This window comes from Burkholderia sp. Bp9140 (assembly GCF_003853425.1).
GTDB lineage: Bacteria > Pseudomonadota > Gammaproteobacteria > Burkholderiales > Burkholderiaceae > Burkholderia.
On sequence record NZ_QTPQ01000043.1, the window covers coordinates 1 to 57,162 of the forward strand.

Annotated in this window: 49 protein-coding genes (1 of these 49 only partly in view); 20 read left to right on the forward strand and 29 right to left on the reverse strand. The window is 68.4% G+C overall.

Features of this window, described 5'->3' with window-relative positions; all coding sequences use genetic code 11:
* On the forward strand, positions 1-77 hold a 77-nt coding region (locus DIE21_RS38330; protein ID WP_133168007.1), incomplete at its 5' end, for a 4Fe-4S dicluster domain-containing protein.
* A 115-nt stretch (positions 78-192) separates the two neighbouring features.
* Here the strand turns inward: DIE21_RS38330 and DIE21_RS29665 are convergent.
* The 3 genes from DIE21_RS29665 to rbsK form a co-directional block, all read right to left on the reverse strand.
* Positions 193-1,140 carry a dihydrodipicolinate synthase family protein gene (locus tag DIE21_RS29665; RefSeq protein ID WP_124501013.1) on the reverse strand — a complete coding sequence of 316 codons (948 nt, stop codon included), beginning with the start codon at positions 1,138-1,140 and terminating at the stop codon, positions 193-195.
* Positions 1,141-1,185: 45 nt separating this feature from the next.
* Positions 1,186-2,505 (reverse strand): MFS transporter, encoded by a 1,320-nt coding sequence (locus tag DIE21_RS29670; RefSeq protein ID WP_124501014.1) that lies wholly within the window; start codon positions 2,503-2,505, stop codon positions 1,186-1,188.
* Between the two features lie 62 nt (positions 2,506-2,567).
* Positions 2,568-3,497 carry a ribokinase gene (gene rbsK, locus DIE21_RS29675; protein WP_124501015.1) on the reverse strand — a complete coding sequence of 310 codons (930 nt, stop codon included), beginning with the start codon at positions 3,495-3,497 and terminating at the stop codon, positions 2,568-2,570.
* Positions 3,498-3,735: 238 nt separating this feature from the next.
* On the opposite strand from rbsK, the gene DIE21_RS29680 reads away from it, so the two are divergent.
* The gene (locus DIE21_RS29680) at positions 3,736-4,806 is read left to right on the forward strand and encodes a LacI family DNA-binding transcriptional regulator (protein WP_124501016.1); all 1,071 of its coding nucleotides are present in this window, start codon (positions 3,736-3,738) and stop codon (positions 4,804-4,806) included.
* Between the two features lie 69 nt (positions 4,807-4,875).
* On the opposite strand, the gene aroC is transcribed toward DIE21_RS29680, so the two are convergent.
* The 3 genes from aroC to DIE21_RS29695 form a co-directional block, all read right to left on the reverse strand.
* Positions 4,876-5,976 carry a chorismate synthase gene (aroC, locus tag DIE21_RS29685; RefSeq protein ID WP_124501017.1) on the reverse strand — a complete coding sequence of 367 codons (1,101 nt, stop codon included), beginning with the start codon at positions 5,974-5,976 and terminating at the stop codon, positions 4,876-4,878.
* A gap of 262 nt (positions 5,977-6,238) precedes the next feature.
* Complete coding sequence (locus tag DIE21_RS29690; protein WP_124501018.1) at positions 6,239-8,173, reverse strand: MFS transporter; 1,935 nt, start codon at positions 8,171-8,173, stop codon at positions 6,239-6,241.
* Positions 8,174-8,312: 139 nt separating this feature from the next.
* Positions 8,313-8,774 carry a CBS domain-containing protein gene (locus DIE21_RS29695; RefSeq protein WP_057924282.1) on the reverse strand — a complete coding sequence of 154 codons (462 nt, stop codon included), beginning with the start codon at positions 8,772-8,774 and terminating at the stop codon, positions 8,313-8,315.
* Positions 8,775-8,933: 159 nt separating this feature from the next.
* Between DIE21_RS29695 and DIE21_RS29700 the strand changes: the two genes are divergently transcribed.
* Positions 8,934-9,251 (forward strand): Mpo1-like protein, encoded by a 318-nt coding sequence (locus tag DIE21_RS29700; protein WP_124501019.1) that lies wholly within the window; start codon positions 8,934-8,936, stop codon positions 9,249-9,251.
* Between the two features lie 18 nt (positions 9,252-9,269).
* Here the strand turns inward: DIE21_RS29700 and DIE21_RS29705 are convergent, their stop codons facing one another.
* Positions 9,270-10,601 (reverse strand): YihY family inner membrane protein, encoded by a 1,332-nt coding sequence (locus DIE21_RS29705; RefSeq protein ID WP_124501020.1) that lies wholly within the window; start codon positions 10,599-10,601, stop codon positions 9,270-9,272.
* Positions 10,602-10,745: 144 nt separating this feature from the next.
* On the opposite strand from DIE21_RS29705, the gene wrbA reads away from it, so the two are divergent.
* The 4 genes from wrbA to DIE21_RS29725 are packed head-to-tail and all read left to right on the forward strand — an operon-like array spanning position 10,746 to position 14,041.
* On the forward strand, positions 10,746-11,357 hold the full coding sequence (wrbA, locus tag DIE21_RS29710; protein ID WP_124501021.1) for an NAD(P)H:quinone oxidoreductase: 612 nt from the start codon (positions 10,746-10,748) through the stop codon (positions 11,355-11,357).
* Positions 11,354-11,746 (forward strand): DUF2069 domain-containing protein, encoded by a 393-nt coding sequence (locus tag DIE21_RS29715; protein WP_124501022.1) that lies wholly within the window; start codon positions 11,354-11,356, stop codon positions 11,744-11,746. The genes wrbA and DIE21_RS29715 overlap by 4 nt, the downstream gene beginning before the upstream one ends.
* 20 nt (positions 11,747-11,766) lie before the next feature.
* On the forward strand, positions 11,767-13,188 hold the full coding sequence (locus DIE21_RS29720; RefSeq protein ID WP_124501073.1) for an FAD-binding oxidoreductase: 1,422 nt from the start codon (positions 11,767-11,769) through the stop codon (positions 13,186-13,188).
* A 25-nt stretch (positions 13,189-13,213) separates the two neighbouring features.
* Positions 13,214-14,041, forward strand: a complete 828-nt coding sequence (locus DIE21_RS29725; RefSeq protein WP_124501023.1) for a metallophosphoesterase — start codon at positions 13,214-13,216, stop codon at positions 14,039-14,041.
* A gap of 64 nt (positions 14,042-14,105) precedes the next feature.
* Here DIE21_RS29725 and DIE21_RS37395 read toward each other — a convergent pair whose 3' ends face one another.
* The gene (locus DIE21_RS37395) at positions 14,106-14,264 is read right to left on the reverse strand and encodes a hypothetical protein (RefSeq protein WP_185642868.1); all 159 of its coding nucleotides are present in this window, start codon (positions 14,262-14,264) and stop codon (positions 14,106-14,108) included.
* Positions 14,265-14,389: 125 nt separating this feature from the next.
* Positions 14,390-15,331 (reverse strand): LysR family transcriptional regulator, encoded by a 942-nt coding sequence (locus DIE21_RS29730; RefSeq protein WP_124501024.1) that lies wholly within the window; start codon positions 15,329-15,331, stop codon positions 14,390-14,392.
* Between the two features lie 157 nt (positions 15,332-15,488).
* Here DIE21_RS29730 and DIE21_RS29740 point away from each other — a divergent pair, with 157 nt between their 5' ends.
* From DIE21_RS29740 to DIE21_RS29755, 4 genes are read left to right on the forward strand one after another with little or no spacing between them, the layout of a single operon-like run.
* Entirely contained in the window at positions 15,489-17,063 is a 1,575-nt protein-coding gene (locus DIE21_RS29740) for an efflux transporter outer membrane subunit (RefSeq protein ID WP_124501025.1), read from the forward strand.
* A gap of 15 nt (positions 17,064-17,078) precedes the next feature.
* A complete protein-coding gene (locus DIE21_RS29745) occupies positions 17,079-19,280 on the forward strand; it encodes an FUSC family protein (RefSeq protein ID WP_124501026.1) in 2,202 nt (733 codons plus the stop codon).
* Complete coding sequence (locus tag DIE21_RS29750; protein WP_124501027.1) at positions 19,277-19,480, forward strand: DUF1656 domain-containing protein; 204 nt, start codon at positions 19,277-19,279, stop codon at positions 19,478-19,480. Before DIE21_RS29745 ends, DIE21_RS29750 begins: the two co-directional genes overlap by 4 nt.
* Before the next feature lie 12 nt (positions 19,481-19,492).
* A complete protein-coding gene (locus DIE21_RS29755) occupies positions 19,493-20,368 on the forward strand; it encodes an HlyD family secretion protein (RefSeq protein WP_124501028.1) in 876 nt (291 codons plus the stop codon).
* 19 nt (positions 20,369-20,387) lie between these two features.
* Here DIE21_RS29755 and DIE21_RS29760 read toward each other — a convergent pair whose 3' ends face one another.
* Entirely contained in the window at positions 20,388-22,061 is a 1,674-nt protein-coding gene (locus DIE21_RS29760) for a methyl-accepting chemotaxis protein (protein ID WP_124501029.1), read from the reverse strand.
* 410 nt (positions 22,062-22,471) lie between these two features.
* On the opposite strand from DIE21_RS29760, the gene DIE21_RS29765 reads away from it, so the two are divergent.
* A complete protein-coding gene (locus DIE21_RS29765; protein ID WP_124501030.1) occupies positions 22,472-23,710 on the forward strand; it encodes an MFS transporter in 1,239 nt (412 codons plus the stop codon).
* 66 nt (positions 23,711-23,776) lie between these two features.
* On the opposite strand, the gene DIE21_RS29770 is transcribed toward DIE21_RS29765, so the two are convergent.
* Both DIE21_RS29770 and DIE21_RS29775 read right to left on the reverse strand, forming a co-directional pair.
* Complete coding sequence (locus DIE21_RS29770) at positions 23,777-24,574, reverse strand: 5'-methylthioadenosine/adenosylhomocysteine nucleosidase (RefSeq protein ID WP_124501031.1); 798 nt, start codon at positions 24,572-24,574, stop codon at positions 23,777-23,779.
* Positions 24,571-26,934 (reverse strand): UvrD-helicase domain-containing protein, encoded by a 2,364-nt coding sequence (locus DIE21_RS29775; protein WP_124501032.1) that lies wholly within the window; start codon positions 26,932-26,934, stop codon positions 24,571-24,573. The genes DIE21_RS29770 and DIE21_RS29775 overlap by 4 nt, the downstream gene beginning before the upstream one ends.
* 247 nt (positions 26,935-27,181) lie before the next feature.
* On the opposite strand from DIE21_RS29775, the gene DIE21_RS29785 reads away from it, so the two are divergent.
* Entirely contained in the window at positions 27,182-30,049 is a 2,868-nt protein-coding gene (locus DIE21_RS29785; RefSeq protein WP_124501074.1) for a valine--tRNA ligase, read from the forward strand.
* Between the two features lie 87 nt (positions 30,050-30,136).
* The gene (gene galU, locus DIE21_RS29790) at positions 30,137-31,009 is read left to right on the forward strand and encodes a UTP--glucose-1-phosphate uridylyltransferase GalU (protein ID WP_124501033.1); all 873 of its coding nucleotides are present in this window, start codon (positions 30,137-30,139) and stop codon (positions 31,007-31,009) included.
* A 74-nt stretch (positions 31,010-31,083) separates the two neighbouring features.
* On the opposite strand, the gene DIE21_RS29795 is transcribed toward galU, so the two are convergent.
* The 7 genes from DIE21_RS29795 to DIE21_RS29825 all read right to left on the reverse strand — a co-directional run bounded on the left by DIE21_RS29795 (position 31,084) and on the right by DIE21_RS29825 (position 38,434).
* Positions 31,084-31,698, reverse strand: a complete 615-nt coding sequence (locus DIE21_RS29795; protein WP_124501034.1) for a DUF4136 domain-containing protein — start codon at positions 31,696-31,698, stop codon at positions 31,084-31,086.
* Positions 31,699-31,735: 37 nt separating this feature from the next.
* Positions 31,736-34,123, reverse strand: a complete 2,388-nt coding sequence (locus DIE21_RS29800; RefSeq protein ID WP_124501035.1) for a CHASE2 domain-containing protein — start codon at positions 34,121-34,123, stop codon at positions 31,736-31,738.
* 10 nt (positions 34,124-34,133) lie between these two features.
* Positions 34,134-35,495: a FecR domain-containing protein gene (locus DIE21_RS29805; protein WP_124501036.1), complete on the reverse strand. Its 1,362-nt coding sequence runs from the start codon at positions 35,493-35,495 to the stop codon at positions 34,134-34,136.
* The gene (locus DIE21_RS29810; protein WP_006402120.1) at positions 35,492-36,196 is read right to left on the reverse strand and encodes a response regulator transcription factor; all 705 of its coding nucleotides are present in this window, start codon (positions 36,194-36,196) and stop codon (positions 35,492-35,494) included. The genes DIE21_RS29805 and DIE21_RS29810 overlap by 4 nt, the downstream gene beginning before the upstream one ends.
* A 268-nt stretch (positions 36,197-36,464) precedes the next feature.
* A complete protein-coding gene (locus DIE21_RS29815; protein ID WP_124501037.1) occupies positions 36,465-36,893 on the reverse strand; it encodes a peptidase in 429 nt (142 codons plus the stop codon).
* Positions 36,894-37,142: 249 nt separating this feature from the next.
* Complete coding sequence (locus DIE21_RS29820; RefSeq protein WP_006753156.1) at positions 37,143-37,370, reverse strand: sulfurtransferase TusA family protein; 228 nt, start codon at positions 37,368-37,370, stop codon at positions 37,143-37,145.
* 128 nt (positions 37,371-37,498) lie between these two features.
* Entirely contained in the window at positions 37,499-38,434 is a 936-nt protein-coding gene (locus tag DIE21_RS29825) for a LysR family transcriptional regulator (protein ID WP_124501038.1), read from the reverse strand.
* Between the two features lie 109 nt (positions 38,435-38,543).
* Here DIE21_RS29825 and DIE21_RS29830 point away from each other — a divergent pair, with 109 nt between their 5' ends.
* On the forward strand, positions 38,544-40,064 hold the full coding sequence (locus DIE21_RS29830; RefSeq protein ID WP_124501039.1) for a CoA-acylating methylmalonate-semialdehyde dehydrogenase: 1,521 nt from the start codon (positions 38,544-38,546) through the stop codon (positions 40,062-40,064).
* A 62-nt stretch (positions 40,065-40,126) separates the two neighbouring features.
* Here DIE21_RS29830 and DIE21_RS29835 read toward each other — a convergent pair whose 3' ends face one another.
* From DIE21_RS29835 to DIE21_RS29870, 8 genes are all read right to left on the reverse strand, one after another.
* Positions 40,127-41,011 (reverse strand): MurR/RpiR family transcriptional regulator, encoded by an 885-nt coding sequence (locus tag DIE21_RS29835; protein WP_124501040.1) that lies wholly within the window; start codon positions 41,009-41,011, stop codon positions 40,127-40,129.
* Positions 41,012-41,281: 270 nt separating this feature from the next.
* Positions 41,282-42,454, reverse strand: coding sequence for a Gfo/Idh/MocA family protein (locus DIE21_RS29840; protein WP_124501041.1), 1,173 nt, complete (start codon positions 42,452-42,454; stop codon positions 41,282-41,284).
* 55 nt (positions 42,455-42,509) lie between these two features.
* Positions 42,510-43,436, reverse strand: a complete 927-nt coding sequence (locus tag DIE21_RS29845; RefSeq protein ID WP_124501042.1) for a TIM barrel protein — start codon at positions 43,434-43,436, stop codon at positions 42,510-42,512.
* A gap of 59 nt (positions 43,437-43,495) precedes the next feature.
* Positions 43,496-44,509 carry a Gfo/Idh/MocA family protein gene (locus DIE21_RS29850; protein ID WP_124501043.1) on the reverse strand — a complete coding sequence of 338 codons (1,014 nt, stop codon included), beginning with the start codon at positions 44,507-44,509 and terminating at the stop codon, positions 43,496-43,498.
* A 59-nt stretch (positions 44,510-44,568) separates the two neighbouring features.
* Complete coding sequence (locus DIE21_RS29855) at positions 44,569-45,480, reverse strand: sugar phosphate isomerase/epimerase family protein (RefSeq protein WP_124501044.1); 912 nt, start codon at positions 45,478-45,480, stop codon at positions 44,569-44,571.
* 37 nt (positions 45,481-45,517) lie between these two features.
* Positions 45,518-46,543, reverse strand: a complete 1,026-nt coding sequence (locus tag DIE21_RS29860; protein WP_124501075.1) for an ABC transporter permease — start codon at positions 46,541-46,543, stop codon at positions 45,518-45,520.
* 27 nt (positions 46,544-46,570) lie between these two features.
* The gene (locus tag DIE21_RS29865; protein WP_124501045.1) at positions 46,571-48,145 is read right to left on the reverse strand and encodes a sugar ABC transporter ATP-binding protein; all 1,575 of its coding nucleotides are present in this window, start codon (positions 48,143-48,145) and stop codon (positions 46,571-46,573) included.
* A gap of 68 nt (positions 48,146-48,213) precedes the next feature.
* Positions 48,214-49,140 carry a sugar ABC transporter substrate-binding protein gene (locus DIE21_RS29870; RefSeq protein ID WP_124501046.1) on the reverse strand — a complete coding sequence of 309 codons (927 nt, stop codon included), beginning with the start codon at positions 49,138-49,140 and terminating at the stop codon, positions 48,214-48,216.
* 306 nt (positions 49,141-49,446) lie between these two features.
* Here DIE21_RS29870 and iolC point away from each other — a divergent pair, with 306 nt between their 5' ends.
* From iolC to DIE21_RS29895, 5 genes are all read left to right on the forward strand, one after another.
* The gene (gene iolC, locus DIE21_RS29875) at positions 49,447-51,405 is read left to right on the forward strand and encodes a bifunctional 5-dehydro-2-deoxygluconokinase/5-dehydro-2-deoxyphosphogluconate aldolase (RefSeq protein ID WP_124501047.1); all 1,959 of its coding nucleotides are present in this window, start codon (positions 49,447-49,449) and stop codon (positions 51,403-51,405) included.
* 46 nt (positions 51,406-51,451) lie between these two features.
* Complete coding sequence (gene iolD, locus DIE21_RS29880) at positions 51,452-53,335, forward strand: 3D-(3,5/4)-trihydroxycyclohexane-1,2-dione acylhydrolase (decyclizing) (RefSeq protein ID WP_124501048.1); 1,884 nt, start codon at positions 51,452-51,454, stop codon at positions 53,333-53,335.
* Between the two features lie 55 nt (positions 53,336-53,390).
* The gene (gene iolE / locus DIE21_RS29885) at positions 53,391-54,320 is read left to right on the forward strand and encodes a myo-inosose-2 dehydratase (RefSeq protein WP_124501049.1); all 930 of its coding nucleotides are present in this window, start codon (positions 53,391-53,393) and stop codon (positions 54,318-54,320) included.
* A gap of 43 nt (positions 54,321-54,363) precedes the next feature.
* On the forward strand, positions 54,364-55,182 hold the full coding sequence (iolB, locus tag DIE21_RS29890; protein WP_124501050.1) for a 5-deoxy-glucuronate isomerase: 819 nt from the start codon (positions 54,364-54,366) through the stop codon (positions 55,180-55,182).
* Positions 55,183-55,268: 86 nt separating this feature from the next.
* Positions 55,269-55,763, forward strand: a complete 495-nt coding sequence (locus DIE21_RS29895; protein ID WP_124501051.1) for a heme-degrading domain-containing protein — start codon at positions 55,269-55,271, stop codon at positions 55,761-55,763.
* Positions 55,764-55,785: 22 nt separating this feature from the next.
* On the opposite strand, the gene DIE21_RS29900 is transcribed toward DIE21_RS29895, so the two are convergent.
* Both DIE21_RS29900 and DIE21_RS29905 read right to left on the reverse strand, forming a co-directional pair.
* The gene (locus tag DIE21_RS29900; protein WP_124501052.1) at positions 55,786-56,532 is read right to left on the reverse strand and encodes a glucose 1-dehydrogenase; all 747 of its coding nucleotides are present in this window, start codon (positions 56,530-56,532) and stop codon (positions 55,786-55,788) included.
* Positions 56,533-56,694: 162 nt separating this feature from the next.
* A protein-coding gene (locus tag DIE21_RS29905) for an ABC transporter ATP-binding protein (RefSeq protein WP_124501053.1) crosses the window boundary here: on the reverse strand, positions 56,695-57,162 show its 3' portion. 237 nt of this gene lie beyond the right edge of the window; the window shows 468 of its 705 coding nt (coding positions 238-705); the start codon falls outside the window, past its right edge; it ends in the stop codon at positions 56,695-56,697.

A 57,162-nucleotide genomic window follows, 5' to 3' on the forward strand; every position in this document is an offset into this window, starting at 1 on the left:
ACATCAAGGACCCGACGCAGAACATCGTGTGGGTCACGCCGGAAGGCGGCGGCGGGCCGAATTACCCGAACATGTAACCTGCCGGAAAACGCCGCTTCGCGCGGCGTTTTTTTTTCGTCCGTTCGGCATTCGACGCCGCCCTGCCCTCTGAAGTGCGCGCGATTCATGCATCGCGCGCCGCACTGCCACGCGCTAGCGCGCCGCGATCCGCCGGCGGAAGTGCTCGGTACCGGAAACGATCTTGTCGAGCACGGCGTCGAGCGCCCAGAACCGCTCGCGCACGTCGTAGTCGATCGCGCGGCAACGAATCGACGCGAACGTGCCGATCCGCTGGTGATAGATCTTCGCAAGCGCCGGGTAGCCCAGTGCTTCCGACACCGCCGAAACCACCAGGAACGTCGACAACTCGTCGGCGAGCGCCGGATCCGAGTCGCCCCGCGTGCGCAACCATCGATACAGATCCGGATGAAAGTTGGTGAACACGCCGTTGAAACCGGCGGAGCCCGCCTTCATCGCATCCCACGCGATCGCGGCGTTCGCATTCAGGATCTTCAACGGCGATCCAGCAGCGAGCGCAACGCGCCGCTTCACCGTCTCCAGGTCGCAACTCACGTCCTTGAGCATCACGAAGCGGCCGGTGTCGATGCACGCGCGCAGTTCATCATCGGACAGCAATCGGCGGTAAGGCGCCGGGCATTCGTACAAGCCGAGCGGCACATCCGACGGCAGTCGCGCGAGCAGCTTGTGAAGATGGTCGAGAAACGCGGCGCTGCCCTTGCGCTGCGGGTCGAGCCGGTTGGTCACGAGCACGACGCCCTGCGCCCCCGATTCCGCCGCCGCGCGCAGCTCGGCGACTTGCGCATCGAGATCTTCGCTGATGTGCCCGGACGCGACGACGGGCACGCGCCCGGCCACCCGCTCGATCACGAAACGCGCGAGTTCCGAACGTTCGGCAAGGCTCAGGAACTGCATCTCGCTCGATTGCGCGACCGCGAACAGCGCATCCGAGCCGTGCGCCAGATACCATTCGATGAGTCGCTCGAGGCCCGCGTAGTCGATCGCGCCGGCGTCGTCGAACGGCGTCAGCATCACCGGTACGATCCCCTCGATGGTCGCGGTCGACTGCTGGTGGTGTTGCATCTGTTTTCTCCTTCCTTCAGTAAATGCGCGATATAGCCGCGGTGCTCAGGCCGGCAGCGCGCCGGGCGCGGCACTCGAGGCCTGCTCGGGAATCGGTTTGCGCACCAGCAGCAGGTAAGCCATCGCGCCGGCGAATGCGATTGCCGCCGCCGTCAGCAGCGCCGGCACGAACGACCACTTCTGCGCGATGACACCCGTCAGGATCGGCGCGAGCGCCCCGCCGATGAAACCGCCGAAATTCTGGATCGCGCCGAGCGATGCGATGCGGCTCGGCGGCGCGGCCGCCGTCGCGAGCGCCCACGAACACGCCGATGCCGCATTGGCGAGAAAGATCACGACCGAAATGCACGCAAGGGCGACCGTGTTGCTCTGCACGAGCGCGGCCGGAATCGTGAACGCGACCATCCCGAGCATCGCGACGACCACCGCGTTGCGTCGACTCACGACTGGCGAGCGGCTGCGGCGCGTGACCAGATCCGACAGCCAGCCGGCGACCAGCGAGCCGACGAACCCGCACAGAAACGGCACCGACGCGGCAAACCCGGTGCGAATGAGGCTCATGTGACGCTCCATCGTCAGGTACCCCGGCAGCCAGGTCAGGTAGACCCAGTTCAGATACACGGAACCGAAGAATCCGATCAGCATGCCCCAGGTCGTGCCGTGCGAGAACAGGCTGCGCCAGTCGGCGAAGGTCAGTTTCGGCGCTGCGACGGCCGTCTGCGCATCGGCATCGAGATACGTGCGTTCCGCCGCGGTCAATTGCGCACGCGCCGGATCGCGGTACAGGGCAAACCAGATGACGGCGACGACGAGGCCGAGCGCCCCCGTCGCGACGAACGCCCAGCGCCAGTTGAACGACGCGACGAGCACCGACAGCAGCAACGGCGCGAGTGCGGTGCCGAGCGGCGATGCCGCGTTGAAGATTCCGGTCGGCGTACCGCGTGCACGCAGCGGAAACCAGTTGCTCACCACCCGCGCCGCCGACGGGAACTGCGGCGCCTCGCCGATGCCGAGCACGATACGCGCGACGATGAACCAGCCGAAGGTGGCGACGATGCCGCCCGCCGCCTGCGCGAGCGACCAGACGATCAACCCGACGCCGAGCAACCGGCGCGGTCCGATCCGATCGACGAGTCCGCCGACCGGGAACTGGCACAGCGCGTAGCTCCACGAAAATGCCGACAGCAGCAAGCCCATCTCGGAGAGCGACAGACCGAGATCGTTCCGGATGGCCGAACTCGCGACAGCCAGCGTGCCGCGGTCGAGATAGTTGACGATCCCGCTCACCATCAGCAGCGCGAGCGCGATACGTTGTCCGCGCCGGATGCGTGGCGGCGCAGTCGGAACAGCATGATTCTCGTTCATTGCGTTTGTCTCCATTGTCCTGAATGGTTGCCGGGCTCCGGCCCTTTCCGTCGTCGCGGAATCTATACGGCCGCACGCTCCACTTCGTCGCGTGTCGGAATCGAGGTCTGTGCGCCGTAGCGCGTCACGCTGATCGCGGCGGCACGCTGGCCGAACGCAATGGCATCGTCCATCGACGCCCCGCTCGCCCGGGCCGCCGCGAACCCGCCGACGAAGGTGTCGCCGGCCGCCGTCGTATCGACGGCGACCACCGCCATTGCCCGATGGCGGCCGTGTCCTGCGCTCCCGCGCCAGCACACGCCGCGCGCGCCGAGCGTGACCAGCACGTTGCCGACGCCCTTCGCGCACAGCGCATCGGCGGCGCGTACCGCCGATGCGTCGTCGCCGACCGCGATGCCGGTCAGCGACTCCGCTTCCGTTTCATTGACGACGAGGTAGTCGATCCGGGCCAGCAATGCGTCGAACAGCGGCCGGGCAGGCGCCGGATTGAGCAGCACGGGCGTCCGATGTGCGATGGCAGTGCCGATGGCGCGCGCAACGGTCTCGATCGGCACTTCGAGCTGGCATACCATCAGCGCCGCGCCGGCGATCACGTCGCGCGACGCGTCGATCAATGCGGCATCGAGGCATGCGTTCGCACCGGGCACGACGACGATGCTGTTCGCCCCGTGTGCGTCGACCGTGATCGTGGCGACGCCGGTTGCCTCGCCGTCGATCCGGTGCAGGTGTGTCACGTCGATGCGCTCCGCCGCAAGCGCGTCGTGCACGCGTGCCCCGAACGCGTCGTTGCCGACGCAGCCGATCATCGCGACCCACGCACCGAGGCGCGCGGCGGCCACCGCCTGGTTCGCCCCCTTGCCGCCGTGGACGGTCTGGAACGAGGTGCCGAGCAGTGTTTCGCCCGGTACGGGCAGACGCGGCGCGCGCACGACGAGATCGACGTTGACGCTGCCGACGACAGCGATTCGGGGTGGCTTTGCGTGATTCATCATCGAATGTAACCGCTTACATTTGCGGCGAACAAAATGGCCGGAAAGGCCGACGTCGACAAAAACTTCGCAATGCAGCTGGTACCTGTGTCTGACATAATACGGATTGGCATCAAGATAGCGCTTACATTCTCACAGGCGAGACCGGGAATGCAAGCGAGACCACGATGAATCGAGGGTAAACGATGGCGTTTTTGAGAACGTGCGCAGTCTGCGCGATGGTCGCGGCCGGGGACAACCGATGAGCACGCCTCCATCCAGCGGCGGCGCGGCGCGCGCACGCCGCGGCAGCGGCCGGTCGGTGCTCGGCGATGTCGCGAAACTGGCCGGCGTGTCGACCGCGACCGTTTCGCGCGTCTACAACGATCCCGGCAAGGTATCGGCGGACGTACAGCAGCGCGTGCGCGACGCCGCACGCGCGCTGAACTGGATTCCGAACGCCGCCGGCCGTGCGCTCGCATCCACGCGCACCCACATCACGGGCGCGATCATCCCGACGCTGGACGACCAGGTGTTCGCGTCGCAGGTGGCGGGGATGCAGGCGGTCATGGCCGAACACGGGATCACCCTCTTTCTGGGCTGCTCGAATTACGACCCGGCGCAAGCGCTGGCGCAGGTGCGCGCGATGCTGTCGCGCGGCGTGGAAGCCGTGTCGCTGGTCGGTGAAGCGTATCCGCCGGAAGTATTCGAACTGCTCGACCAGCATCGCGTGCCGTATGTCGTGACCTACGCGTATCGCGACGGCAGCCCGCACTGCTGCATCGGCTTCGACAACCGCGCGGCATTCGCACGGCTCACCACGCACCTGCTCGACCTCGGTCATCGCGATTTCGCGATCATCATGCAGCCTTCGGCGGACAACGACCGCGTGCAGGCCCGCCTGCGCGGCATTCACGACACGCTTGCCGCGCGCGGGCTCGCGGTTCGCCCGGTGCACCAGCACGAGGGGGCGGCCACGATCGCGTTCGGGCGGGCGAGCCTGCGCGCGATTGCCGACAGTGGCGCGACGCGCCCGACGGCCGTGATTTGCGGCAACGACGCTCTCGCGCTCGGCGCGCTGCTCGAGGCGCAGGCCCTGGGCATCGAGGTGCCGTCGCAACTGTCGATCACCGGATTCGACGACGTCGCGCTGGCTCGCGAAATCCGGCCGTCACTGACGACGATGTGGGTCGACACCGCCGCGATCGGGCGCAAAGCCGCCCACGCGTTGCTCGACGCGCTCGCGAACGGCGAGGCCGGCCCCGGTTGCGCCGTGCTGCCCGAGCTGCGGGTGCGTGAATCGGCCGCGCCGCCCCAGCCTCCAGCCCAATGAATACGGGGCGCCCCAGGCGCCCCGATGTGCATCGTGCCGGTCGAGCCGGCGGGTGCCGGCCCGGTCATGTCAGGTCGCGCTGCCCGCGATCTTCGGCGTCGGCGTCTCGACGTCGCCGCACTGCGCACGATGGCGCAGCGCATGATCGATCAGCACCAGCGCGAGCATCGACTCGGCGATCGGCGTCGCGCGAATGCCGACGCACGGATCGTGGCGGCCGAAGGTCTCGACCGTCGCCTCTTCGCCGGCCTTCGTGATCGAACGGCGCGGCGTGCGGATGCTCGACGTCGGCTTGATCGCGATCGACACGGTGATGTCCTGCCCGGTCGAAATCCCGCCGAGCACGCCGCCCGCATGGTTGCCGACGAAGCCGGCCGGCGTCAGTTCGTCGCCGTGCACCGAGCCGCGCTGCGCGACGCTGTCGAAGCCCGCGCCGATCTCGACACCCTTCACCGCGTTGATGCTCATCATCGCCTTCGCGATGTCCGCGTCGAGACGGTCGAATACCGGCTCGCCCCAGCCGACCGGCACGCCCGATGCGACGACGTCGATGCGCGCGCCGATCGAGTCGCCGTCCTTGCGCAGCGCGTCCATGTAGGCTTCCAGCTCCGGCACGATCGCCGCGTTCGGCGAAAAGAACGGGTTCTCGCGCACATGCGACCAGTCGACGAACGGCACGTCGATTTCGCCGAGGCCGCTCATGTAGCCGCGCACCTCGACGCCGAAACGCTCGCGCAACCACTTCTTCGCGACCGCGCCCGCACCGACGATCGGCGCGGTCAGGCGCGCGGACGAACGGCCGCCGCCGCGGTAGTCGCGGATGCCGTACTTCTGCCAGTAGGTGTAGTCGGCATGGCCGGGACGGAACGTCTCGACGATGTTGCCGTAGTCCTTGCTGCGCTGGTCGGTGTTGCGGATCAGCAGCGCGATCGGCGTGCCGGTCGTCACGCCTTCGAACACGCCGGACAGGATCTCGACCTCGTCGGCCTCCTGGCGCTGCGTCACGTGTCGCGACGTGCCGGGCTTGCGGCGATCGAGCTCGACCTGGATGTCGGCTTCGGTCAGCCCCATTCCCGGCGGGCAGCCGTCGATCACGCAGCCGATCGCGGGACCGTGCGATTCGCCGAAGGTCGTGACAGTGAAAAGCGTGCCGAGGGTATTGCCGGACATGATGGAACCGCCCAAAGAGAAATGGGCAAACCGATGCGCTGCCGGGGCCGCAGGCAGGCCGATCGTTTGCCGGTCGAGAAAAAGGGGTAAACCGCTATTATGCCAGCCGCCCGGCGCCCGCGGGCCGGGTGAACCGTTCAGACCACACGGGCCGGCCATCAATACGGCCCGGCGTGGTGGTCGAGCCCGCGCCGTTCCGGCCGAACGGGCCGCTTCGCGGCGGCCATCGAGGCCCGGCACGACGCCGCCGGGCCCGCCCCGCTTACTTGCGCGCGCCGCGCAGTTCGGTCACCGCGGCCTGCAGCGCCTCGGGCGTCGCGACCGATGCCGGAATCGGCTCGCCGACCGCGAGCGTCAGCCGGCTCATCACGCCGCGCTTGATGGGCCGCGGCATCCGCGCATCGGCATGACGGGAGAAATAGCTGCCCCACAGCCCGCGCAGCGCCATCGGAATCACGGGCGCCGGCGTGCGGCTCAGGATCTCGGTGATGCCGTGGTGGAACGTGTTGATGTCGCCCGTCTTGGTCAGTTTGCCTTCGGGGAAAATGCACACGAGCTCGCCGTCCTTCAGCGCGGCCTCGCACGCGTCGTACGCCCGCGCGAGCATGCCGGGATCCTCGTGGCGCGGCGCGATCGGGATCGCCTTCGCATGCCGGAACACCCAGCTCGCCAAGCGCGTCCTGAAGATCCGGTGATCCATCACGAACCGGATCGGCCGCGGGCTCGCGGCAGCCAGCACGAGCGCATCGACGTAGCTCACGTGGTTGCACACGAGCACGGCCGCGCCCTCTTCCGGGATCCGCTCCGCATGCACGAGGCGAATCCGGTAGAACGTGTGCACGAGCACCCACGCGACGAAGCGCAGCAGGAACTCGGGGACGAGCAGGTAGATGTACGTCGCGACGACGACGTTCAGCAGCGCGGTGACGAGGAACAGGCCCGGGATGTCGACGCCGGCCTTGGTCAGCCCCATCGCCATCAGCGCCGACAGGATCATGAACAGCGCGTTCAGGATGTTGTTCGCGGCGATGATCCGCGCACGGTGGGTCGGCGCGCTGCGGCTCTGGATCAGCGCATACAGCGGCACGCTGTAGAACCCGCCGAACATCGCGAGCAGGAACAGGTCGGCCAGGATGCGCCAGTGGCGCGCGCCGGCCAGGAATTCCCCGACCGACAGCAGATGGCCGGGCGACGGCAGCGAGCGGCTCGCGAAATACAGCTCGATCGCGAACACGCTGATGCCGATCGAGCCGAGCGGCACGAGGCCGATCTCGACGCGCCGCTGTGACAGCCGCTCGCACAGCAGCGAGCCGAGGCCGATCCCGACCGAGAACGTCGCGAGCAGGACCGTGACGACGTCGGGGCTCGCGGACAGCACGTCCTTCGCGAAATTGAAGAACGACGTGAGGAACGTCGCGCCGACGAACCACAGCCACGAGATGCCGAGCAGGCTCAGGAACACGGTGCGGTTCTGCCGCGCGAGCCCGAGGTTGCGCCACGTCTCGCTGACCGGGTTCCAGTTGATCACGAGATCGGGCTGCGGCGCCGGCGTCGGCGGCACGCGCTGCGCGACGAGCCGCCCCGCGAGCGCGATGACGACGACGCTGACGGCGAGCACGCGCTCGCCGCTGCCTTCGATGCCCGCGGCCGCGCCGCCGATGATCGTGCCGATCAGGATCGCGATGAACGTGCCCATCTCGACGAGGCCGTTGCCGCCGACCAGCTCATGGTCGCCGAGATGCTGCGGCAGGTACGAATACTTGACGGGGCCGAACAGCGTCGAGTGCATCCCCATCATGAACGTGCACAGATACAGCAGCGTCGCGCTGTGCATGACGAAACCGGCCGCGCCGACCAGCATCAGCACGATCTCGAAGGTCTTCACGAAGCGCGTGAGCGTCGCCTTGTCGTATTTGTCGGCGATCTGGCCGGAAGTGGCCGAGAACAGCACGAACGGCAAGATGAAGATCGCGGAAATCAGGAACGCGGCCGTCTTTGCGTCGACACCGGAGAAACGCGCGGTGTGATAGGTGACGAGCGACGTGAACCCGATCTTGAACACGTTGTCGTTCAACGCACCCAGGAACTGGGTCGTGAAGAACGGTGCGAAACGACGCTGGCGCAACAGGTCGAACTGCGACGCGTGAGCGCGTCGTTCGCCGCGCGACGCGGAAGAGACTTGCGAGTGATCGCTCATGCGGAATACGCGCGCATCGTCTGGGCGAAGCTGCGCGGGCCTTGTATCGTTGTTGAAAAAACGGCGGCGCAGGCTGAACCTGCGCCGCCGTGCGCCGACTGGCAGCGCCCGCGCGTCATGGCACCGGGCGCGACGCGTTTCACGACTTGTGCGCTTCGGCTTCCGATTCCGATTCCGGCCAGTCGCGGATGTACGCCTTCAGCATCCGGTTCTCGAAGCTCTGCGCCTCGACGACCGTCTTCGCGACGTCGTAGAACGAGATGACGCCCATCAGCACCTTCTTGTCGAGCACCGGCATGTAGCGCGCATGGCGTTCGAGCATCATCCGGCGCACTTCGTTGACGTCGGTTTCCGGCGTGCACGTGAGCGGCTCGTCCATCACCTTGCGCACCTGCACGTCGCCGATCGCGCCGCCGTTCACATGCAGGCGCAGGATGATCTCGCGGAACGTCAGCATCCCGACGAGATCGCCGTACTCCATCACGACGAGCGAACCGATATCGTGTTCGGCCATCGTATCGACCGCTTCGCGCAGCGGCTTATCGGGCGTCACCGTAAACAGCGTGTTGCCCTTCACTTTCAGAATATCGCTGACGCGCATCGTAGTCCCCTCATGCTTGAATGCAAATCCTCTTTCGATCCTATCGGAAAGCCTGTCAAAAGGAAAGCACGGGCCCGCGCGGCGCGGCACCCCCCCGCTTGCGGACGCGGGCCGCCCGCCGCACAATGACCGCATGGACGGCGGCCCGAGGAGACGGCCATGGCACATACGCATACGGAGCAATTCGCCAGCTTCGCTGATTTCTACCCGTACTACCTGAATGAACACCAGAACCTGACGTCGCGGCGGCTGCATTTCATCGGCTCGCTCGGCGTGATCGGCTGCGTCGCGATGGCGATCGCGACGGGCGACTGGCCGTGGCTGCCTGCGGCGGTCGTGTGCGGCTACGGATTTGCCTGGGTCGGACACTTCTTCTTCGAGAAGAACCGCCCGGCCACGTTCCGGCACCCGATCTACAGCCTGATGGGCGACTGGGTCATGTTCAAGGACATCTGCACCGGCAAGATTCCGCTGTAACGGCCGCCGGGCAGCGCGTCACGCCGTTTTCGGCGGCCGCGCGTGCGGGTCGGGCGCCCCGCCCGGCACCGGCCCGGGCACGGTCGCCGCCGGCTGCGCGCCCGCGAGCCGGTGCGCGGCGATCAGCGACGCGAGCGACACGTCGAAGCGGTCGTTCGACAGCACCTCGAGCAGTGCCGTGCCGTCGACGTGGCTGCGGCGCCGCTGCAGCTGGTAGGTCAGTTCCGTGCGGTCGATCACCAGCACGTCGAACAGCTGCGCGAGCGTCAGTTGCTCCGGGTTGGCCAGCAGGATGTAGCGCGGCGGCGGCTCGCCGTTGTCCAGCCGCGCGATCCATTCCCGCTCCTCCATCGTCTGCAGCAGCCGCTGCGCGGTTTCCATGTCGCAGCGCAACATGGCCGCGAGCCGCATCGCGGTATAGCCCGGCTTGCCGACCGCGCGCGCCTCGGCCAGCCGCGCGAGCAGTTCGAGCGCGTCGAGCAGGTCGCTGCCCGGATAGTGGATGCGATGGAACTGGCCGACGCGGATCGCCGGCAACGCGGACGCCACCATCGCGCCGAGCAGCGCGATGAACCAGCTCAGGTACACCCACAGCAGGAACACCGGCAGCGCCGCGAACGCGCCGTATACAGCCGTATAGGTCGGAATGCGCCGCACGTAGTAGCCGAAGCCGCGCTTCGCGAGCTCGAACGCGATGGCCGCGAACAGCCCGCCGATCACCGCGTCGCGCCACGCGACCGTGCAGTTCGGCAGGTACACGTACAGCAGCGTGAACGCGAGCACGGTCAGCGGCAGCGACACGAGCGCGAGCAGCCACTCGACGATCGACGTCGACGGCGCGGCGCCGGTGAACGCCAGCGACTGCGTAAACAGGTACGACGAGATCGACAGGCTCACGCCGAACAGCAGCGGGCCGAGCGTGATCAGCGCCCAGTACGCCAGCACGCGTTGCGCGAACGGCCGCGGCTTGCGCACCCGCCAGATCAGGTTGAACGCGGATTCGATCGTCATCATCGTCATCACCGACGTGACGACGAGCACGATCAGGCCGGCCGTCGTCAGCCCCTTGGCCTTCGACGCGAACTGGTTCAGGTACTTGAAGATCTGGACGTTGAACTGCGCGGGCATCAGGTGGTCGGCGAGGAACCCCTGCAGCGAGATCTGGAACGACGCGAACATCGGGAACGCGGTGAACAGCGCGAACGCGACCGTCACGAGCGGCACGAGTGCCAGCATCGTCGTGAACGTGAGGCTGCCCGCCACCTGCGGGATGCGATCCTCGGCGCTGCGCCGGGCCGCGAACTGCGCGAGGCGCTTGATGGTGTCGAGATCGACGCTCAACTTCGGCAAACGGCTTCTCCTTCTTGATGCCGCGCGCCCGACGGCGCGCCGCCGCCGCGCTGCGCGACGACTTCAGCCCCTATAATAGCCGCTCGATCCAGCAGGGGCCGACTGCACCGGGCATGCGCGCGGCCGCACGCGGCCCCGTCGCCCATGAAAGACATCCTCGTGCTCTATTACAGCCGTCACGGCGCCACGCGCGATCTCGCGCTCGCGATCGCGAACGGCATCGACAGCGTGCCCGGCATGCAGGCGCGCATCCGCACCGTGCCGCCCGTCTCGACGGTCTGCGAAGCCACCGCCCCCGACATTCCCGCCGACGGCCCGCCATACGCGGAGCTGCGCGATCTCGAGGAATGCGCGGGCCTCGCGCTCGGCTCGCCGACCCGCTTCGGCAACATGGCCGCCTCGCTCAAGTATTTCCTCGACGGCACGACCCCGCAATGGCTGTCGGGCGCGCTGACCGGCAAGCCGGCGAGCGTATTCACGTCGACCGGCAGCCTGCACGGCGGCCAGGAATCGACGCTGCTGTCGATGATGCTGCCGCTGCTGCATCACGGGATGATGATCGTCGGGATCCCGTACACGGAGTCCGCGCTCGGCACGACGCGCACCGGCGGCACGCCTTACGGCGCATCGCACGTGTCGCAGCACGATCGCGGCGCGACCGAAGGGCTGTCGGCTGACGAAAAGGCGCTCGCGGCCGCGCTCGGCGTGCGGCTCGCCCGCGCGGCGGCGGCCCTGTCCGCCGCCGGGGCCGCATGAACGCGCCCGCCCGCCCCGCCGTCGCCGCCCGGCCGCACTACGCGCGGGCCGCCGCCGCGTGCCTGGTCGCGCTGATCGCGCTGTCGCTCGCCTGGGAGCTGTGGCTCGCGCCGCTGCGCCCGGGCGGCTCGGCGCTGATGCTCAAGGCCGTGCCGCTCGCGCTCGCGCTGCCCGGCGTCTGGCGGCGTAACATCTATACGATGCAGTGGGCGAGCATGCTGATCCTCGTTTATTTCGCCGAAGGCATCGTGCGCGGCATGTCCGACCGCGGGCTGTCCGCGACGCTCGGCTGGTGCGAGACCGCGCTCGCCGTCGGCTTCTTCGTGGCTGCGCTTGCCTACGTCGCGCCGTTCAAGCGCGCGGCGAAGCAGCAGCGCGCCGCGTCCTGACCCTTACGCGACCGAACGTGATGATTTCTCCCGAAGCCTTCGTATCCGCCTGCCGCGACGCGATCGGCGCAGCTTACGTGCTGACCGATCCGCACGACACCGCACCGTTCCTGACCGACTGGCGCCGCCGCTACAAGGGCAGCGCGTGCGCGGTGCTGAAACCGGCCGATACGGCGGAAGTCGCCGCGCTCGTCCGGCTCGCGAACACGCACGGCGTCGCGCTCGTGCCGCAGGGCGGCAACACGGGCCTCGCCGGCGGCGCGACGCCCGACGCGAGCGGCAGCCAGGCCGTGCTGAGCCTCGCGCGCCTGAACCGCGTGCGCGCGCTCGATCCGCACAACAACACGATCACGGTCGAAGCCGGCGTGATCCTCGCCGACGTGCAGGCGCGCGCCCGCGAAGGCGGCAGGCTGTTCGCGCTGAGCCTCGCCGCCGAAGGCAGCTGCACGATCGGCGGCAACCTGTCGACCAACGCGGGCGGCACCGCGGTGCTGCGCTACGGCAACGCGCGCGAGCTGTGCCTCGGGCTCGAGGTCGTGACGCCGCAGGGCGAGATCTGGGACGGCCTGCGCGGGCTGCGCAAGGACAACACCGGCTACGACCTGCGCGACCTGTTCATCGGCGCGGAGGGCACGCTCGGGATCATCACGGCCGCCGTCATGAAGCTGCACCCGCTGCCGGCCGCGCAGGTCACCGCGCTGGCCGCGCTCGAGTCGCCGCACGCGGCGCTCGACTTCCTCGCGCTCGCGCAGCGCGCGGCCGGCCCGCTCTTGACCGGCTTCGAGCTGATGTCGGACTTCTGCATGCAGCTCGTCGGCAAGCACTATCCGCAGCTGCGCTACCCGTTCGACCGCACGCATGCGCAGACGGTGCTGCTCGAACTGTCGGACAACGAGAGCGAAACGCATGCGCGCGCGCTGTTCGAGAAGCTGATGGAAGAGGCGTTCGAGGCCGGGCTCGTGGTCGACGCGGTGGTCGCGGAAAATCTCGCGCAGTCGCGCGCGTTCTGGGACCTGCGCGAACATATCCCGCTCGCGCAGGCCGACGAGGGGCTCAACGTCAAGCACGACATCGCGGTGCCGATCTCGTCGATCGCGCGCTTCATCGACGAAACCGACGCGGCGATCCAGCAGGCCGCGCCGGGTGCGCGGATGGTCACGTTCGGCCACCTCGGCGACGGCAACCTGCACTACAACGTGCAGACGCCCGAAGGCGGCGACCCGAAAGCGTTCCTCGCGGAATTCCAGAAGCCGATCAATCGCATCGTCTACGACAACGTGCACCGTCACCACGGCACGATCAGCGCGGAGCACGGGATCGGCCAGTTGAAGATCGACGACGCGCAGCACTACAAGTCGCCGGTCGAAACGGCGCTGATGCGTACGCTGAAGACCGCGCTCGACCCGCGCGGGCTGATGAATCCCGGCAAGGTCCTGCGCTGAAGCCACTCACCCCGGAGCGATGTCCATGAGAGTTCGCGTCCTGTCCGACCTGCATCTCGAATGCAACCAGCCCGACACGATCGCGCATGCCGACGCGGATCTCGTCGTGCTGGCCGGCGACATCCACAACCATGCGGAAGGCCTGCGCTGGGCCGCCGAGACGTTCGATCCGGGCGTGCCGGTCGTCTACGTGCCGGGCAACCACGAGTACTACGACGGGGAATTCGGCGCGCTCGAGACCGCGATGCGCGACGCCGCGCATGCGCTCGACAACGTGCATTACCTGAACAACGGCGTGTACGTCGATCCGGCGCAGCGCTTTCGCGTGCTGGGCACGACGCTGTGGACCGATTTCTCGCTGTTCGGCTCGGACGATGCGAGCGTCGCGCGCGCGATCGAGGCCGGCGTGCGCGTGATGCTCGATTTCAAGGGATTGATCCAGGTGACGTGGCCGCACGATGCGGCACTGCATGCGGCCCAGGCACCGGAACGGGATTTCACGCCGGCCGACGCGATCGCGCTGCACCGGCAAAGCCGCGCGTGGCTGGAAGCGCGGCTCGCGACGCCGTTCGCGGGCCGCACGATCGTCGTCACCCATCATGCGCCGCATCTGCGCTCGCTGGCGGAGCGTTACGCGGAAGACCTGGCGTCGGCGGGATTCGTCACGGACATGGCGGAACTCGTGCGGCCGCCCGTGGACCTGTGGATCCACGGCCACACGCATACTTCATTCGACTACGTGACCGACAGCGGCACGCACGTGGTGTGCAATCCGCGCGGCTATATCCACCGGCGCACCGGCGAACTGGAAAATCCCGCGTTCGCGTGGGACAAAGTGGTCGAGTTCGGCTGAACGCCGGGCCAACAGGCCATCGGGCCGCACGATGCGGCCCTCCCCGATCCGGAACGCTGCCCGATCAGCGATCGGCGCGGCGCGATCCGTTCGACGACGTGCGCACCCGCACCGGCACCGGCTTCATCCGTGCCTTCATCGCGCGCAGCAGATCGCGCGTCGCCGCGGCGGCCGCCGCCGCGCCAAGCAGAATTCCAAGGCCGATCATCAGTTGCGTATCCATTGCGACTCCGGGTGTAGGCAGTTCCAAATCTCAATGATTCAAACAGTATCAAACTGTCCGCGGTCCGATAGTAAAAAAGTGTTGCGTGAACGACAAATCTCGTCAGATTGGGCTCGACCGCGCTGTCATGTCGCAGCCGTGAACTGCGCGAGCGCGGCTTCGTCGGCTTCCAGCGTGGCCGGCAACTCGTCGCGCAGGAAATCGACCCAGGTGCGAATTTTCGCGTCGAGGTACTGGCGCGACGGATACAGCGCGTAGATGTTCATCACGTGCGACCGGTATTCGGGCATCACGCGCACGATGTGTCCGCTGCGCAGCCCGCCGATCGCCGAATAGAGCGGCAACCCGCCGATCCCCATCCCTTCCCGCACGGCCACCGCGAGCGCCTCGGCGACGTTCACGCGAAACGGCGGCGCCGTGATCGCAATCACCTCGTCGCCGCGCGGGCCCGACAGCGACCACTCGTCGAAGTGAAAGCCCGGCGCGACCATCCCGAGACAGACGTGCTGCGCGAGATCCGCCGGCGTCTGCGGCGCGCCGTGCGCGTCGACATAGCCGGGCGACGCGCACACGACGCTATAGCTCTCGCCGAGCCGCTGCGACACGAGCCCCGAATCGGGCAGGTCGCGGCCGACGACGATCGCGACGTCGTACCCCTCGTCGAGCAGGTCGGGCATGCGCTGCGCGAGCGTCAGTTCGACGTGCACGTCCGGATAACGCTGCCGATAGCGCGCGATGGCCGGCACCAGGTAGTGCTGCCCGAGGCTCGTAAAGCAATGGACCTTCAGCTTGCCCGACGGGCGCGCATGCGCGTCGCCCGCTTCGGCTTCGGCCTGGTCGACGTACGCGAGGATCTGCTCGCAGCGCTGCAGGTAGCGCTCGCCGGCTTCGGTCAGCGCGATCCGACGCGTCGTCCGGTTCAGGAGGCGCGTGCGCAGGTGCGCCTCGAGATCCGACACGGCGCGCGACGCATAGGCGGTGGTCGAATTCATCTGCTGGGCGGCCGCGGTAAAGCTCCCCGCGTCGACCACGCGGACGAATACCCGCATGTTTTGTAACGTATCCATCCCATTACCCGTTTGAATCCGGAGGGATTGTTGCACAGGATCGAACAAATATTATCTCAGGATTCGTAAAAATGACTTGCACCGTTGTTCGTTTATTCAGGAATCGCTGAAAAATATAATCGCATCCGGCTCATCTATATCCGAAAGGGAGAAAATCGTGCGGTCTCCGGCAACAAAAGGGACGCTGGCACTGGCGGTTCTTGCAGTCTCATTAATAATGGCCGGATGCGCGAGCATGGGCGACAACAAGCCGCAGTCCGCCCGCATCGAAGCGAACGCGCTCGACGCCGGCGCTGCGATTCGGGCGGCCGACCGCGACGCAGGCTGGCCGGCGTCCGACTGGTGGCGCGCGTACCGCGACCCGCAGCTCGACGCATGGATCGCCGCCGCGCAGGCCGGCAACCCGACCCTCGCGGCCGCCGAGGCCCGCGTGCGTGAAGCGCAGGCGATGGCGCGCGTGGCCCGTTCGGCCGAACTGCCGCAGATCAACGGCAACCTGTCGCTGATGCGCGAGCATTGGCCCGACAACGTGTTCTACGGCCCGGGCCCGCTCGCGAACGCCGACACCTGGAACAACACCGGCACGCTCGGCCTGTCGTACCACCTCGACCTGTGGGGCAAGGACAAGAACGCGACCGAGCGCGCGCTCGACACCGCGCATGCGACCGCGGCCGACGCCCGGGCGGCGAAGCTCGAGCTCGAGGTCAACGTCGTGCGCGCGTATGTCGGCATGTCGATGAACTACGCGCTGCTCGACCTCGCGCATGAAACGTTCGAACGCCAGCGCTCGCTGGCCGATCTCGCGCGCAAGCGCCTGCAGGCCGGGCTCGGCACGCAGCTCGAAGTCAGCCAGGCCGAATCGACGCTGCCCGACTACGAGCGCCAGATCGACAGCTATGAAGAAGCGATCCAGCTCGCACGCCATCAGCTCGCCGCGCTCGCGGGCAAGGGCCCGGGCGCCGGCGACGCGATCAAGCGGCCGAGCCTGTCGCTCGACGCGCCGGCCGGCCTGCCGTCCGCGCTGCCGGCCGACCTGCTCGGCCGCCGCCCGGACGTCGTCGCGGCCCGCTGGACGGTCGACGCGCAGGCCCGCGGCATCGATGTCGCGAAAGCCGCGTTCTACCCGAACATCGACCTGCTCGCGACGGTCGGCGGCTTCGGCGTGACCGCGCCGTTCACCGACTTCCTGCGCGCGATGAACGGCGGCTGGACGGCGGGCCCCGCGCTGTCGCTGCCGATCTTCGAAGGCGGCCGCCTGCGCGCGCAGCTCGGTGCGGCCAACGCCGGCTACGACCAGGCAGTCGAGCGCTACAACCAGACGGTCGTCGGCGCGCTCAAGGACATCGCCGACCAGGTCGTGCGGATCCGCTCGCTCGCTACCCAGAAGAAGGACGCCGCACGCTCGGTGGCCGCCAACGACCGCAGCTACCAGCTGTCGCGCGAAGGCTTCCGCCGCGGGCTGACCGACTACGTGAACGTGCTGGTCGCGCAACAGCAGTTGCTGCGCGCGCAGGAGACGGCGGCCCGCATCGACGCGGAACGCCTCGCCGCGCACGCGCAGCTGATGGCCGCGCTCGGCGGCGGTGTCGAGACGGGGACGGACGTGCCGCACGACGCATCCGCCGCGGGTGCCGCCGCCTCGGGTGCGAAGCCCGTCGCGGCCGCCGCCCGGCCCGCGCAGGTCACGACGGCCGCTGCGTCCGGCACGGCCGCCGCGCCGGCCGCACGGTAACGCGGAGCGACCGCCATGTCAGCCTCCTCCCCCGCTTCCACGCACGCCGGCGGCCCGCTCGCGGCCTGGTACGCCGCATTCGGCGACTGGGCCCGCAGCGACGGCGCCGCGTGGCTCTATCTGTTCAAGGCACTGCTCGCCGCGTTCATCGCGACCGGCGTGTCGATGCGGCTCGACCTGCCGGCGCCGAAGACGGCGATGACCACGGTGTTCATCGTGATGCAGCCGCAAAGCGGCGCCGTGCTCGCGAAGAGCTTCTACCGGGTCGCCGGCACGATCTTCGGGCTGATCGCGACGCTCACGTTCGTCGGGCTGTTCCCGCAGCAGCCGCAGCTGTTCCTGCTGGCGGTCGCGCTGTGGATCGCACTGTGCACGGCCGGCGCCGCGCGCAACCGCAACTTCCGCAGCTACGGCTTCCTGCTCGCCGGCTATACGACCGCGTTGATCGGCCTGCCCGCGTCGCAGCATCCGGACGGCGCGTTCATGAGCGCCATGACGCGCGTGTCCGAGGTCATCATCGGGATCGTGTCGGCCGGCGTCGTCAGCGCGCTCGTGTTTCCGCAGTACACGGGCGAGCAGATGCGCACGACGGTACGCAAGCGCTTCGGCAGCTTCGTCGACTACGTCGCGGCTGCACTGTCGGGCAAGCTCGACCGCACGCACATCGAAACGATCCATACGCGCTTCGTCGCCGACGTGGTCGGTTTCGAAGCCGCGCGCAGCATGGCCGTGTTCGAGGATCCGGACACGCGGATGCGCAGCGGCCGCCTCGCGCGGCTGAACAGCGAGTTCATGAGCGTGTCGAGCCGCTTCCATGCGCTGCACCAGCTGATGAACCGGCTGCGCGCGGCCGGCGCACAGGCCGCGATCGATGCGATCGAGCCGTACTTCCGCGAGATCGCGCCGCTCCTGACCCGCCATGGCGAACCCGTGCGCACGTCGGCCGACGCGGCACTCGCCGCCGAACAGCTGCTTGCATGGCGCGACGCGCTGCCGCGCCGCATCCGCGCCACGCGCGCGGCGCTCGAAACGCAGCCCGATTTTCCGCTGCTCGACTTCGACACGGCCGCCGAGCTGCTGTACCGCTTCATCACCGACCTGCACGAATACGCGGCGACCTACGCGTCGCTGTCGACCGCGACGCACGAGCGCGAACGCTGGATCGAACGCTACGAGCCGCGCACCAACGTGACGGCGATGGTGATCGCGGCGATTCGCACCGCGACCGTGATCCTCGTGCTCGGCTGGTTCTGGATCGCGACCGCGTGGCCGAGCGGCGTGACGATGACGCTGACGGCGGCGGCCACCTGCGCGCTCGCGTCGTCGACGCCGCGCCCGACCGCGATGTCCGCGCAGATGGGCATGGGTACCGCGCTGGCCGTCTGCACGGGTTTCCTGCTGATGTTCGGGATCTACCCGCACATCGACGGCTTCCCGCTGCTGTGCGTGGCCCTCGCGCCGCTGCTCTCGATCGGCATCTACATGACGTTGAAGCCGAAGCTCGCGGGCTACGGGATGGGCTACCTGATCTTCTTCTGTTTCCTCGCCGGCCCGGACAGCGTCACGCACTACGACCCGACGAGCTTCATGAACGATGCGCTCGCGCTGGTGCTGTCGATGCTGGTCTCGGCGATCGCGTTCGCGGTGCTGTTCCCGCCGACCGCGCCGTGGCTGAAGAAGCGGCTGTTCGCCGACCTGCGCCACCAGGTGGTCGCGGCATGCCACGCACGGCTGGCCGGATTGCGCACGCGCTTCGAGAGCGGCGCGCGCGACCTGATGTACCAGGCGCACACGCTGTCGGCCGACCAGCCCGACGTGCAGCGCGACGCGCTGCGCTGGATGTTCGCCGTGCTGGAAACGGGCAACGCGGCGCTCGACCTGCGCGCCGAGCTGGCGACGCTGCCGTCCGACCCGCGCCATGCGCCGACGACGCCGTGGCGACGCGCGATCGAGACGATGCGCACCGCGCTGTCCGCGCTGTTCAGCAAGCCGAGCGCGGCGCGCTTCGACGCGACGCTCGCCGCGGTCAACACCGCGATCGACGCGACCCGGCAGACGCTCGACGCGTTCACGCCGTCGCGCGAGGAGCGCCACCGGCTGCAGCGCATCCTGAGCCATCTGCATTTCGTCCGCACGGCGCTGCTCGATCCGGAATCGCCGCTCGAGCCGCTCAACCGCAACCGCCCCGTGCCTCCCCAACAAGGAGCCTCGTCATGATGCCGCGTGAAATCGCCATTCTCGATGCCTACATGCCCACGGTGGTCCTGATGTTCGTCCTGGGCGCGCTGGCGACCTGGGCCGTCGACCGCCTGCTCGCCCATACGGGCCTCTACCGTCTCGTCTGGCACCCGTCGCTGTTCCGCGCGTGCCTTCTCGTCTGCATTTGCGGCGGACTGAGTCTTGCCGTCTATCGTTGATTCCGAACCACCATGATGCTCAGAAAACTCTTCGGCTTCGTCGCGACCGCCGTCATCCTTCTCGTCGCGATCCTGATCGGGCGCTCGCTGTGGGTGCACTACATGGACGATCCCTGGACCCGCGACGGGCGCGTGCGCGCCGAGATCGTCAACGTCGCGCCGGACGTGTCGGGTGCGATCGTCGAGCTCCCCGTGCATGACAACCAGCTCGTGAAAAAGGGCGACCTGATCATGCAGATCGACCCGTCGCACTACCAGATCGCGGTCGAGCAGGCACAGGCCGCCGTCGCCGCCCGCCGCGCGGAGCTGCAGATGCGCCGCGACGACGCGGCCCGGCGCGCCGACCTCGACGCGCTCGTGGTGTCAAAGGAAAACCGCGAGAACGCGGCGCACAGCGCGTCGAGCGCCGATGCGCAGTACCAGCAGGCGATCGCCGCGCTCGACGCCGCGAAGCTCAATCTCGAACGCACGCGCGTGGTCGCGCCGGTCGACGGCTACATCACGAACCTGCAGACGTTCAAGGGCAACTACGCGGTGGCCGGCCAGGCGAAGCTCGCGATCGTCGACAGCCATTCGTTCTGGGTCTACGGCTACTTCGAGGAAACCAAGCTGCCGCGCGTGAAGATCGGCGCGCCGGCCGAGATGCGGCTGATGAGCGGCGGCGTGATGAAGGGCCACGTCGAGAGCATCTCGCGCGGCATCTACGATCGCGACAATCCGCAAAGCCGCGACCTCGTCGCGGACGTGAACCCGACCTTCAACTGGGTGCGCCTCGCGCAGCGCGTGCCGGTGCGCATCAAGATCGACGAAGTGCCGGCCGACGTGGTGCTGTCGGCGGGCACGACCTGCACGGTCATCATCGACCCGGACAAGCAGAAGAAGTCATAAGCGCCGAACGGCCGGGCGCTCACGCCGCGATGCGAAAACGCCCGACCAGCGCCTTGAGCGCCTGCGCCTGCTCGTCGAGCGCGTTCGCCGCGGCGGCCGCCTGTTCGACGAGCGCCGCGTTCTGCTGGGTGCCCGCATCCATCTGCGTGACCGCGCGGCCGATCTCTTCGATCCCCGTGCTCTGCTCGTCGGAGGCCGCCGAAATCTCGCCGATGATGTCGGTCACGCGCTTCACCGCCCGCACCACGTCGTCCATCGTGCGGCCCGCATCGTGCGCGAGCGTCGCGCCGTTCGCGACGCGCTCCACCGACGCGCCGATCAGCTCGCGAATCTCCTTCGCCGCGGTCGCCGAGCGCTGCGCGAGCAGCCGCACCTCGCCCGCCACCACCGAAAAGCCGCGCCCCTGCTCGCCCGCGCGCGCCGCCTCGACCGCCGCGTTCAACGCGAGAATGTTGGTCTGGAACGCGATTCCCTCGATCGTGCCGATGATGTCGCGAATGTTCTTCGCGCTGTCGTCGATCTGGCTCATCGTCGCGACCACGCGCCCGACGACTTCGCCGCCCGCCTCCGCGACGGCCGATGCATTGGCCGCGAGCGCGCTCGCCTGCCGCGCGTTTTCGGCGTTCTGCCGCACGGTCGACGTGAGCTGCTCCATGCTGGCCGCGGTGCGCTCGAGCGCGACGGCCTGCTGCTCGGTACGCCGCGACAGGTCGAGGTTGCCGGTCGAGATCTCGCCGGACGCAGCCGCGATCGCCTCGGCGCTGACGGCGATCTCGCCGACGGTCGCCGCGAGCCCGGTCTGCATGTCGGACAGCGCGCGCACCATGCTGTCGCGATCGTGCCGGACGAGCGGAATCGGCCGTGTCAGGTCGCCGCGCGCGATGTCGGCGGCAATCGCCTTCGCCTCCGCGGGCTCGCCGCCGAGCTGCAACGCGAGGCGGCGCACGACCCGTTCGGCGATCACGATCGCCAGCACGATCAGCGCGGCCGTCATCGCCGCGATCATCGCGAACGACGACGAGAAGATCGTTGCGGACGCATCGAGCGTCGTCTTCGACTTCGCGCCGCGCGTCTTCACGAGCATGGCGACGAGCTTCTCGAGCTTGCCGGTCTCGACCAGCAGCGACACGTCCTGCGTGCCGACCTGCCAGTTCATCTGCGACAGGTCGAGCGGCTGCGCCCGCACGAGCGCGACGAAATCGCGCAGATGGCCGCTCCACGTGCCGACCGCCATCGAGAACGCGCGCAGTCGCGCGGAATCGTCCGCATCGGCCGGATCCGCGTAACGCTGCAGCGTCGCGAGCGCCTGGCCGATCGACGCGAGCCCCGCGCCGACCTCGCCGCCCAGGTCGTCGCGCTCCTTCGCGGTGGTCGCGGTCAGCAGCATCTTCTGCGCACGGCTCGCGCGCAGCACCTCGGCGCGCACTTCCTCCGCCGCCCGGCTCGCGACATGCCCCTGCTCGTAGACCGACGCGATCGACGCGTTCAGCCGGCTGATCTGCCACAGCGAAAACACGCCGATCGCGAGCGTGCCGGCCAGCAGGATCGCGAACGCGGCGCGCAGCGTCGCCTTCACGGTCCACGGCCGGCGTTCGCGCCGGGTTGCGCGCGGACGTCGTGCGGCGGGCCCGGCGGCTGCGCCGGATGCGGTCATGGCCGCACCCGGCTGCGGATGCACTGTTGCTGCTTTCATCGATATATCCCCGTATTGATCACGCCGCCGGAAAGGTCGGTTCCGGCGGCCGGCATTCCCACGATGGCCCGTCATGCCGCGCGTCCTGCCCCGCCCGGCTCGTGACCGGTGCCGGGTGCGGCGCGCCTGTGTTGTCGTTGCGTCGTTCTACGGCCGCCAGCGGCATTCCTTGAGTCCGGACTTACACCGATCCGGCCCCGCGCGACCCGGTCGACAGGCGGACGCGTCGCAGCGTTATACCCGGCCAAAAAAGGGCGCTATGGCCGAATCGTCACATCATTGTCCGAATCGCGATAAAACTTGGCCTGACATTCTCGATACGCCACATTAGACTTCTTTGACGCAACAACGATTCGAACGCGCCGATCCCCATCAGAGCGCGTCCCGCCACCTCAACTCGCTCAGCTCGCATGGAAACCAGCCTCGATACGGGCGCCGGCACAGCCGCCGCATCCCAGCCGTCCGCTCCACCCGCCCCGCGCACCGTCTACCCGGTGCTCGGCGCGATCAGCTTCTCGCACCTGCTCAACGACATGATCCAGTCGTTGATCCTCGCGATCTATCCGATGCTCAAGAGCCAGTTCGCGCTGTCGTTCGCGCAGATCGGCCTGATCACGCTGACCTACCAGATCACCGCGTCGCTGCTGCAGCCGCTCGTCGGCCTGTATACGGACAAGCGGCCGAAGCCGTATTCGCTGCCGGTCGGGATGGGCTTCACGCTCGCGGGGCTGCTGCTGATGTCGGCCGCGCAGAACTTCCCGACGCTGCTGGCGGCGGCGGCGCTGGTCGGCTGCGGCTCGTCGGTGTTCCATCCGGAATCGTCGCGCGTCGCGCGGATGGCGTCGGGCGGCCAGCACGGGCTCGCGCAGTCGCTGTTCCAGGTCGGCGGCAACGCCGGCTCGGCACTCGGGCCGCTGCTCGCCGCGCTGGTGATCATCCCGCACGGGCAGCACAGCATCGCGTGGTTCTCGGCGGCCGCGCTCGTCGCGATGGTCGTGCTCACGCAGATCGGCCACTGGTACAAGAAGCATCCGTCGACGAAGAAAAAAGCGGCGGCGGCCGGCCATCCGACCCTGTCGCAGGGCCGCGTGCTCGCCGCGATCGGCGTGCTGGTGCTGCTGGTGTTCTCGAAGTACTTCTACCTCGCGAGCATCAACAGCTATTTCACGTTCTACCTGATCGACAGGTTCCACCTGTCGGTGCAGGCCGCGCAGATCCACCTGTTCGTGTTCCTCGCGGCCGTGGCGGCCGGCACGCTGATCGGCGGACCGGTCGGCGACCGGATCGGCCGCAAGTACGTGATCTGGGTGTCGATCCTCGGCGTCGCGCCGTTCACGCTGCTGCTGCCGTATGCGAACCTGTTCTGGACGAGCGTGCTCTCCGTGATCATCGGCGTCGTGCTGGCGTCGGCGTTCGCCGCGATCCTCGTCTATGCGACGGAGCTGATGCCCGGCAAGGTCGGCATGGTCGCGGGCCTGTTCTTCGGCTTCGCGTTCGGCCTGGGTGGCGTCGGCGCCGCCGTGCTCGGCCAGCTCGCGGACGCGACGAGCATCACGTTCGTCTACAAGGTGTGCTCGTTCCTGCCGCTGATCGGCGTGCTGACGGTGTTCCTGCCGAACCTCGAAAGCAGCCGGCGCAAGAAGGCGTGACGAGACGGCCGCGGCAGGCGTGCCGCGGCCGGTCGACCGGCTTGAAGGGAAGGGACGACGGCGGCTTCAGGCCGCCGTCGTCGCATGCAGCGTCAGGAAACGCTTGAGGATGCCGGACGAATAGCTGCTCGCGATCGCCGACAGGAAGTGCGAGAACGACTGCGTCGCGTGATCGTCGGCCGTATCGGAAATCGTGCGCACGAGCGCGAACGGCACGTCGTGTTCGGCGCACACCTGCGCGATCGCCGCGCCTTCCATCTCGACCGCGAGCGCGTCGGGCAGCGCATCGCGCAACGCGACGACCTCGTGCTCGCTCGACACGAAGCGATCGCCGCTGACGATCAGCCCGCCGTGCAGCGCCGCACCGGCCAGCCCGAAGCGCTCGGCGAAGTGCGCGCCCTCCTCGGCGACGAACAGCGTGCACGCGGCCTTCAGGCGGGCGGTCAGTTCCGCGTCGGTCGCGAACCGCGTGATGCCGAGCAGCGGCACCTCGTAGCGCGGAAACAGCGGCGACGCATCGAGATCGTGCTGCAGCAGCGTATCGGCGACGACAACGTCGCCGACGCGCACCGTGCGCGACACGCCGCCGGCGACCCCGGTAAACACGACGCCGGACACGCCGAACACGTGGATCAGCGCGCTGACCGTCGCGGCGGCCGCGACCTTGCCGACCCGCGCAAGCGTGACGACGCAGGCCGCGCCGTGCACGGTGCCGAGGTGGTAGTCGCGGCGGCCGAACGTGACCGTCTTCATCGCGCCCTCGGCACGCATCGCGGCGATCAGGTCGCCGAGTTCCTCCGGCAGCGCGGCCAGAATGCCCAGCGGGCGCGTCGAAACCGTTTCAACCATGTCGATGCTCATCATTCCACCGCCTGCAGTTTCGCGACCGCCAGCGCGAGCCATTTCTCGCCGTGCCGCTTGAATTTCACCTGCGCCTTCGCGTCGGCGCCGTTGCCTTCGAGCGCGGTGACCGTGCCTTCGCCGAACTTGGTGTGGAACACCTGCTGGCCGACCCGGAAGCCGGTGTCGGCCGCGCGCTGCTGGTTCGCGAATGCCGGCAGCGGCGCGGAGACCGCCGCGTCGACGAACTGCTCGCGGCTGCCGCCGCCCGGCCGCGAGAACCAGTCGCGCCCCCAGCCGGCGTTGTCCGAGCGGCCGCCCCAGCGCGAGCCGGCCTCGACCTTCGGCGTCAGCCACTTCAGCACGTGCTCCGGCAATTCGTCGAAGAAGCGCGAGCGCACGTTGTAGCGCGTCTGGCCGTGCAGCATCCGGCTCTGCGCGAACGACAGGTAGAGCCGCTCCTTCGCGCGCGTGATCGCGACGTACATCAGCCGGCGCTCTTCCTCGAGGCCGTCCGATTCGAGCACGCTGTTCTCGTGCGGGAACAGCCCTTCCTCGAGGCCGGTGATGAACACGGCCGAGAATTCGAGGCCCTTCGCCGCATGCACCGTCATCAGCTGCACGGCGTCCTGGCCGGCCTGCGCCTGGTTGTCGCCCGCTTCCAGCGATGCATGCGACAGGAAGCCGGCGAGCGGCGTCATCGTGTCGGGGTTCTGCGCGGGGTCATCGAGCGGCGCCGGGTCGAGCACGTCGACCGCCGGATCGTCCGTCGCCGTGCCGAGCTCGGGTGCCGCGATCGCGCCCGCGCGCAACGGAATCGAGCGGGCCGGCGCGTCGAGCCCGTAGCCCTCCTCGCTGACGAACGCGGTGGCCGCGTTCACGAGTTCCTGCAAGTTCTCGAGGCGGTCCTGGCCTTCGCGCTCGCCCTGGTAGAAATCGGCGAGGCCGCTCGCCCGCACGACGTACTCGACCGTCTCCGGCAGGCTCATCTGCTGGGTCTCGGCACGCATCTTCGCGATCAGCGTCGCGAACGCGCCGAGGCTCGTGCCGGCCTTGCCGGTCACGTACGGAATCGCGGCGGCCATCGAGCAGTCGTACAGGCGCGCGGCGTCGGCCAGTTGCTCGATCGAGCGCGCGCCGATCCCGCGCGTCGGGAAGTTCACGACGCGCGCGAACGCGGTGTCGTCGTTCGGGTTGTCGATCAGGCGCAAGTACGCGAGCGCGTGCTTCACTTCCTGGCGCTCGAAGAAGCGCAGGCCGCCGTACACGCGATACGGGATGCCCGACGTCATCAGCGTGTGCTCGATCGCGCGCGACTGCGCGTTGCTGCGATACAGGACGGCGACCTCGCTGCGCGACATCCCGGTATTGATCAGCGAGCGGATCTCCTCGACGATCCAGCCGGCTTCCTGCGCATCGGTGCTCGCCTCGTACACGCGCACGGGCTCGCCGTGGCCGGCGTCGGTGCGCAGGTTCTTGCCGAGCCGGTGCGCGTTGTTCGAGATCAGCTGGTTCGCCGCGTCGAGGATGTTGCCGTGCGACCGGTAGTTCTGCTCGAGCTTGATCAGGTTGCGCACGCGGAATTCGTCCTCGAAGTCGCGCATGTTGCCGACGTTCGCGCCGCGGAACGCGTAGATCGACTGGTCGTCGTCGCCGACCGCGAAGATCGCGTTCTCGCCGCCCGCGAGCATCTTGAGCCACGCGTACTGCAGCTTGTTGGTGTCCTGGAACTCGTCGACGAGGATGTGCCGGAAGCGGGCCTGGTAGTGCGCGCGCAGCGGCGCGTTGTACGCGAGCAGCTCGTAGCAGCGCAGCAGCAGCTCGGGGAAGTCGACGACGCCCTCGCGCTGGCACTGCTGGTCGTACGCCTGGTACAGCTCGACGAACTTGCGGTTGAAGTTGTCGGACGCGTCGACCTTGTCGGGACGCAGCCCCTGCTCCTTCGCGTTGTTGATGAAGTACTGGACGTTCTTCGGCGGGTATTTCTCGTCGTCGACGTTCGCCGCCTTCATCAGCCGCTTGATCGCCGACAGCTGGTCGGCCGTGTCGAGGATCTGGAAGGTCTGCGGCAGGCCGGCGTCGCGCCAGTGCGTGCGCAGCATCCGGTTGCACAGCCCGTGGAACGTGCCGATCCACATCCCGCGCGTGTCGATCGGCATCATCGCCGACAGCCGCGCCATCATCTCGCGCGCGGCCTTGTTCGTGAAGGTGACGGCGAGCACGGTGGGCGGCGACGCATAGCCCTGCTGGATCAGCCATGCGATGCGCGTGATCAGCACGCGGGTCTTGCCGCTGCCCGCCCCCGCGAGGATCAGCGCCGGTTCATTCGGCAACGTGACGGCGGCGTATTGTTCAGGGTTCAGATTGGCGAGCAGATCGGGCATGGAGCGGCAGCGGACGGGCGAGAAAAATGCGGACCCGCCATTATAAGTCGGCCGCGCGATGCCGTTTCCGATCCGTTCGGCCAGGGGCCGCAAGTGCCTCGCGATCGTCCGAGGCGCGACCACGCTGGTCACGCAATGGCTGGCCAACGTGGCTCTGCCTATATCAGCGACTGACCACCCATATAGATGCATTTATAATTGTCGGATTCGGCATCCAATTCACGCATTTTTCGGCAAATTTCCAACCATGAGCGACAGCACGCTTGCGAAGAGTTTCGAGCCCCACACCATCGAGTCCCAATGGGGGCCGGAGTGGGAAAAACGCGGCTATGCCGCCCCGGCATTCGACCCGGCGCGCGCCGATTTCGCGATCCAGCTGCCGCCGCCGAACGTCACCGGCACGCTGCACATGGGCCACGCGTTCAACCAGACGATCATGGACGGCCTCGCGCGCTATCACCGGATGCTCGGCGAGAACACGCTGTGGGTGCCCGGCACCGACCACGCGGGGATCGCGACCCAGATCGTCGTCGAGCGCCAGCTCGATGCGCAGGGCGTGTCGCGCCATGACCTCGGCCGCGAGAAGTTCGTCGAGCGCGTGTGGGAGTGGAAGCAGCAGTCCGGCTCGACGATCACGGGCCAGGTGCGCCGTCTCGGCGCGTCGACCGACTGGTCGCGCGAATATTTCACGATGGACGACAAGATGTCGGCCGCCGTGCGCGACGTGTTCGTCACGCTCCATGAACAGGGCCTGATCTACCGCGGCAAGCGCCTCGTCAACTGGGATCCGGTGCTGCTCACCGCGGTGTCGGATCTCGAGGTCGTCAGCGAAGAGGAAAACGGCCACCTGTGGCACATCCGCTATCCGCTCGTCGACGGGTCGGGTTCGCTGACGGTCGCCACCACCCGTCCCGAGACGATGCTCGGCGACGTCGCGGTGATGGTTCACCCGGAGGACGAGCGCTACGCGCACCTGATCGGCAAGCTCGTCACGCTGCCGCTGACGGGCCGCGAGATCCCGGTGATCGCCGACGACTACGTCGACCGCGCGTTCGGCACGGGCGTCGTGAAGGTCACGCCCGCGCACGACTTCAACGACTACCAGGTCGGCCTGCGCCACAAGCTCGCGCCGATCGAGATCCTGACGCTCGACGCGAAGATCAACGACAACGGCCCCGAGCAGTATCGCGGCCTCGACCGCTTCGACGCGCGCAAGGCGATCGTGGCCGACCTCGATGCGGAAGGCTTCCTCGACTCCGTGAAGCCGCACAAGCTGATGGTGCCGCGCGGCGACCGCACGGGCGTCGTGATCGAGCCGCTCCTGACGGACCAGTGGTTCGTCGCGATGACGAAGCCGGCGCCGGAAGGCACGTTCCATCCGGGCAAATCGATCACCGAGGTATCGCTCGACGTCGTGCGCGACGGCCAGATCAAGTTCGTGCCGGAAAACTGGACGACCACCTACTACCAGTGGCTCGAGAACATCCAGGACTGGTGCATCTCGCGCCAGCTGTGGTGGGGTCACCAGATCCCCGCGTGGTACGGCGAGAACGGCGAGGTATTCGTCGCGCGCAGCGAGGAAGACGCGCGTGCGAAGGCCGCCGCGCAAGGCTACACGGGCGCGCTGAAACGCGACGAAGACGTGCTCGACACCTGGTTCTCGTCGGCGCTCGTGCCGTTCTCGTCGCTCGGCTGGCCGAACGAATCCCCTGAACTGCAGCACTTCCTGCCGTCGTCGGTGCTCGTCACGGGCTTCGACATCATCTTCTTCTGGGTCGCCCGGATGGTGATGATGACCACGCACTTCACCGGCAAGGTGCCGTTCCACACCGTATACATGCACGGCCTCGTGCGCGATGCCGAAGGCCAGAAGATGTCGAAGAGCAAGGGCAACACGCTCGACCCGATCGACATCGTCGACGGCATCGACCTCGAAACGCTGGTCGCGAAACGCACGACGGGCCTGATGAACCCGAAGCAGGCCGCGACGATCGAGAAGAAGACGCGCAAGGAATTCCCGGACGGCATTCCCGCGTTCGGCGCCGACGCGCTGCGCTTCACGATGGCGTCGATGGCGACGCTCGGCCGCAACGTGAACTTCGACCTCGCGCGCTGCGAAGGCTATCGCAACTTCTGCAACAAGCTGTGGAACGCGACGCGCTTCGTGCTGATGAACTGCGAAGGCCACGACTGCGGCACCGGCAAGCCGGAAGTATGCGGCGCGGGCGACTGCGGCCCCGGCGGCTACCTCGACTTCTCCGCGGCCGACCGCTGGATCGTATCGCTGCTGCAGCGCACCGAGGCCGACATCGCGAAGGGTTTCGCCGATTACCGCTTCGACAACATCGCGACCAGCATCTACAAGTTCGTGTGGGACGAGTACTGCGACTGGTATCTCGAACTCGCGAAGGTGCAGATCCAGAACGGCACGCCGGAACAGCAGCGCGCGACGCGCCGCACGCTGCTGCGCGTGCTCGAAACGGTGCTGCGCCTCGCACACCCGGTCATTCCGTTCATCACCGAGGCGCTCTGGCAGAAGGTCGCGCCGCTCGCCGGCCGTTATCCGCAAGGCAAGGCCGAAGGCGATGCATCGCTGATGACGCAGGCATATCCGGTCGCGAACCTGCAGAAGATCGACGAGGCATCCGAGCAATGGGCGGCCGACCTGAAGGCGATCGTCGACGCATGCCGCAACCTGCGCGGCGAGATGAACCTGTCGCCGGCGACCAAGGTGCCGCTGCTCGCGGCCGGCGACGCCGAGCGCCTGCGCTCGTTCGCGCCGTACGTGCAGGCCCTCGCCCGCCTGTCGGACGTGCAGATCCTCGCGGACGAAGCGACGCTCGACAAGGAAGCGCACGGCGCGCCGATCGCGATCGTGGGCCCGAACAAGCTGGTGCTGAAGGTGGAGATCGACGTCGCGGCCGAACGCGAGCGCCTGTCGAAGGAAATCGCGCGCCTGACGGGCGAGATCGCGAAGTGCAACGCGAAGCTCGGCAACGAGGCGTTCGTCGCGAAAGCGCCGCCGGCCGTGGTCGAACAGGAGCAGAAGCGCGTCGCCGAATTCCAGAGCACGCTGGAAAAACTGCGCGCCCAGCTCGATCGGTTGCCTGCGTAACAAACGGTAAGGTCGTTTGCGTTCACTATAATGGGGACGTGAACATAGGCTGTCTGACAAGTCGATTACAGGAATAAAGGTTCGATCATGTTGAAAGTCACCAAGGCGGTATTCCCCGTTGCCGGTCTCGGCACGCGGTTCCTGCCGGCAACGAAGGCGAGCCCGAAGGAAATGCTGCCGGTCGTCGACAAGCCGCTGATCCAGTACGCGGTCGAGGAAGCGATCGCCGCGGGCATCACCGAGATGATCTTCGTGACCGGGCGCAGCAAGCGCGCGATCGAGGATCACTTCGACAAGTCGTACGAGGTCGAGGCCGAACTCGAGGCGCGCGGCAAGGAAAAGCTGCTCGAACTCGTGCGCAGCATCAAGCCGAGCCATGTCGACTGCTTCTACGTGCGCCAGCCGGAAGCGCTCGGCCTCGGCCATGCGGTGCTGTGCGCGGAAAAGCTCGTGGCCGACAACCCGTTCGCGGTGATCCTCGCCGACGACCTGCTCGACGGCAACCCGCCCGTGATGAAGCAGATGGTCGACGTGTTCGACCACTATCACAGCTCGGTGATCGGCGTGGAAGAGATCCCGCCGTCGGAGACGAAGTCGTACGGGATCGTCGACGGCAAGGAGTGGGAAGAGTCGATCGTCAAGATGTCCGCGATCGTCGAGAAACCCGAGCCGGAAGTCGCGCCGTCGAACCTCGGCGTGGTCGGCCGCTACATCCTGAAGCCGCGGATCTTCGAGCACCTGCGCGCGCTGAAGCCGGGCGCCGGCGGCGAGCTGCAGCTCACCGACGCGATCCAGGCGCTGCTCGCCGACGAACAGGTGCTGGCCTACAAGTACCAGGGCACGCGCTACGACTGCGGCAGCAAGCTCGGCTACCTGAAGGCGACGGTCGAATTCGCACTGCGCCATCCGGAAGTCGGCGCCGAGTTCGACGCGTACCTGCGCGCGCGCGGCAACGCGTAACCGGCCGCCTGAACGCGGCACGGGAGCCGGCCTCGCCTGCGCGGCTGGCCTGCCCTCACCTCACGGCCGACGCGTCAGCGCGCAGCGGCCGGCTTCACCGAGACGACGCCCGGCATTGCGCCCGCGTCGTCTTTTTTCGTCTTCACGAGCCAGCCGTCGCCCTGCTCGAACGGCAGCTTCGCGAGCGCGCTCCTCACGAGCGTCGGCGCGGCCTGCTGCGTGCCGGGATCGCGATCGCGCAGCGACGCCGACACGCGATAGACGTCGGCGCCCGAGTTCGCGTCGACGAAACGCAGCGTCAGCACGTGACGATACACGGTGCCCGCGAACGGCAGCGCGAACGGCGCCGGCCCGTCGACGGTCACGCACGCGCTGCTCGCGGCGCCGCACTGGTCGGCCGTCGCCGCGACGGACGCCGGCTGCGTCGCATACGCGATCGACAGCCGGTAGCGCGCGGCCTTCCCGGGCTGCGCGTCGAAGCCGCGATGCGCGAGCTCGTCGCGCACGAGCGTCTCGATCCGCCGGTATTCGGCATCGTCGGCCTGAGCGGCCGTGCTGACGAAATCGTAGCCGTGCGCACCGGATGCGAACGCATCCGGCTGCCCGAGCGCGCTCACGCCGGTCGTGACGCCGGCGCAACCCGTCAACAGCGACGCCGCCAGCGCGGCCGCTGCCCATTCCTTTCTCATGACTTCCCCCAAATGCCTGCCGTCGTGCCCGGCCCTGTCAGGCGGACGGCTCGTCGATCGCGGGCAGCGACACCGTCACCGCGGTGCCGACACCCACTTCGCTGTCGACCGTCACGCTGCCGCCGTGGCGCGTGACGACCGTCTTCACGAATGCCATGCCGAGCCCGGACCCCGAGATTTCGGGCCGCTCGCCGGCATGGAACCGCTTGAAACGCTCGAACAGATGCCGCTGATCTTCCGGCGCGATGCCGTACCCCTGATCACGAATCGTACAGAACATCCGCTTCGATGCATGCTCGACCGTCAGCGTACACGCGATCACCGTGTCGGACGGACTGTATTTGACCGCATTGTTCAACAGGTTGACGAACGCACGCGTGATCAGCGAGCGGTCGGCGCGCATCCAGCCCATGCCGGTGCCGACGTCGGTATCGATGCGGATGCGCTTCGCCTGCGCCTGCGGCCAGACTTCGTCGCTCGCGTCGATCAGCACGTCGACGAGGCTCGTCGGTTCGAGCTGGTACGCCTGCGACTCCGCGCGCGCCAGTTGCACGAACTCGTCGGCAAGCGACAGCGCACGGTGCGCATACCGCTCGATCCGCGCAAGCAGGCCACGCATCGCGTCGGTTTCGACGCGTTCGCGCTCGATCTCGACGAGCGCGAGGATCGACGACTGCGGCGAGCGCATGTCATGCGACAGCAGGTGCAGCGCCTCCTCGCGATGCCGTTCGGCCGCGTGCAGCTCGGTCACGTCGACGAGGCCGGCGATCCAGCCCGTCACGCGGCCCTGCGCGTTCTTGCACGCAGCGTAGCGTAACAGATGGTCGAGCCCGTCGCGGTCGCGCACCTCGATGCCGCGCGCCATCGCGTCGTGTTCGGCCTCGAGCGTCGGGTCGAGCGCGGCCGGCCAGTGTTCGCGGATCGCGACGTCGTGTTCGGCGTTGCCGTCGACGGTCTTCATGAAGGTCAGCTCGCCGAGCGCGGCGCGCAGCGGCCGCCCTTCCGGCAGCGGCAGCGCGAGCCGCGACCCGTAGCGCTTCGCCGCATGGTTCGCGATCAGCACGGTCCCGGCCAGGTCGGTGACGAAGATCGGCTCCGGCATGCTGTCGAGGCTGTCCCACACGAAGCGCTTCATGTCCTGCACGCGCTGCGCGGCCTGCGCCATCAGCGCCATCTGCCGTTCGAGCACGTCGCCGCCGACGCTGCGCGTGCGCGGCGCCTCGGGCAGCAGGTGCGGCTCGTCGGCCAGCCGCTGCAGCTCGCGACGCAGGTACGACATCGTCATTTCGAGGCGCCGCCAGTTCCAGATCGGGTACACGGCGATCAACCCGAAGATCGCGGGCGCGGGCGACAGCCAAACGCGCGCCTCGAACAGCAGCGCCAGGCTCGCGACGACGGCCAGCGCGGCCAGGCTCAGCGTCAGCAGCAGCGCGCGCCACGGCGACAGCATCAGGAAACCGCCCAGCAGCACCGCGAGCGGCAGCAGCGACGCGGCGAAGAGCCCGGCGCGCGACACGGGCAGGATCGCGCTGCCGGTCGTCAGCATGTCGAGCACGTTCGCGTGGATGTAGACGCCGGCGAGCGGGCCGAAATCGCCCGACACCGGCGTCGCGAAGCGGTCGTAGAGGCCTGAAGCGGTCACGCCGACGACGACGATCTTGCCGCGCAGCGCGTCTGGCTTCACGCGCCCCTCGAGCACGTCGTCGAACGACAGCGTCGGATAGGCGGGCGTGTTGCGGCTGAACGGAATCAGGTAGCGGCCCTCGCCGGTCGCGTCGCGCGACAGGTCATGCGCATTCGCGCCGGGCGCACCGCCGGCCGGACGCAGCCGGCCGGCCTGGATCGCGCGGTAGACGGGCACCATCAGCTGCGGCCAGCGCACGCGCCCGTCGCTTTCGAGCAGGGCGACGCTGCGCACGATGCCGTCGGGATCGACTTCGAGATTGATGTGGCCGAGCCCCATCGCGCGTGCCGACAGCTCGGCCACCGGCGGATCGACGGTGCGCGTGCCGTCCGCCTGCTCGGGGCTCAGCAGGACGGGCAGGAAGGTCGGCACATGGGCCATTGCGTCCGCGAACGCGCGATCCTCGGGCGACTGCTCGGTAAACAGCACGTCGTAGACGACCGCGGCCGGCTGCGCACGCGCCAGCGCGTCGAGCAGCCGCGCATGCACGCTGCGCGGCCACGGCCAGCGGCCGAGTGCGGACACGCTCTGGTTGTCGATGTCGACGACGACGACGTCGGGCGACAGCGGCAGGCTGCGCAGCATCAGCAGGCGGTCGTAGATCAGCCCGTCGACGCTCGACGACAGCCGGCCAAGCGCGCACGCGAGGATCACCGCGATCCCGAGGCAGCCGATCGCGATCCACTCGATCAGGAAGCGGCGGCCGAGGCGCCGCCGCGGGGAAACGGAGTCGGTTTTCATGCGCCGCGGGTCAGCGCGACAACGTGAACGCGCTGACCGGACTCGTCTTCTGATAGAACTTGCCGCCCTCGAACTCCTCGACCGTCACCGCCCAGTAGTAGTCGCCGGGCGGCAGGTGCGAGACGGTGATCTTGCGCGCCTGCAGGCCGACCTGGTCGACGACCGGCGCGCTCAGGTCCTTCGAGCGCGACAGCACGAACCGGTAATGCGTGTCCTTGCCCGCGCCATTCGGCGACCAGCGGAACTCATAGCCGTTCGGGCCGGGCGACGCGGTCGCGTCGAGCCCCATCAGGCGCCGCTCGAACGCGTAAATGTGCGGCATGCCTTCGAGGCCGTTGTCGTCGATCGCGGCAATCCGGACGAAATACGTACCGTTCGGCACCTCGCGGAACACCGCGCGCGACGAGACCGTGCGCGTTTCGCTGAACAGCTCGAGCATGCCCGCATCGCGCGCGAGTTGCAGATGATAGGCGTGCGCGTGCTCGAGCGGCGCGATGTCGAACGTGAGGTCGGGCTCGTCCTGCACCTTGTCGGGATGCGTGAGCGCGGGCGCCGGCAGCAGTTGCACGGGTGCGCCGACCGCGCCCGACGACGTCGAGACGCTGCCGAAGTTCGCATGCACGAGCGTCGGGTCGACCGTCTGCTGCTTGCCCGCGACGCCGACGGTGCCGTCGAGCACTTCGACGCGCGTCGCCGCGTTGCCGGCCGCGTCGTAGTTCACGCGAAACCGCGTGCCGCGCACGCCGGCCACAACCGACGGCGAGCGGATCTGGAAGCGGTCGTCGCGTTTCTTCAGATGCGTGACATCGCTGTCGACCGAGCCGCGCGTGAGCTCGAACTCGCGATCGAGCGTGCCGGTCAGCACGGTGCGGCGCAGCGTCTTCAGGTCGAGCTGGCTGTCGGGCGGCAGGCTCATGTGCGTGCCGTCGGCGAGTTCGAGCGTCACGAAGCCGTTCGCGCCGGTGCGCACGCGGTCGCCCTCGCCGAGCGTCGCATCGTTCGCGAGCGGCGCGTAGGCGTCGCCGGACGCGCGCTCGGCCGTGCCCTGCACCGCGACGACGCGTGCGGTCAGCTTTTCCTTGCGCAGCCGCGCGACCGGCAGCTTCAGCGCGATGCCGGGCTGCAGGTGCCTCGGGGCGGGCACGCCGTTGATCTGCTGCAGCAGCTGCCAGTCGTCCGGGCCCTGCAGGTAGCGCGCGGCGACGTCGTACAGCGTGTCGCCGGCATGCGTGCGGTAGACGACCATCTTGCCCGCGGCAGCCGGCGGCTGCGCGGCGGCCTGCTGTGCCGCGAACGCAAACGCGACCGCGCACGCCGCGCGCAGTGCCGCCGTGTGCAAGCCCGCCGTGCGCTGCGTGATTCGCGTGGTCACTCCGGTTCCCCCTGGCCGACCCGCTCGAGCCGGTAGCCATAGCCGTAGATCGGCGCGAGGCGATAGCCGTTTTCAGGGCGCAGGCCGAGCTTCGTGCGCAGCATCGAGATGTGGGTGTCCATCGTGCGCGACGGAATGTCGGTCGCCTGCTTCCACACGAGATCGAGAATATGCGCGCGCGACAGCGGCCGGTCGAGGTGCTGGAACAGCAGCAGCGCGAGCTCGAACTCCTTCTGCGTGAGGCTCACGGCCTTGTCGCCGACATAGGCCTGCTTCAGGTTCACGTCGAAGCGGAACTGGTCGAACTCGCGAACGGTCGCCTCGGCGTTGACCGGATACGCGCGGCGCAGCAGCGAGCCGATGCGCGCGCGCAGGATCGGGCCCGACACGGGCTTGACCACGTAATCGTCGGCGCCGGCGTTGAGGATCTGCGTGATCCCCGCCTCGTCGTCGCGGCTCGTCATGAAGATGATCGGCAGGCTGTGCTCCGTCTGGTTCGCACGCACCCACTTGAGCACTTCCTCGCCGGACATGTCAGGCACGTTCCAGTCGAGCACGAGCAGATCGAACGTCTCGCGCTGCAGACGCTTCTTCAGAGCCTTGCCTTCCTTGAACGCATAGCACGTGTGGCCGGCGGCCGTCAGCGTTTGACTGACGAAATCCGTCTGGGCCGGATCGTCATCCAGTACAGCAATTCTCATAGCACCCCGCAAATCGAAATCGATTCGTCCAGTTCAGCTCCCCGCGCTCACCCCGCCGCGCCGCATACGCGCTCGGCTTTCGACACCGGCCGGCGAACCGCCGTTTGCCGAGCGCGCAACCTGCGCGATACGGCGCCCCGGCCAAATATCTCAAAAACGGGGCACGGACGAACCGGCGATTTCATCATAGTAGTATGAAATTCGCCAAGAAATTGCGCGGACTACGGTCCTTTATTCGAATAATCCTTCCCGTCGCGCGATCGCGCGCCTAGTCGGCGCCCGCCGTGCCGGCCACCGGCTCGGCAAAATCGCCGGTCGGCACGCGCAGCAGCCGCGCGGCCGGGGGCTGCCCCAGCACCCGCTCCAGCTGGCCGCGCACGCGTTCCCACGCCGGCGCCGCATAGTCCGGCTGGCTCGCCGCCCACGCCTGCGCGAGATCGAGCACGCGCTCGATCGTCGCACCGCAATACGTGAGGCCTGCGCCGTCGTCCCGCGCGGCGTCGCGCAGCCGTTCGTCGAGCGATTCGGCCAGCCACGGCATCTCGGCCGCCGCCGAATCGGCATACGCCTCCAGCGCGGCACGCGCGTGGCGATCCTGTTGCGGGTCGAGCTCGATCCGGCTCAACCCCGCCGCGCGGGCGGGCGCGATGCATTCCGCTGCGGACGGACTTCGAATGGTCCCTGGTCTGAAGGACATGTCCTCTCCCCGTTGTACGACGGCAGCGTCAGGCATGGCCCCCGAGCCCGCCTCGTATGACGTACCGTGGCCGGCGCATCCATCCGAGACGGACGACCGGCCGGGTCAGTATACGCAGCCGGCCGTGCGACGAGGTTTAAGAATTGTCAGAGGCGTTTTCTGTTTTGGAAAGTGCTGAGGAGGCGGCGCGGCCGGGCCGCAACGGGCGCTGCCCGTCCGGATGCCGCGAGAGGCGCGTGATGCGGGCCGTCAGCGGCGGCGCATCAGGAACACGAATGTCTTGTCCTGGGTCGTCACTTCGACGATCTCGTTGCCCGTCTGCTTCGCGAACGCGGCGAAATCGCGCTGCGAGCCCGGATCGGTCGCGAGCACCTTGAGGATCTGCCCGCTCTCCATATCGGCGAGCGCTTTCTTGGCGCGCAGGATCGGCAACGGGCAATTGAGCCCGCGCGCGTCCACTTCCTTGTGAATCTGCATCGGCTGTCGACCTTCGAATGACGCGCCACACGGGCGCGGGAGGAAGCGGCGATTTTACCGCAGCGCGGGCGGGCCTGCCCGCGCGGCCACGACCGGGCCGTGCGACGCGGCCCGCCCGCGCTCGCCGGTCAGGCGCCCGAGAAACCGCCTGCGAGCCGCTCGCGCAGGTGCCGCACGAGCGCGCGCACCGCGCTCGGCACGACCGGGCTGTACGGCCGGATCGCGAAGATGTGGTCGCCGAACGCGCCCGACGGCCGCCAGCCGTCGAGCAGCGCGACGAGCCGGCCGGCGTCGAGATCGCGCTGCGCGCTGAAATCCGGCAGCAGCGCGATGCCGAGCCCGCCGAGCGCGGCCTCGCGCATCGCCTCGCTGTTGTTCGCCGCGAAGCTGCCGCGCACCGGCACGCTCACGCGCTGGCGGCGCCGGCCGTCCGGCTCGAAGCTCCACGCGGCGGGCTCGTTGTCGCGCAGGTAGCACAGGCAGCTGTGGTCGACGAGTTCGCTCGGGTGGCGCGGCGCACCGCGCGCGTCGAGGTAGTCGCGGCTCGCGACCAGCAGCGAACGCGTGTCGCACAGCTTCCACGCGACGTGGGTCTGCGGCGCGGTCGTCGTATGGCGGATCGCGAGGTCGAAGCCCTCCTGCGTCAGCGAATGCAGCCGGTCGGACAGGTCGAGTTCGATATGCACGCCCGGATGCTGCCGCAGGAAATCGGGCAGGTGCGGGACGACCTGCTGGCGCCCGAGCGCGACGGGCACCGTCACGCGCAGCAGCCCGCGCGGTTCGCCGGCCAGATCCTTCACGCGCGCGAAGTGCTGGCCGATCGACTCGAACGCGTCGCGCGTGCTGTCGACCAGCGTCTGCCCCGCGTCGGTGAGCCGCACGCTGCGCGTCGTGCGCCGCACGAGCGGCACGCCGGCCGCCTTCTCGAGATCGGCGATGCGCTGGCTCATCGCGGCCTTGCTGATGCCGAGCCGCTGGGCCGCGGCCGTGAAACTGCCGGCCGCGGCCAGCACCGTCAGCGAATGGATATGCGGCCAGAGCGCCTGGACATTTTGCTGATTCATCCACTGATTATTCAGAATTCTGAACAGTGAATCAAGCGGCGCGGCCTTCTCCCGCCCCGCCGCTTTGCCTAGACTAGGTTCCGTCCACCCCACATCCCCAGGAGACACGATGAATCCGGTTCCCGCGTACACGTCCGACGCCGACGTCGGCCACTACATCGACGGCGCGCCCGTCGCCGGCCGCAGCGGCCGCTTCCAGGACGTCCTCAACCCGGCGCTCGGCCGCGCGGTGCGCCGCGTCGCGCTCGCCGACGGCGACGAAGTGCAGCAGGCCGTCGCGTCCGCCCACGCCGCGTTCCCGGCCTGGGCCGCGACGCCGCCGATCCGCCGCGCACGCGTGCTGCACCGCTTCCTGCAGCTGATGAACGAGCACCGCGACACGCTCGCGGCAATCATCACGGCCGAGCACGGCAAGGTGTTCTCCGACGCGCAGGGCGAAGTCGCGCGCGGCATCGACATCATCGAGTTCGCATGCGGCGTGCCGCAGCTCCTGAAGGGCGACTTCACCGACCAGGTCAGCACCGGCATCGACAACTGGACGATGCGCCAGCCGCTCGGCGTCGTCGCGGGCATCACGCCGTTCAACTTCCCGTGCATGGTGCCGTGCTGGATGTTCCCGGTCGCGCTCGCGACGGGCAACACGTTCGTGCTGAAGCCGAGCGAGCGCGACCCGTCGGCGGCGCTGTTCATCGCCGACCTGCTCACGCAGGCCGGCCTCCCCGCCGGCGTGTTCAACGTCGTGCAGGGCGGCAAGGATGCGGTCGACGCGCTGCTCGACCACCCGGACGTGCAGGCCGTCAGCTTCGTCGGCTCGACGCCGATCGCGGCCTACGTGCAGCAGCGCGCGGTGCAGTCGGGCAAGCGCGTGCAGGCGCTCGGCGGCGCGAAGAACCACCTCGTCGTGATGCCCGACGCGAACATCGAGCAGGCGGTCGACGCGCTGATCGGCGCCGCGTACGGCTCGGCCGGCGAACGCTGCATGGCGATCAGCATCGCGGTGCTGGTCGGCGACGTGGCCGACCGGATCGTGCCGGCGGTCGCCGAGCGCGCGCGCCAGCTGGTGATCGGCGACGGGATGTCGCCGGAAGTCGAGATGGGTCCGATCGTCACCGGCGAAGCGCTCAAGCGCATCGAGGGCTACATCGAGCAAGGCGTCAGCGAAGGCGCGCAACTGGTGGTCGACGGCCGCGGGCTGCGCGTGCCGGGCCGCGAGGAAGGCTTCTTCACCGGCGGCACGCTGTTCGATCACGTGACGCCCGACATGCGCATCTACAAGGAAGAGATCTTCGGGCCGGTGCTCGGCTGCGTGCGCGTGAAGGACTTCGGCGAAGCGGTCGACCTGATCAACGCGCACGAGTTCGGCAACGGCGTCGCGTGCTTCACGAGCGACGGCGGCATCGCGCGCGAATTCGCGCGGCGCATCCAGGTCGGCATGGTCGGCATCAACGTGCCGATTCCGGTGCCGATGGCATGGCACGGCTTCGGCGGCTGGAAGAAGAGCCTGTTCGGCGACATGCACGCGTACGGCGAGGAAGGCGTGCGGTTCTACACGCGCCAGAAGTCGGTGATGCAGCGCTGGTCGTCGAGCATCGGCAAGGGCGCCGAGTTCGCGATGCCGACCGCGAAGTAAGCGTCGCCGACGCGCCGCCCGCCGGTTGATTCCGCGGGCGGCGGGCGAATGAAAGGCCGGCGTCAGCCGGCCTTCGTGCCGGGTGCGCCGTCGGCGGTCGGCAGGTACGACAGCTCGAGCCGGTACGCGAGCGCGACGAACAGGCTCTGCGCGAGACCCATCGTCGCCGTCAGCGCGCGGAACCCGAACGTCGCGCTGTCCTGCACCATCAGCGTCACCTCGGCCTCCCGCGCGAGCGGGCTCATCCGGCTGTCGGTGATCGCGATCAGGCGCGCGCCGCGCTGCACGGCCTGCTGCGCGACCTGCACCGTCTCTTCCGCATACGGCATGAACGAGATCACGATCATCACGTCGCCCTCGCGCACCGAGCGGATCTGCCCGAGATGCATGCTGCCGAGCGCGCTGAACAGGCCGATGCGCTTGTCGGTGTGCTGCAGCGCATAGTCGAGATACACGGCGATCGGAAACGCGCGGCGCGAGCCGGCGATCCAGATCGCCTGCGTGTCGGCGAGCAGGTCGACGGCCTGCGCGAGCGCCTGCGGATCGAGCGTCTGCCGCAGCTGCTGCATCCCGGCAATGCTGCCCTTGATGAATTCGTCGGCGATCTGCTCGGGCTGCAGGCTCGACGAGCCCGCTTCGATCACGTCGCGCAATCGCAGGTTGTACGCGCGGCCCGGCGCGATCTGCTGGGCCAGCCCCTCGCGGAACAGCCGCTGCATCTCGGAGAAGCCGGAGAAGCCGAAATGCTTCGCGAACCGCACGACGGCCGACGGCTGGACACCGCACGCCTCCGCGAGCGACTGGATGCCTTCCAGGCCAAGCTGGTCCCGATGCGTTTCCACGTGGCGCGCAATCACCTTCAGGCGATTGCTGAGGCCGTCGTACTCCTGCGTCAGGTGCTGCAGGAACTGCTCGACGGTGGCGGGAGGTTTCTCGGATGAACTCATCGGATAGCGCGAAGTTGACGGCCCCGATGCGCGCGCAGCTGACGGGCGCGGCCCGGGGCTCCCCTGGATACATGCATGAAGGGCGAATTTAATCACGTTTGCGGCACGGCCCGAGCCGCACGCTCGCTCCCACGCGCTCGATCATCACCTGCACACGCTCCACGGCGATACTGGAAACGATTTTCCAACGCTCTCGCCGTGCCGTAAAGATTAGGGCGTTTACCGACCCCGGCAGCCTCCGGCCGATGCCGCGCAGCGGCCCTCCATGGCTCAACGATAGTCGACCCACACGCCGCCCGCATCGGCGGACCGCACGCAGTTCTCGACCCACCGCACGCCTTCGACGCCCGCACGAACGTCCGGAAAGCGGATGTTCTTCAATGCTTCGGCGTCGCCGCGATCGGCCGCGTCCATCGCGAGCGCGAAGCGCGCATACAGGTTCGACCACGCTTCGAACAGCCCTTCCGGATGCCCGGCGCCGATGCGGTCCTCGCGCAATGCGTGCGGATGCAGGTACCCCATTCCGCGATCGAGCACCTGCGCGGGCTGCCCCTGCACCTCGTAGCGCAACTGGTTCGGATGCTCGTCCCACCATTCGACGCTCGCCTTCGAGCCGATCACGCGCACCTTCTGCCCGTGCATCGAGCCTGCGTTCACCGCGCTCGACCACACGTAGCCGACCGCGCCCGTGTCGTATTCCATGATCGTGAACGCGTTGTCTTCCAGCGGCGCGCGGCTCTTCACGAAGCTCTGCCGCGAGCACATCAGCCGGCGGATCTTCAGCTCGGGCACCATCACTTCCGAGATGTACAGCGGGTGCGTGCCGATGTCGCCGAGCACGTAGCTCGGCCCCGCGAACTTCGGATCGACGCGCCAGCGCGCGGCCGCGCTCGCGGCCTCGACGCCCTCGCTGTGGAAGCCGTGCGCGAACTGCATCTGCACGATGCGGATCTCGCCGAGATCGCCGCGCGCGATCATCTCGCGCGCCTGCTCGATCATCTGGTGGCCTGAATAGCCGTACGCGACGCCCACGACGCGGTTCTTCTCGACCGACAGCCGCTGCAGCGCCTCGGCCTCCTCGGTCGTGAAGCACAGCGGCTTCTCGCAAACCACGTGCAGCCCCGCGTTCAGCGCCGCGCGGCAGATCTCGAAGTGCGTGTTGTTCGGTGTCGCGATCGACACCGCGCGGATGCCGTCGGCGCGGCCGGCCTCGGCCTCGAACATCGTCCGGTAATCGGGATAGCAGCGCTCGGCGTCGACGCCGAGCTTCACGCCGAACTGCCTGCCGCGCTCGGCATCGATGTCGAACGCGCCGGCGACCAGCCGGAAGCTGCCGTCGCGCGATGCGGCCGACCGGTGGCTGTAGCCGATCTGGCTGCCGAGCCCGCCGCCGACCATGCCCCAGGGAATCGAATGTCCCAGCAGAATCTGTCCGTCGATCATGATTGTCGTGTTCCTGTCCGTATTCAGGTGTTCAGAGGTTCAGATAGTCGATCGTTCATGCGAACCCGGCCGACGCGAGAAACGCGCGGCTCGCCGCGACGTCGCGCAGGCTCGTGCCGGCATTGCGCGGATCGCGCTCCTGTTCGATCGTGATATAGCCGGCATAGCCGATGTCGTCGAGCGCGCGGCGAATCGCGCGGTAATCGAGCACGCCGTTGCCGATCGGGCACATCACGCCGCGCGCGCAGGCCGCGAAGAACGCGATGTGCTCGCCCATCACCGCGCCGTACACGGCCGCATCGATGTCCTTGAAATGCACGTAGTCGAGCCGCGCCGCATGGCGGCGCAGCCACGTTTCGGGATCCATCCCCGAGTAGTACAGGTGGCCGGTGTCGAGACACAGGCCCGCCGTGTCGGCCGCGATGTCGGCGACGATCCGGTCGATCTCGTCCGCGAACTCGATGTAGCCGCCCGCATGCGGATGGATCACCGCGCGCACGCCGAATTCGTCACGCGCGATGGTCGCGATCTGGCGGATATGGTCGACCATCCGCGCCCAGCGTTCGGCGGACAGGCGCGGCGCGCGCTCGGCGTGGCCGGCCGCGTAGTCGCGCTCCTCGTGTCCCCAGTCCATCACGACCAGGTACGGCGCCGCGTAGCGCTGACCGTGCTGGGTCGGCAGCTTCGGCAGCCGCGTGATCAGCGCGCAGATCTCGCGCGTCTGGCGCAGCAGGTTCGGCAGGTTCTCCGGCGCCACCAGGTCGTCGAAGATCGTGCCGGCGGTGATGCTCAGGCGCTGCCGGTCGAGTTCGGCGCTCACCACATCGAGGTCGAGCGGGATATAGCCGTAGGGCCCGAGCTCGATGCCCGAGTAGCCGGCCTGCGCGGCCTCGGCGAGCACCTGCCGCCACGGCGGCAGGTGCGGGTTGTTCACGTCGTCGACGCCCCAGCAGCAGGGCGCGCAGCCAATCTTCATCGTCATGTCGGTCAGTCCGGCAGGAAAGCGGCGCGCAGCCGCGTGCGTGGCGACGCGGCCACGGGTCAGCCGCGATAGAACGCCGGGCGTTCGGCCATCGCGATCGGCTCGACCGCCCCGCTCTTTTGCGCGCGCACGCATGCGTCGGCCGCGACCGCCGCCGCGTAGCCGTCCCACGCGGACGGGCCGGTCAGCGCGCCCTGCCGCACGCCGTCGACGAATGCCTGCAGCTCGACGTCGTACGACGCGATGAAGCGCTCCTTCCAGTCGGTCATGATCTCGACCGATTGCCGCGCCGCGTGCTTGAGCCCGACCGCCGGCGGATCGGGCAGCTTCGCGATGCCGTTCTCGCCGACCACCTCGCACTGGATGTCATAGCCGTACTGGCAGTTGACGAAGATCTCGACATCGATGCGCACGCCGCTCGCGGTTTCGAGCAGCACGATCTGCGGATCGGCGAGATGCGCGCTCGCGTGGCGCGTCTTCTTCGGATAGACGACCTGCGCGCTCGCGTAGTCCTCGCCGAGCAGCCAGCGCAGCACGTCGAGCTCGTGGATCAGCGTGTCGGTGATCGCCATGTCGGTGGTGTAACGCTCGCCGACGGACTGGTTGCGGTGCGCGCAATGCAGCATCAGCGGCGCGCCGATTTCGCCGCTGTCGATCACGCGCTTGAGCGCACGATAGCCTTCGTCGTACGGCCGCATGAAGCCGACCTGCACGAGTCGGCGGCCATGCGCGACCTCGGCCTCGACGATGCGCATGCAGCCTTCGGCCGTCACCGCGAGCGGTTTCTCGCAGAACACCGGCTTGCCGTGCGCGATCGCGTCGAGCACGAACGCTTCGTGCGTCGGCCCCCACGACGTGACGAGCACGGCCTGCACGTCGGCGGCCGCGACCACTTCGTGGCCGTCGCCGTAGATTTCCGCGTCGAGCCCGTACTTCGTCACCGCGTCGCGCGCCTGCTGCGGATCGATGTCGTTGACGGCCACCACGCGCGCGCCGGACAGCGTGCGGGTCAATCTGCGAATATGGTCCTGGCCGATCGCGCCGCAGCCGATCACGCCGATTTTCAAGGTCATCTAAAAGTCTCCAGTCGTTCATTTGCGGCGCGGCATTCGCCGCACCGGTCAGCAATCCGTCAGCGCGCCGCGCGCTCGAAATGGCGCTCGACGTAGCGCTCGATCGTGTCGCGCATGTAGCGCGACGACGCTTCCGCGCGGTCCTCCCACGCGAACACGCACGACGACATCACGCCGTCGAAGCCGGCCTCGCCGAGCGCGCGGAAAAACAGGTCCCAGTCGATCTCGCCCTGCCCGATGTCGAGATGCTGGTGCACGCGGACCTGGTTCGAGCCGGGCGGGTTCACGATGTAGCGCAGCTGGCTGCTCTTGCGGTGGTCGAAGGTGTCGGCCACGCGCACGTGCGCGAGAATCGGCGCGGCCCGCGCGATCATCGCGGCCATGTCGTCGCCGTAGTAGAACGTGTGCGGCGCGATGTACGACAGCTTCAGCGACGGCGAGCCGATATTGGTGACGATGTCGATCGCCGGCTGCAGCTGCTCGATCCAGTCCTCCGGATGCGGCTCGACCGACAGCACGATGCGCTCGCGCTCGAGGATCGGCAGCAACTCGTCCATCGAACGAAACCATGCGGCTTCGCACGGCTCCTTCGGGTTCGCGCCCGGCCGCTCGCCGACCGAGCGCTCCGGCGACGCGCCGCGCCCGAACTCGGACACCATCAGCGTGCACTCCATCTCGAGCGCGACCTCGATCGCCTTCTTCCAGCAGCGCACCGCCCATTGCCGCTCGTCCTCGAACGGACTGGCCCAGCGGTACATCGGCTGCAGCGACGCGAGGCCCACGCCGCTTGCACGCAGCGCGTGCCGGAACGCGGCCATGCGCTCGCGCGTCGCGCGCGGCATCACCCACCAGTCGAGAAAGTCGCTGCGCGGCGACAGCTCGATCTGGTCGTAACCGAGCTCGGCGACCGCGTGCGGCAGACGGTCGAGCGGCACGTGGCGAATCATGTAGGGATCCAGAGCGATCTTCATCTTCTTCCCGGGCAATCTGGAAATCGGTCGCGGCCGCTCAGCGGCGCGACTTCTTGTTGCGGTACTGGTCGGCGATCACGGCCGCGACGATAATCGCGCCCTTGACCATCTCCTGGTAATACGCGTCGATCCGGATGAACGTGAAGCCCGACGTCATCACGCCGAGGATCAGCACGCCGATCACGGTGCCCGTCACGCGGCCGAGGCCGCCATTCAGCGACGTGCCGCCGATCACGACCGCCGCGATCGCGTCGAGCTCGTACATCACGCCCATGCCCGACTGGCCGGAGATCGCACGCGCGGCCGTCACGGTGCCGGCGATCCCGCTCAGGAGGCCCGCGATCGCATACACGAACACCAGGTGGCGCGTCACGTTGATGCCCGACACGACGGCCGCGTGGCGGTTCGCGCCGATCGCATACGTGTACTTGCCGAAACGCGTGTAGCGCAGCACGACGTGGAAGATCGCGGCCACCACGACGAAGATGATCACCGGGTTCGCACCGGCGCCGATCGCCGCGAACTGATCGGTCAGCATCGACACCGGCATCCCGTTCGTGAACCACTTCGCGAAGCCGCGCGCGGCGACCATCGTGCCGAGCGTCGCGATGAACGGCGGGATGCCCGTCAGCGCGATCAGCGAGCCGTTCAGGAGGCCGACCAGCAGCCCCACGCACACGCCGGCCAGCACCGGCCAGATGATCGGCAGGTCGGTCAGGTGCGGGAACACCGCACGCGGAAAATCGGACACCTGCGCGAGGCTGGCCGACACGACGGCCGCCGCGGCGACGACCGAGCCCGACGACAGGTCGATCCCGCTGGTGATGATCACGAGGTTCACGCCGACCGCGATGATGCCGATCACGGCCATCTGCAGCACGATGATCTCGAGCCGCTCCACGTTGAACAGGAAGCTCTGGCCGACGACGAGCCAGCCGATCACCTCGAAGAACAGGCTGATGCCCACCAGCACCAGGAAGATGCTCAGTTCGGGCGGCCACTTCGCGTGCCGCGTCTTGATCGTCAGGGACTGCGCGTCCGCGACCGGATTCAGGTTGCCCATTTCAGTTGTCTCCACTCTTGTTTCGGCTCAGCGCGACGCGAGATCCATGATGCGGACCTGGTCGGCGTCCTTGCGATCGACGATGCCGGTCATGCGCCCTTCGTGCATCACCATCACGCGATCGCTCATTCCCAGCACTTCCGGCATCTCCGACGAGATCATCAGCACCGCGACGCCCTTGCCCGCGAGCGCGCTGACGAGCCGGTGGATCTCGGCCTTCGCGCCGACGTCGATCCCGCGCGTCGGCTCGTCGAGGATCAGGATGCGCGGCTGCGTCAGCAGCCAGCGGCCGATCAGCACCTTCTGCTGGTTGCCGCCCGACAGGTTCTGGATTTCCTCGTGCAGCCCGGGCGCCTTCACGCGCAGCATCCGGCTCATTTCCTCGCAGTCGCGCCTGAGCTGCGCCTGCCGCACGAAGTTGAACTTCACGTAGCGGTTGCTGAGCACGGCCGCTTCCATGTTCGCGAGCAGGTCGAGACTCAGGAAGCAGCCGGTGTCCTTGCGGTCCTCGGTGAGGAACGCCATCCCGTGCTTCATCGCCTGCGCGGGCGTGGCAATGCGCACCGGCTTGCCGTCGATCAGGATCTCGCCCGAGGTGGCCGGCACGACGCCGAACAGCGCCTCCGCGACGTTCGAGCGCCCCGAGCCGACGAGGCCCGCGACGCCGAGGATCTCGCCCGCGCGCAGCTCGAAGCTGACGTCGCGGAACACGCCGTCGACGCCGAGGTTCTTCACGGCCAGCACGACGTCGCCGATCGGCACCGCCTCCTTCGGGAACATCTGCGTGATCTCGCGGCCGACCATCATCCGGATGATGTCGTCGCGCGTGACGTCGGTCGACGCGTGCGTGCCGATGTACTTGCCGTCGCGAAACACCGAGAACTCGTCGGCGATCTCGAACAGCTCGTTCATCTTGTGCGTGATGTAGACGATGCCCTTGCCCTGCTCGCGCAGCTGGCGAATGATCCGGAACAGGTGCGTGACCTCCTTCTCGGTCAGCGCGGAGGTCGGCTCGTCCATGATCAGCACGTCGGAGTCGAACGACACGGCCTTCGCGATCTCGACCATCTGGCGGCTCGCGACCGTCAGCGTGCGCACGTCGGCTTCCGGATCGATGTCGATCGACAGCCGCTCGAACAGCGCGGCGGTGCGGCGGCGCAGCTCGGCGTGATCGATCAGGCCGAAGCGGTTCTTCGGTTCGCGGCGGATCCAGATGTTCTCCGCGACCGTCATGTACGGCATCAGGTTGAGTTCCTGGTGGATCATCGCGATGCCGCGATCGAGCGCGTCGAGCGGGCCGTTCAGCACGACGGGCTCGCCGTTGATCAGGATCTCGCCCTGGTCGGGCGTATAGACGCCGGCGATGATCTTCATCAGCGTCGACTTGCCGGCGCCGTTCTCGCCCATCAGCGCATGCACGGTGCCGCGGCGCACGCGGAACTGCACGCCGTCGAGCGCGACGACGCCGGGAAACGACTTGCCGACGCCGCGCACCTCGAGCACGCAATCGGCCATGGGCGCACCGGACGAACCCGGTGCGGCGGACGAGGCGGCCGGCGCGCTTTCGCTGGCCATCGAGCGCGCCATCCTGGCTGTAAACATGGACGTTCCTCGAAAGTCACACGCGAACCCGGACACGCCGGGCCCGCGCAATTCAGCGGAAAAACCGGTCAGTGCTTCGCGTACTGGTTCATGTTCTCCGGCGTGACGAGCTCGAACGGCACGTTCACGAAGCGGTCGACGGGCTGCTTCTTCGCCAGCTTGAGCGCGGCCGCAACCGCCTGCGCGCCCTGCCCGGCCGCGTTCTGGTACACGGACACCTTCAGGTCGCCGCTCTTCATCGCCGCGAGCCCGTCCGGCGTCGCGTCGATGCCGGCGACGACCGTCTTCGGCGTCAGCTTGCGCGCGGCCTTCAGCGCGTTGATCGCGCCGATCGCCATTTCGTCGTTGTTCGACACGATCGCGTCGAACTTCGTCCCGGAGCTCAGCCAGTTCATCGTGATGTCCTGGCCCTGCGTGCGGCTCCACTTGCCTTCGCGCTTGTCGACGATCTTCATGCCGGCACAGTCCTTGGTCGCGATCACGTCCTCGATGTCCTTGGTGCGCGCGCGCGCCGACTCGTTGGACAGCTCGCCCATCAGCACGAGGATGTCGCCCTTGCCGCCGAGCAGCTTGCACACCTGGCGCGCCTGCAGCGTGCCCGACTGCTTCTCGTCGGACGCGACGACCGCGACGCCTGCCGGCAGCTTGTCGAAATCGACCGGCTTGCGGTTCACGTACACGAGCGGGATCTTCGCGGCGGTCACCATCTTCGTGATCTTCGGCGTCGCGTCGGTGTCGACCGCATTCACGATGATCGCGTCGACCTTCTGCGCGATCATGTTCTGGACCTGGCTCAACTGCTTGCCGACGTCGTTGCCGCCATCCTCGATCTGCACGGTCGCGCCGTCCTTCTTCGCCGCTTCGCCGATACTGTTGCGCAGGATCGTCAGGAACGTGTCGTCGAACGATGCCATCGTCACGCCGATCTTCTCGGCATGCGCGAGCGGCATGGCCAGGATCGCGGCGGCCGCGGCGGCCATCAGCTTGGTCTTCATGATCACTTTGTCTCCTCATCTCCGGGGGCGGAAAACGGCGCGTTGCGCGCCGCCGGGCCGAGTCCGATACGGACTGAAGCATCCGGATGAAACTGTAGATCACTTCCTCGAAAATTTGGAAATTTATTTCTACGTGATTTCACCTAGGGAACTGGATTTCCAAAAAGTCTAGACTCCGTTCCGTAGCCCGATTCCTTGCGGCAGGCGCTCTCGTGTCGTGCCGCAGACGCGACGAACCCTCGTCGCAGGATCGGTCCCCCAATCCGCCGGCAGGGTCGAACGCCGGCCGCGAGCGTGATACGTGATATGAGCCCGTTGAACTTTCCGACTGACCGCCCCATCGATCTCGCCTGCCTCGGCCGCGTCGCCGTGGACCTTTACGCGCAACAGTACGGCAGCCGCCTGGAGGACGCGCGCACCTTCCAGATGTATCTCGGCGGCTCGTCGGGCAACGTCGCGTTCGGCGTCGCCCGGCTCGGGCTGAAGACCGCGATGATCTCGCGCGTCGGCGACGAGCAGATGGGCCGCTTCGTGCGCGAGACGCTCGAGCGCGAAGGCTGCGACACGAGCCAGCTGCAAACCGATCCGGAGCGGCTCACCGCGCTGGTGTTGCTCGGATTGAAGGATCGCGACACGTTCCCGCTCCTGTTCGTGCGCGAGAACTGCGCGGACATGGCCGTGCGCGCCGACGAGATCCGCGAGGACTTCATCGCCGGCTGCCGCGCGCTCGCGATCACCGGCACCCATCTCTCGACGCCGGCCACCCGCGAAGCATCGCTTACCGCGCTCGGCTACGCGCGCCGCCACGGCGTCGTGCGCGTCCTCGACATCGACTACCGGCCGGTGCTGTGGGGGCTCACCGCGCGCGGCGCGGGCGAGAACCGCTACGTGCCGGACGCGCACGTCACGCGGCAGCTGCAGCAGGTGCTCGGCGAATTCGACCTGCTGGTCGGCACCGAGGAGGAGTTCCTGATCGCGGGCGGCGTGCCGCACGACCTGATCGCGTCGCTGCAGGCCGTGCGCCGCGCGAGCGGCGCGGTGCTGGTGGTCAAGCGCGGCGCGCTCGGCTGCTGCGTGATCGAGGGCGACATCCCCGCGCGCATCGACGATGCGCCGACCTTCCACGGCGAACGCGTCGACGTGCTGAACGTGCTCGGCGCGGGCGACGCGTTCCTGTCGGGCCTGCTGTCCGGGCTGCTGCGCGGGCGCGATTGGGCGGAAGCGACACGCATCGCGAATGCGTGCGGCGCGATCGTCGTGTCGCGCCACGCGTGTTCGGCCGCGATGCCGACGCCGGCCGAACTCGCGCACTGGTTCGGCGGCAGCCGCAACCCGCAGGTGGACGCCGATCGCACGCTCGCCCACCTGCATCGCGTGACGGTGCCGCGCCGCGAATGGGACGACCTGTGCGTGATGGCGTTCGACCATCGCAGCCAGTTCTACGAACTCGCGGTGCAGGCCGGCGCGGATGAAGCGCGGATCAAGACGCTGAAGCGCCTGCTCGTGCGCGCGGCCGAACAGGTCGAGCGCGATCGCCGGATCGAAGGCCATGTCGGCGTGCTGATCGACGGCGGCGCGTACGGCAGCGACGCGCTCGCGTCGGCCACCGGCCGCGGCTGGTGGGTCGGCCGCCCGGTCGAGCTGCCCGGCTCGCGGCCGCTGTGCTTCGACGACACGCGCTCGGTCGGCTCGTCGCTCACGCACTGGCCGACCGAACAGGTCGTGAAGTGCCTGGTCCACTACCACCCCGACGACGACGTCGACCTGCGCGTCGCGCAGGAGCAGCGCGTGCTGGAGCTGTGGGAAGCCACGCGCGAGAGCGGCAACGAGCTGCTGCTGGAAATCATTCCGCCGCGCGCGGTCACGCCGGCCGGCACCGAGGACGACGCGGTGCTGCGCACGGTCGCGCGCTTCTACAACCTCGGCGTGATGCCCGAATGGTGGAAGCTCGCGCCGATGAGCGCCGACGGCTGGGCGCGGCTCGAGACGCTCGTGGCCGAGCGCGATCGTCATTGCCGCGGCGCGGTGATCCTCGGGCTGAACCAGCCGTTGCAGTACCTGGTCGACAGCTTCCGCTCGGCGACCAACCCGATCGTCAAGGGCTTCATGGTCGGGCGCACGCTGTGGGCCGACGCGTCGCTGAACTGGCTCGCCGGCCGGATCGACGACCAGGCGCTGATCGACGAAGTCGCCGGCAATTTCGCGCAGCTGGTCGACGCATGGCTCGGCCGCCGTGCCGCCGCGCGCGCCGCCGCCGCGGCCTGATGCCCGCGCCTGTGATGACCACCCGACTCTTCATGATCGACAGACGATGACCACCACCGTGAGACTGACCGTCAGCCAGGCGCTCGTGCGCTACCTGGCCGCCCTGCGCGCCGAAGTCGTCCAGCCGGACGGCCGCACCGAGATCCTGCCGTACTGCGGCGGCGTGTTCGCGATCTTCGGCCACGGCAACGTGGCCGGGCTCGGCGAGGCGCTGCACGCCGAACGAGACCGGCTGCCGACGCTGCGCGCGCACAACGAGCAAGGGATGGCCAATGCGGCCGTCGCGTTCGCGAAAGCGAATTTCCGCCAGCGGATGATGGCCGCGACGTCGAGCATCGGCCCCGGCGCGACCAACATGCTGACCTCCGCCGCGCTCGCGCACGTCGGCCGGCTGCCGTTGTTGCTGTTGCCCGGCGACGTGTTCGTATCGAGGCTGCCCGACCCGGTGCTGCAGCAGGTCGAGGATTTCGAACAGGGCGACGTCAGCGCGAACGACTGCTTCCGGCCGGTGACGCGCTACTTCGACCGGATCACGTCGCCCGAGCAGCTGCTCGTCGCGCTGCCGCGCGCGATCCAGGTGATGACCGATCCAGCACAGTGCGGCCCCGTGTGCCTCGCGCTGCCGCAGGACGTGCAGACCTTCGCGTACGACTGGCCCGAGGATTTCTTCGCGCCGCCGGTGATCCGGATGCGCCGGCCGCCGGCCGACGCGCTCGAACTCGCGGATGCACTCGACGTGCTGAAGGCCGCCAAAAAACCGCTGATCGTCGCCGGCGGCGGCGTGCTGTACAGCCAGGCGTGGGACGCGCTGCGCGCGTTCGCCGACACGCACGGCGTGCCGGTCGCCGAATCGCAGGCCGGCAAGGGCAGCCTCGCGTGGGACCACCCGCTGAACCTCGGCTCGATCGGCGTGACGGGCTCGCCCGCCGCGAATCGCGCGGCCGCGCAGGCCGACGTGGTGTTCGCGGTCGGCACGCGCCTGCAGGACTTCACGACCGGCTCGCATGCGCTGTTCGGCAATGCGACGCTGCTGAGCCTGAACGTGCAGCCGTTCGACGCGGGCAAGAAACGCGGCCGGCAACTGATCGCCGATGCGCGCACGGGCCTCGGCCAGTTGTCGGCCGCGCTCGCGGGCTGGCAAGCGGATGCGGCGTGGACCGCCGCGAACCGCGACCACGCCGCCGCGTGGAATGCGCGCGTGACCGAGCTGACCACGCGCATCCCGAAGGACACGCTGCCGTACGACGCGGAAGTGATCGGTGCGGTGCGCGACTCGGCGGCGGATGCGGGGCGCGACAGCGCGCACGACGATCTCGTCGTGTGCGCGGCCGGCACGCTGCCCGCCGAGCTGCACAAGCTGTGGCGCAGCGGCGTGCCGGGCAACTATCACATGGACTATGCGTACTCGTGCATGGGCTACGAGGTCGCGGGCGGCCTCGGCGCGAAGCTCGCGCGGCCCGAGCGCGAAGTGATCGTGATCGTCGGCGACGGCTCGTACATGATGCTCAACGCGGAGCTCGCGACGTCCGTGATGCTCGGCCGCAAGATCATCGTCGTGATCCTCGACAACCGCGGCTACGGCTGCATCGAGCGGCTGCAGCTCAATTGCGGCGGCGCGAGCTTCAACAACATGCTCGACGACTGCGTGCCGGAAGGCGGCGAGCGCTCGACGATCGACTTCGCGATGCATGCGCGCGCGATGGGCGCCGAAGCCGTGCACGTGCGCGACGTGAGCGAGTTGCGCAGCGAAATGAAGCGTGCGCGCGCGGCGAAGACGAGCCAGGTGCTCGTGATCGACACGACGCACGAACGCACGACCGCGGACGGCGGCGCGTGGTGGGAAGTCGCGGTGCCGCAGGTATCCGCGCGCGCCGGTGTCGAACGCGCGCACCAGGCGTATCTCGACGAGAAAACCCGGCAGCGGCGCTGAGTCGTTTCCCCGCCCCGCCCCCGCGAGTACAACATTCGAACCAAGGAAACACGTCATGAGCTGGAACGTTCGCATCGGTATCAATCCCCTGTCGTGGATGAACGACGACCTGCCGTCGCTCGGCGGCGAGACGCCGCTCGAGACGGCGCTGAAGGAAGGCGCCGAGATCGGCTATGCGGGCTTCGAGCTCGGCAACAAGTTCCCGAAGACGGGCCCCGAACTGAAGGCGAAGCTCGCCGAGTTCGGGCTCGTGTGCGTGTCGGGCTGGTATTCGGGTTTCCTCGCGGAAGTCGAGCCGGGCATGAGCGATGCCGACGCGGTCGCCGCCGAAATCGAGCGCTGCCGCGCGCACATGACGAAGCTGCAGGTCAACGACGTCAAGGTCGTGGTGTACGGCGAATGCGCGGGCACGATCCAGGGCAGCATCGACACGCCGGTCGCGAAGCGGCCGCGCTTCGTCGACGATGAATCCTGGCGGCGCTACGCGGCACGCCTCGACGCGTTCGGCGCGCACCTGCTCGAGACCTACGGGATCAAGCTCGCCTACCATCACCACATGGGCGCGTACGTCGAATCGCCGGACGACGTCGACCGGCTGATGGCGCTGACCGATCCCGCGAAGGTGTTCCTGCTGTTCGACACGGGCCACGCGTATTTCGGCGGCGCGGCCGATCCGGTCGCACTGCTGAGGAAGCATGTGGCGCGCGTCGTGCACGTGCACTGCAAGGACGTGCGCCCGCAGGTCGTCACGCAGGCGCGCAACGGCGGCTGGAGCTTCCTGAACGGCGTGATCAACGGCACCTTCACCGTGCCGGGCGACGGTGCGCTCGATTACGAAGCGACGCTGCGCACGCTGAAGGACGCCGGCTACGAAGGCTGGCTCGTCGTCGAGGCCGAGCAGGATCCGGCCGTCGCGCCGAGCTATCAGTATGCGAAGAAGGGCTACGAGTCGCTGCGCGCGATCGTCGACCGGTTGAGCGCGTGAGCCCTGTCACCCCCGCTGTCACCCCATTGCGGAGCCCCACTCCATGACGATTTCTCCCCTGCTGGTCAAGGCATCGGCCGACCGCGAGATCTGCAACGTGACGCCCGAGTCGGCCGGCTGGAAACACGTCGGCTTTCGCGCGCTGCGCCTGAAGGCCGGCGACACCGAAACGCTCGACACGGGCGCGCGCGAACTGTGCGTCGTCGTGCTCACGGGCACGCTGCGCGCGCAAGTCGACGGCGAAACCTACGATGCGCTCGGCAAGCGCGACAGCGTGTTCGAGGAGGTGTCGCCGGACGCGCTGTACGTGCCCGGCGGCAAGACCGTCACGCTGGTCGCGACGCGCGACGCGGAAGTCGCGCTGTGCACCGCGCCCTACGCGAGCGGCGACAAGCACGTGCAGCGCCTCGACGGCGAACGGATGCGCCGCGCGGTGCGCGGGCAAGGCACCAACACGCGCTACGTGTGCGACATCCTGATGGGCGACAACCCGGCCGCGGACCGGCTGCTGGTCGTCGAAGTCATCACGCCCGCGAGCCATTCGAGCAGCTATCCGCCGCACAAGCACGATCGCGACGCGGCGCCCGACGAAACGTCGCTCGAGGAAACCTATTACCACCGGATCGATCCGCCGCAGGGCTTCGCGTTCCAGCGCGTGTATACAGACGATCGCAGTCTCGACGAAGCGTGCGCGGTCGAGAACCACGACGTCGTGATGGTGCCGCGCGGCTATCACCCGGTGGTCGCGCCGCACGGCTACAACCTGTACTACCTGAACGTGATGGCCGGGCCAAGCCGCGCCTGGGCGTTCAGGAACGATCCCGCGCACGAGTGGATGCTCGACGCGGCGCCCAAGCGCTGACACGTTGATGCGCTGAACGATCGACGGCCGGCGCGCGACGCGGCACGCGCGCGCCCGAGCCGGACTTGCGACGACCCGGAGCTGCCATGGCGATCCCCTTCCCGCGCTTTGCACCCACGCCCTTCGGCGACACCGCGTCGGCCCCGATGCTGCCGCACTTCGATGCCGACGTCGCGCGCCGGCTCGGCGACATCGCGGTCAATCTCGCGTCGCGCCGCGGGCTGCCGATCGCGGTCGGCATCGTCGGTGAAGCCGCGCCGCTGTTCTATTGCGCGCTCGACGGCAGCCGCGCGGACGACAGCGACGCGATCCGCCGCCGGCAGAACACGGTGTTCCGGTTCGGCGTCAGTTCGCTCGAGGTCGGCGCGCGCTTTCGCCGCGCCGGCTGGTCGTTGCAGTCGCAGGGCTTGTCGGACGCCGACTATGCGCTCGACGGCGGCGGCGTGCCGTTGCGGCTTGCCGGCGGTGCAATCGTCGGCGCGATGACGATCGCGGGGCTCGACGACGAACGCGATCACGCGCTCGTCGTCGAGAGCCTGCGCTGGCATGTGGGCGCGAGCGCGCTCGCGATGATCGCGTAGCGGCGCGCGCCGACTCGCTCGGTCAGTGCAGCCCGCCGCTCGCGACGAGGCGCTCGCCGGTCAGCCAGCGTGCATCGTCGGATGCGAGGAACACGGCGACCGACGCGATGTCGTCCGGCTCGCCGAGGCGGCCGAGCGGCGTCTCGCTGCGCACCTGCCGGTCGAGATCCGAACCGATGATGCCCGCGCTGTGCGTGCCTTCGGTCACGACCATCCCCGGGTTGATCGCGTTCACGCGAATCTTGCGCGGGCCGAGTTCGAGCGCGAGCACGCCGGTGATCGCGTCGACGGCGCCCTTGGTGCCGCTGTACACCGCGCTCGCGGGTGGCGTGATGCTCGTCACCACCGAGCTGATGTTAATGATGCTCGCGCCTTCGCCGAGATGCTTGACGGCCGCCTGCGTCGTCAGCAGCACGCCGAACACGTTCGTATCGAACTGCCGGCGATAGTGCTCCTCGGTGATCGCCTCGATCGGCGCGAATTCGTACACGCCGGAATTGTTGACCAGCACGTCGAGACGGCCATAGGTCTCGATCGCGGTGTCGACGATGCGTTGCGCATCCGCTGCCTTCGACACGTCGCCGCCGACCGCGACCGCGCGGCCGCCCGCCTCGACGATCGCGCTCACGACGGCGTCGGCGCCTGCCTTGCTGCTCGCATAGTTGACGACGACCGACGCGCCTTCGACGGCCAGCGCCTTCGCGATCGCGGCGCCGATCCCCTTGGAACCGCCCGTGACGATTGCCACCTTGCCTGCCAGCTTGCTCATGATTTCATTCCTCGGTCGGAAGACCTTCGATGGATGGGTACCGGTCGCGCCTGTCGCGTCGCACCGGCCTTGATGGCAATCTTGGCGGTTCGCGCGACGGCGATAAAGCGGCTCGACACGAATTGACTGGCGGGGTTTGCCGAACAATCGGCGGGCGTGCGATCAGCCGGCACTCAGCCATGCGCTGACGACGTCGGCGCCGAGCCCTTCAAGCGCGCCGTCGTGGACGATCCGACCGCGCCCCATCACCGCGACGCGCCGCGCGAGCCGCGGCGCAAGCTGCAGCCGCTGCTCGATCAGCAGGATCGCGACGCCGTCGGCCTGCAGCGCGGCCAGGCAGGCGCCGACTTCGTCGACCGCGAGCGGCGCGAGCCCTTCGGCCGGCTCGTCGACGATCAGCACGCGCGGGCGGCCGGCCAGCGCGCGCACCAGCGCGAGCACCTGCTGCTCGCCGCCCGACAGCCGGCCGGCCTTCACGTCGGCCCGCGCGGCCAGCAGCGGAAAGCGCGCGAGCAGCCGGTCGAGCGCCGTGCGCTCGGCCGCGCCGCGCGCGCCGCGCAGCCCGAGCCGCAGGTTGTCGCGCACGCTCAGCAGCGGAAACACGTCGCGGCTTTCGGCGACGTAAGCCAC

Excerpts from the sequence above, each read along its gene's own strand:
- DIE21_RS29665 (WP_124501013.1), bottom strand. The coding sequence starts at position 1,140 with ATGCAACACCACCAGCAGTCGACCGCGACCATCGAGGGGATCGTACCG.
- DIE21_RS29670 (WP_124501014.1), bottom strand. The coding sequence starts at position 2,505 with ATGAACGAGAATCATGCTGTTCCGACTGCGCCGCCACGCATCCGGCGC.
- rbsK (WP_124501015.1), bottom strand. The coding sequence starts at position 3,497 with ATGATGAATCACGCAAAGCCACCCCGAATCGCTGTCGTCGGCAGCGTC.
- DIE21_RS29680 (WP_124501016.1), top strand. The coding sequence starts at position 3,736 with ATGAGCACGCCTCCATCCAGCGGCGGCGCGGCGCGCGCACGCCGCGGC.
- aroC (WP_124501017.1), bottom strand. The coding sequence starts at position 5,976 with ATGTCCGGCAATACCCTCGGCACGCTTTTCACTGTCACGACCTTCGGC.
- DIE21_RS29690 (WP_124501018.1), bottom strand. The coding sequence starts at position 8,173 with ATGAGCGATCACTCGCAAGTCTCTTCCGCGTCGCGCGGCGAACGACGC.
- DIE21_RS29695 (WP_057924282.1), bottom strand. The coding sequence starts at position 8,774 with ATGCGCGTCAGCGATATTCTGAAAGTGAAGGGCAACACGCTGTTTACG.
- DIE21_RS29700 (WP_124501019.1), top strand. The coding sequence starts at position 8,934 with ATGGCACATACGCATACGGAGCAATTCGCCAGCTTCGCTGATTTCTAC.
- wrbA (WP_124501021.1), top strand. The coding sequence starts at position 10,746 with ATGAAAGACATCCTCGTGCTCTATTACAGCCGTCACGGCGCCACGCGC.
- DIE21_RS29715 (WP_124501022.1), top strand. The coding sequence starts at position 11,354 with ATGAACGCGCCCGCCCGCCCCGCCGTCGCCGCCCGGCCGCACTACGCG.
- DIE21_RS29720 (WP_124501073.1), top strand. The coding sequence starts at position 11,767 with ATGATTTCTCCCGAAGCCTTCGTATCCGCCTGCCGCGACGCGATCGGC.
- DIE21_RS29725 (WP_124501023.1), top strand. The coding sequence starts at position 13,214 with ATGAGAGTTCGCGTCCTGTCCGACCTGCATCTCGAATGCAACCAGCCC.
- DIE21_RS37395 (WP_185642868.1), bottom strand. The coding sequence starts at position 14,264 with ATGGATACGCAACTGATGATCGGCCTTGGAATTCTGCTTGGCGCGGCG.
- DIE21_RS29730 (WP_124501024.1), bottom strand. The coding sequence starts at position 15,331 with ATGGATACGTTACAAAACATGCGGGTATTCGTCCGCGTGGTCGACGCG.
- DIE21_RS29745 (WP_124501026.1), top strand. The coding sequence starts at position 17,079 with ATGTCAGCCTCCTCCCCCGCTTCCACGCACGCCGGCGGCCCGCTCGCG.
- DIE21_RS29750 (WP_124501027.1), top strand. The coding sequence starts at position 19,277 with ATGATGCCGCGTGAAATCGCCATTCTCGATGCCTACATGCCCACGGTG.
- DIE21_RS29755 (WP_124501028.1), top strand. The coding sequence starts at position 19,493 with ATGATGCTCAGAAAACTCTTCGGCTTCGTCGCGACCGCCGTCATCCTT.
- DIE21_RS29760 (WP_124501029.1), bottom strand. The coding sequence starts at position 22,061 with ATGAAAGCAGCAACAGTGCATCCGCAGCCGGGTGCGGCCATGACCGCA.
- DIE21_RS29765 (WP_124501030.1), top strand. The coding sequence starts at position 22,472 with ATGGAAACCAGCCTCGATACGGGCGCCGGCACAGCCGCCGCATCCCAG.
- DIE21_RS29770 (WP_124501031.1), bottom strand. The coding sequence starts at position 24,574 with ATGATGAGCATCGACATGGTTGAAACGGTTTCGACGCGCCCGCTGGGC.
- DIE21_RS29775 (WP_124501032.1), bottom strand. The coding sequence starts at position 26,934 with ATGCCCGATCTGCTCGCCAATCTGAACCCTGAACAATACGCCGCCGTC.
- DIE21_RS29785 (WP_124501074.1), top strand. The coding sequence starts at position 27,182 with ATGAGCGACAGCACGCTTGCGAAGAGTTTCGAGCCCCACACCATCGAG.
- galU (WP_124501033.1), top strand. The coding sequence starts at position 30,137 with ATGTTGAAAGTCACCAAGGCGGTATTCCCCGTTGCCGGTCTCGGCACG.
- DIE21_RS29795 (WP_124501034.1), bottom strand. The coding sequence starts at position 31,698 with ATGAGAAAGGAATGGGCAGCGGCCGCGCTGGCGGCGTCGCTGTTGACG.
- DIE21_RS29800 (WP_124501035.1), bottom strand. The coding sequence starts at position 34,123 with ATGAAAACCGACTCCGTTTCCCCGCGGCGGCGCCTCGGCCGCCGCTTC.
- DIE21_RS29810 (WP_006402120.1), bottom strand. The coding sequence starts at position 36,196 with ATGAGAATTGCTGTACTGGATGACGATCCGGCCCAGACGGATTTCGTC.
- DIE21_RS29815 (WP_124501037.1), bottom strand. The coding sequence starts at position 36,893 with ATGTCCTTCAGACCAGGGACCATTCGAAGTCCGTCCGCAGCGGAATGC.
- DIE21_RS29820 (WP_006753156.1), bottom strand. The coding sequence starts at position 37,370 with ATGCAGATTCACAAGGAAGTGGACGCGCGCGGGCTCAATTGCCCGTTG.
- DIE21_RS29825 (WP_124501038.1), bottom strand. The coding sequence starts at position 38,434 with ATGAATCAGCAAAATGTCCAGGCGCTCTGGCCGCATATCCATTCGCTG.
- DIE21_RS29830 (WP_124501039.1), top strand. The coding sequence starts at position 38,544 with ATGAATCCGGTTCCCGCGTACACGTCCGACGCCGACGTCGGCCACTAC.
- DIE21_RS29835 (WP_124501040.1), bottom strand. The coding sequence starts at position 41,011 with ATGAGTTCATCCGAGAAACCTCCCGCCACCGTCGAGCAGTTCCTGCAG.
- DIE21_RS29840 (WP_124501041.1), bottom strand. The coding sequence starts at position 42,454 with ATGATCGACGGACAGATTCTGCTGGGACATTCGATTCCCTGGGGCATG.
- DIE21_RS29845 (WP_124501042.1), bottom strand. The coding sequence starts at position 43,436 with ATGACGATGAAGATTGGCTGCGCGCCCTGCTGCTGGGGCGTCGACGAC.
- DIE21_RS29850 (WP_124501043.1), bottom strand. The coding sequence starts at position 44,509 with ATGACCTTGAAAATCGGCGTGATCGGCTGCGGCGCGATCGGCCAGGAC.
- DIE21_RS29855 (WP_124501044.1), bottom strand. The coding sequence starts at position 45,480 with ATGAAGATCGCTCTGGATCCCTACATGATTCGCCACGTGCCGCTCGAC.
- DIE21_RS29860 (WP_124501075.1), bottom strand. The coding sequence starts at position 46,543 with ATGGGCAACCTGAATCCGGTCGCGGACGCGCAGTCCCTGACGATCAAG.
- DIE21_RS29865 (WP_124501045.1), bottom strand. The coding sequence starts at position 48,145 with ATGTTTACAGCCAGGATGGCGCGCTCGATGGCCAGCGAAAGCGCGCCG.
- DIE21_RS29870 (WP_124501046.1), bottom strand. The coding sequence starts at position 49,140 with ATGAAGACCAAGCTGATGGCCGCCGCGGCCGCCGCGATCCTGGCCATG.
- iolC (WP_124501047.1), top strand. The coding sequence starts at position 49,447 with ATGAGCCCGTTGAACTTTCCGACTGACCGCCCCATCGATCTCGCCTGC.
- iolD (WP_124501048.1), top strand. The coding sequence starts at position 51,452 with ATGACCACCACCGTGAGACTGACCGTCAGCCAGGCGCTCGTGCGCTAC.
- iolE (WP_124501049.1), top strand. The coding sequence starts at position 53,391 with ATGAGCTGGAACGTTCGCATCGGTATCAATCCCCTGTCGTGGATGAAC.
- iolB (WP_124501050.1), top strand. The coding sequence starts at position 54,364 with ATGACGATTTCTCCCCTGCTGGTCAAGGCATCGGCCGACCGCGAGATC.
- DIE21_RS29895 (WP_124501051.1), top strand. The coding sequence starts at position 55,269 with ATGGCGATCCCCTTCCCGCGCTTTGCACCCACGCCCTTCGGCGACACC.
- DIE21_RS29900 (WP_124501052.1), bottom strand. The coding sequence starts at position 56,532 with ATGAGCAAGCTGGCAGGCAAGGTGGCAATCGTCACGGGCGGTTCCAAG.